The organism is Burkholderia sp. FL-7-2-10-S1-D7 (genome assembly GCF_001524185.1).
GTDB classification, from domain to species: Bacteria; Pseudomonadota; Gammaproteobacteria; order Burkholderiales; family Burkholderiaceae; genus Burkholderia; species Burkholderia diffusa.
This window is the reverse complement of sequence record NZ_LOWY01000034.1, coordinates 1-40828: the sequence shown is the minus strand read 5'-3', so window position 1 is coordinate 40828 and position 40828 is coordinate 1. Positions and strand designations below refer to the sequence as shown.

Below are 40828 nucleotides of genomic sequence, written 5' to 3'. Positions count from 1 at the left end.
ACGCGACGTCGGGCACGAGCCCGATGACGGGCGAGTCGCAGACGGGCGCGTATGTCGGGATGATGCATACGTTCTGAACGGAGCGTAGCGCGCACAAGGCACGGGCGACGGTGGCCCGTGCCTTGTTGCGTTGATGGCGACGGACGGTCCTCTGGCGCCTGGCACTGCCGGTTCATGTGAGCAGTGTCGACCACACCAAAGGAAAGACCCCGCCGGAACCGGCGGGGTCGGTGGATCGACGACGTTGCGGCCGCGCACGTGCCGCGCATCGCCCGTCGGTTAATCGAGCGCCTTCCCGGCCTTTTCGTCCATGCAACGAATGGCGAGCAGCGTCATCGCACCACAGCCGATCGCATACCACGCGGGCGCGTTCGGATTGCCGGTCGCTGCGATCAGCCACGTGACGAAGAACTGCGCGAAGCCGCCGAAGATCGCGACGCCGACGCTGTAGACGAGCGCACCGCCGGTCGCCCGGACCGCACGCGGGAACAGCTCGCCGAGCATCGCGCCGGTCGCGCCGATGTTGATCGCATGCACGATCGACAGCGCGGCGATGATCGACAGCAGCGACGCGGCGCCCGGCCAGCGGTTCAGCGCGATGAATGCCGGGTAGATCGCGGCCATCAGCACGATGCGCGTCCACCACACGATTCGGTTGCGCCCGTAGACGTCGGACAGGTGGCCGCCGATCGGCGTCACGAGCATCAGGATTGCGCCGGCGACGCAGCCTGCCGTCATCGACAGCCAGGTCGGCAGGTGCAGCACCTGCACGCCGTAGATCGCCATGTAGAACACGATGATGTAGTGGATCGACGTGCCGCCGATCGTCACGCCGAGGCCCGCGAACACAGCCTTGCCGTGATGGCGCAGCACGTCGGCGAGCGGCAGTGACGCGACCGGCTCGTCATGCGCGGCGGCGGGTGCGGCAGCCGGCACTTCCTCGACTGTCTTGCGCAGCCAGTAGCCGAACGGCACGAACAGCGTGCCGATGATGAACGGCACGCGCCAGCCCCAGCTTTCGAGCTGCGCGGCATTGAGCGTCGACGTGAGCGCGACGCCGGTGAGCGCCCCGGCGAGCGCGGCGAGCCCCTGGCTCGAGAACTGGAACGACGCGTAGAAGCCGCGACGATGCTGCGGCGCCTGTTCGAGCAGCAGCGTCGTCGACGCGCCGACTTCACCGCCCGACGCGAACCCCTGCAGCAGGCGTGCGAGCACGAGCAGCAGCGGCGCGGCGATGCCGATCTGCGCGAAGGTCGGCGCGACCGCGATCGTCGCGGTGCCGAGCGCCATCAGCAAGAGCGTCAGGATCATCGCCTTCTTGCGGCCGGCGCGGTCGGCATACATGCCGATCACGAGGCCGCCGAGCGGACGTGTGACGAAGCCGACGCCGAAGCTCGCGACCGCGAGCATCAGCTGCCCGAACGACGAGTGGACCGGAAAGAACAGCTTGCCGATCAGGATCGCGAAGAAGCTGTAGACCGTGAAGTCGTAGAACTCGAGCGCGTTGCCGACCGCGGCGGCCGCGATCAGGCGGCGTTTCTTCGCGGCGGCGCGGGCATCGGCCGGCGAGCCGGCGAACGGAAGGGCGGACGTTTCCATGGGGTTCCCCTGCTAAAGCACGGAACTGCGTGATGAAGGGCCGTCAGGCCGCGAGCCAAGCTTCGGCGACGCGGACCCAGTAGCTCGCGCCGATCGCGAGGATGTCGTCGTTGAAGTCGTAGCCGGGGTTGTGCACCATGCAGCCCCCCTTGCTGCCGATCCCGTTGCCGATGAACGCATAGCAGCCGGGGCGCGCCTCGAGCATGAACGCGAAGTCCTCGCTGCCCATCAGCGGCGCGGCCTCGGTCTCGACACGCTCGGCGCCGAGCATCCGGCGTGCGATGTCGGCCGCGAACGCGGTGGGTTCGGGGTGGTTGACGAGCACCGGGTAGCCGTAGTCGTAATCCACTTCCGCGGTGACACCGAAGCTTTCCGCCTGCCCCTTCGCGAGCGCTTCGATGCGGCGGGCGAGCAGCGCGCGCACGTCGGCGTTCAGTGCGCGCACCGACAGCTTCATCACGACGGTTTCGGGAATGATGTTGAAGGTCTCGCCGGCCTGCACGCTGCCGACCGTGATCACGGCCGCATGCTGCGCATCGACCTCGCGCGCGACGATCGTCTGCAGCGCGACCATGATGCTGCCCGCGGCCGACATCGGATCGCGTGCGAAGTGCGGCATCGCGCCATGACCGCCGACGCCGCGCAGCGTGATCGTCACGCGGTCGGCCGACGCCATCGCGGCGCCGGTGCGGAATGCCATGTCGCCGGCGGCGCGGCCCGGCATGTTGTGGATCGCGAAGATCGCGTCGCACGGGAAGCGGTCGAACAGGCCGTCGTCCATCATCGATTTCGCGCCACCGAAGTTTTCCTCGGCTGGCTGGAAGATCAGGTTCAGCGTGCCTGAGAACTGGCGCGTCGCGGCCAGGTGCCGTGCCGCGCACAGCAGCATCGCGGTGTGGCCGTCGTGGCCGCAGGCATGCATCTTGTTCGCATGGCGGCTCGCGTAGGGCAGGCCGGTGGCCTCGGCGAGCGGCAGCGCGTCCATGTCGGCGCGCAGGCCGACGGTGCGCGTGCCTTGTCCTTCGCGCAGCACGCCGACGACGCCCGTCTTGCCGATGCCGCGATGCACTTCGTAGCCCCAGCCGGTGAGCAGTTCCGCGACGAGATCGCTCGTCAGCGTTTCCTCGAACGCGAGTTCCGGATGCGCATGGATGCGGCGGCGCACTTCGATGAGGTCTGGGGCGATCGCGGCGACGCCGGGGATGACGGGGTTCGCGGCTTGCAGCATGGTGTCTCCTGTGGGGCCGGTGGACGTCTGACGCGCATATGACGGTAAAGGATATAAATTTCTTTTGCGCACCAGAAGCTGCTAAATTGCTTTGGTGCACACCACCGGTTGCCGCTCGGGAATACCCTGAGCCTGCATGCGGCGCGCTGCACAGGGTTTCCACGAATCACGCATGCCGCCATGAAATACCATCAGTTGAAAGCGTTCGTCACCGTCGCGGACGAAGGGAGCATCCGCGCGGCCGCGCGGCGCCTGAACGTGTCGCCGGCGGCGTTGACGAAGGCGGTCAAGGAACTGGAGATCGCGCTCGGCGTGTCGCTCGTCGTGCGCACCGCGCGCGGCGTGCAGCTCACGGCGTTTGGTCAGCAGTTGCAGGTGCGCGCGCGGCTGATCGTCGCCGAGATGCAGCGTGCGCGCGACGACATCGAGCAGGCGCAGGGCGCGATGACGGGCGCGGTCGCGGCGGCGATCACGCCGGCCGCCGCGGTGACGATCCTGCCCGACGCGTTTCGCGCGTTCCGGCGGCGCTTTCCGGTCGCGCGCGTCAATCTGATCGAAGGGTTTCCGGGCGTCGCGCTGCCGCGGCTGCACGACGGCTCCCTCGATTTCGCGGTGGCCGTCGTCGTGCCCGAACTGCTGGCGGCCGAGTTCGATCACGCGGAACTCTATGCGAGCCGATCATTGATCGTCGCGCGCAAGGGGCATCCGCTCGCGTCGGCTACGTCGCTCGCCGATCTCGTCGAGGCCGACTGGCTGATGAATCCGTCGCCGGAAAGCTCGACCCAGGTGCTGTTCAACACGTTCATCGCCTACGGGCTGCCGGTGCCGCAGCGGGTCGTCGAATGCCCGAGCTTCGGCCTCGCGCACAGCCTGATGACGGGCTGCGACCTGATCGCGTCGATGCCCGAACAACTGCTGCAAGGGGAGTGGGCGCGCGACCAGCTCGCGGTGCTGCCCATCCGCGAGCGGCTGCCCGGCGTGTCCGTGCAGGTCGTCACGCGCCGCGACAGTCCGCTCACGCCGGCTGCGGCAATGCTGCTCGACTGCCTGCGCGATTCCGCGCGACGCAAGGGGCTCCGATGAGCTGCTCCATGCGGGCCACACAAGACATCGAATAGTGATCCTGATTATCGGTCGCACGCCTGCGATCGACCCGGCTTGCGGCACGCCCGCCGCGAGCCGGTATCATAGCGGCCGGCCCGCCGCTCCGGCCGGCCTCCAACAACATCGCCATCCGGCATCCAGCAATCAGAGGCATCACATGACCAGTGCAACCCAATTCGACAACGTATCGGTCGTCAAGCGCGCGAACGTCTATTTCGACGGCAAGTGCGTGTCGCATACCGTGCTCTTCCCGGACGGCACGCGCAAGACGCTCGGCGTGATCCTGCCGTGCGCGCTCAACTTCGGCACGGACGCGCCCGAATTGATGGAAGTGCAGGCCGGCAAGTGCCGCGTGAAGCTCGACGGCAGCAGCGAGTGGCAGACCTACGGCGCCGGCGAATCGTTCTCGGTGCCGGGCAAGAGCCGCTTCGACATCGAAGTGCTCGAGACGCTCGACTACGTCTGCAGCTACCTGTAAGCGCGCAAGCACGGTTGCCGCGCGTGCGCGCGGCCCGTGCGCCAAAACAAAAAAGCCCCGCCGAAGCGGGGCTTGTCGCATGCGGACGGCGCAACGCCGTCCGGCGCGGTGCTTACAGGCAGGCGCTGATGTCGCCGGCGGCAGCCGCGTCGCCGCGCACGCCGACCCACGTCGTCGCGCCCGGCTTCGACGATGGGCGAACCATCGCGGCCGCGCCGTTCGGCGGTTGCTGGCCCGGTGCGTAGACATCGGTCGCGAGCCCGTTGGCGAGCACGTTCTGCGAGATCACCTGCTGTTGCGACTTGTCGGCCCAGGTCTTGGCGATGCACGCCGAGACGTCCGGGGCGGCCTTCTGGCTTTGTCCCACGTTCTGCACGGCCGGATCGGCCGCGTGAGCAGAAATTGCCACGGTCAATGCGATGAGCGGTAAGTATTTCACGTTCACGTTTTATCTCCCTCGAGTCGTGATTGATTGAGTGGGATGCGCAGCAGAACTGCGTGCCTGTGAGATTGCATCGGACGAATGCGGTTCCGGCGATTCCGAAACAAGTTGTAAACGCGCTTGCCAAACGGCAATCCGGATGCAATGCGTTCTGTCGCGCGGCGGCATGCGTCGTGCGCGGTCCGTGTGGAGACGCGACAGCGACGTCATGCGTCGTGATGTCGGCTCGCTGCCCTGACGTGTGGCGGATTGACGGCCGCGGCGTGCTGCATGTGTCTGCATGTCGCGCCGCGACGCTTCTTTATTGGATGACGATGTGGAACGGCTGAATGATGGCCCCGTCGCATGAGTACCATGATGACAAACTTTCGTCCGATCGATTGTCAAGGAAGTTTAAACGCCGGACACGGCGGCGCGCGCGGTGCGTATCAGCCGGCCTTGCGTACACCTGCGTCGCGCAGGTTGACGGGTACGACCGGACGGAAGCGTTCGCGCTTCTGTTCGTCGTCGAAGTGCTGGAGCGCGGGCTTGATCAAGTCGCTGCGCGAGACGATGCCGATGATGCGCAGCGATTGCGGATCGTCGACGACAGGCAGGCGTTCAAGGCCGAGCATCGCGAGCCGCGAGGCGACCACGCGGCACGTTTCGTGCGCCTGCGCGACCGCCGGCACATGATCGGCGAACGCATTCGCGAGCACGGCGCCGGGGCCGGCCTGCGCGCGCTGCGCGTCGAGCGTCGCGCGATCGACGACGCCGAGCAGGCGGCCCTTCTGCACGACCGGGTATGCACGGTGCGTCTGCTTCACGCCGAAGTACTGCGACTCGACCGCGTCCAGCGTCGCGGCGCCGTCGATCGTGACGAGCGCGTCGGCCGAGGTCATCACTTCGGCCACGTCATGGCGTTCGAGCGGATCGACGCCGTATTCGCGGTAGATGTGATACCCGCGGCGCGCGATCTTTTCCGTCATGATCGAACGCTTCATCACGACGGTCGCGAAGCCGTGCGCGACGAGCGTCGCGGCGAGCAGCGGCAGCAGTGCGTTCGCGTCGTGCGTGAGGCCGAACGCGAACACGATCGCGGTCAGCGGCGCGCCGAGGGTGGCGCCGAGCGTCGCGGCCATGCAGACGAGCGGCCAGAGCGCCGGATCGCCGCCGGGCAGCACCGGCGACAGCACGGTGCCGAGGCCGGCGCCGAGCATCAGCAGCGGGGCCAGCACGCCTCCCGACGTGCCGGAGCCGAGCGCGATCACCCACATCACGGCCTTCACGATCAGCAGCGCGAGCGCGATCTTCAGCGCGATGTGCTGGTGCAGCAGGTCGCCGATCACGTCGTAGCCCACGCCGAGCGCGCGCGGCTCGAGCCAGCCGCCGATGCCGATCACGATCGCGCCGAGCGCCGGCCACCACATCCAGTGCACGGGCAGCTTTGCGAAGGCGTCTTCGATGCGGTACAGCGCGGCCGACAGGCCGCATGCGAGCATGCCCGACAGCAGGCCCGCGACGATGCACGACAGCAGCGCGACGGGCGTCGGCGATGCGGTGGCCAGCGGAAACAGCGGGCCGACACCGAAGAACACGGCGCGGGCGAAACCGGCCACCGCGCACGCGAGCGCGACCGGCAGGAAACTGCGCGGACGCCATTCGAACAGCAGTAGTTCGACCGCGAGCAGCACGGCGGCGACCGGCGTGCCGAACACGGCGGTCATGCCGGCGGCCGCGCCCGCGACGAGCAGCGTCTTGCGCTCGGCTGCGGTCACGTGCACGCATTGCGCGATCAGCGAGCCGAGCGCGCCGCCCGTCATGATGATCGGGCCCTCGGCACCGAACGGGCCGCCGCTTCCGATCACGACGCCGGACGACAGCGGCTTGAGGATCGCAACCTTCGGCGACATGCGGCTCTTGCCGAACAGGATCGCCTCGATCGCTTCGGGAATGCCGTGGCCGCGGATCTTCTCCGAACCGAAACGCGCCATCAACCCGACGATCAGCCCGCCGATCACCGGCACGATGATCACCCACGCGCCGAGCGTGTTGTGGGCGGGCGAGCGGTCGGCGAACGAGAACTGCTGGAAGAAGAACAGGTTCGTGAACAGGTGGATCAGGCTCAACAGCACGAACGCCGCCAGCGTGCTGAGCACGCCGATCCCGGCAGCCAGCAATGCTATTCTGGGCAGGCGTTCGTTGGTCGAGAAATCGCGTTTGTGTGGTGCGTTCATCGGAGCAGGGAAAGGTTGGTCAAGCCTGGGTCAATAATCGATCTGCGGAACCTGGAACGTGCCCTTGAGCGATTTCAGTTCCGTGCGGTGCATGGCCGCGAGGCGGGCGAGCAGCGTTTCGCCGGCTTCCTCGAGGTGGACCTCGACCTGCCGGCGGTCCGCTTCGCTCGTCTTGCGCTTCACGAGCCCGAGCGCCTCGCAGCGCGTCACCAGCGCGACGACGCCGTGATGCTGCGCCTGCAGGCGTTCGGCGAGTTCGCCGATGGTGGCCCATTCGCGATGCGGGTAGCCCTTGATGTGCAGCAGCAGCAGATACTGCAGCGGCGTCACGCCTTCGCTTTGCGCGGCGCGTTCGGAGAAGCGCTCGAAGCGACGCATCTGGTAGCGGAACTCGGACAGTTGCTGGAAATCGGCTTTGGTCAGTGAGCGTCGGGTATCGGTCATTGCGGTCGGTCGGGCAGGAGTTTCAGCAATGTGAAATATATCACAATATGATATAAATGGACGATTTTCAGCGGAATGGAGCACATTTCGTTTTTCGTCGGCGTTACGCGGCCTCGAGCATCCGCGTCTGCCGGTACAGGCCCGTGACGAGATCCGTCTGCGTAATGATGCCGACGAGCCGTCGCGATGCGTCGACGACCGGGATGTGGTGGTGGCCCGAATGTGTAAACAGCGGCACCAGCGCGGTGATTGGCATGGTCTGCGGCACGGACGCGACGTCGCGGGTCATCACTGTCGCGACGCTGGGCGGCTGGCCGCCGAACGACTGCGGCAGCCGCGCTGCCAGTTGCTGCCACAGCGGAGCGGGGCGGCGCAACTGGCGCGTGAGGTCGGCGCGCGTGACGATGCCGATCAGGCGATCGTCGCCGTCCACGACGGGCAGTGCCTTCACGCGATGGCGATCGAGCAGTGTCAGCGCAGCCGCTAACGACGTCGACGGGGCGACTTCGATCGCGTTCTTCGTCATCAGGTCGGCGCACGTGAGCTGGCTGAACGTGCGCGCATACGCCTGCATCTCGGTTTCTCGCAGCAGCATTTCGAGGTCGTCCGGATCGACGTCGAGCCATTCGCCGCGGCGTTTCAACACGGCGTCGAGATCGGCGCGTGTGAAGCCGCCGCGTGCCGGCGCGGCGCGGCTGCCTTGCGGCTTCGCGTCGGGACGCACGCCGCCGTGCGGATAGCGGTGGCCTGTCAGCGCGTGGTACACGAGCGCGGCCGACAGCAGGATCGCCGATTGCAGCGCGATCGGCTCGACCACGAAGCCGAAGCCGAGCGAGCGGATCGCGGGGCCGCCGAGCACGGCCGTCAGCGCGACCGCGCCCGACGGCGGGTGCACGCAGCGCAGGACGAACATGCCGCCGATCGCGAGGGCGACCGCAACCGCGGCGGCCGTGATCGGATCGGCGATCGACTGCGCGCATGCGACGCCGACGGTCGCCGCCACCAGATTGCCGCCGATGATCGACCACGGTTGCGCGAGCGGACTCGCGGGCACCGCGAACAGCAGCACCGCCGACGCCCCCATCGGCGCGACGAGCAGCGGCACGAGGCCCGGCACGCCGGGCAGCAGCCGCATCGTGACGCCGACCGTCGCGATGCCGACGAGCGCGCCCGTGCACGAGCGCATGCGCTCGCGCCAGCCGAGCGTCATCGGATGGGGAATGAAGCTGTGCAGCCATTGGCGGAATGTGCGGCGCGACGGGGAGGAGCCTGACGACATGGACGATAAGCGGTAAAAATGACGACGCGGATGACGCAGCGCAAGGAAGGCGCAGATTATATCGCATTGTGATATAAATTGTCGCGCTGCATCAAGACGTTGCAGGCGCGCGACGCGTCCGTCTTGCAAAAACATTTCATTAGATGAAAGCTTGGCGACGCTGCAACCGCGCAAATTTGTCTGCGGCGGCGTACAATTCGGGCCACCGAATCCCCCGATATGCCACAACCACGCACGCGATGCCCGCTCTCCCGCCCGTTCCCCGGCATGGTGATCGCTTGCGCATGGTTCGCGCGCGCGCCCCAATTCCCGTCTGACGCGAGCGCCGCCGACGTTTCTCTACCGACACTCCCCAAGCCAATTCAATGGACATGCTCGAAAACATGCGCCTGTTCGTGCGCGTCGTCGAAGCCGGCAGTTTCACCGCGGTCGCCAAAGAAATCGATGCGACCACCGCGCAGGTGTCGCGCGCGGTGTCGAATCTCGAAGCTCACGTACAGACGCGGCTGCTGCATCGCACGACGCGCCATCTCGGCCTCACCGAAAGCGGCGAGCGCTACTTCGAGCGTGCGAAATCGATCCTCGCCGAATTCGACTACGCGAACGCCGAGGCGCGCAACGCGCTGCTGCGGCCGAGCGGCAAGATGCGCATTCATGCGATGACGGGGCTCGGGCAGAGTCATGTCGTATCGTCGATCGTGCGCTACCAGGAAGACAACCCGGACGTTTCGATCGAGCTGACGCTCGCGCAGCGGATGCCGAACCTCGTCGAGGAAGGCTACGACGTGTCGATCGTGACCGCGTCGCAGCTGCCCGATTCCGGCTACGTCGCGCAGACTTGCGGAACGAGTTGCAGCGTGCTGGTCGCGTCGCGCGAATACCTGGCGCGGCATGGCACGCCAACGACGCCCGATGATCTGCCGAACCACGTGTGCCTGCGCCTCGATACGCCCGCATCGCCGGCCAGCGAGTGGCGGCTCGAGCGCGGCGACGGCGAGGAGACGGTGTACGAGCTGCAGCCGGCACCGTTCCAGGTCAACGTACCGGATGCGCTGTGCGTCGCGGTGCGGGCAGGGCGCGGCATCGCATGCGTCGCGCTGTACACCGTGCTCGACGACATCCGCGAAGGGCGGCTGATTCGCGTGCTGCCCGAGTACCGGCTGCAGACGGTCAGCGTGTATGCCGTCTATGCGACACGCCGCTATCTCGACGCGAAGATCCGCACCTTCCTCGACCATCTGCGCACGACCCTCACGCCCGCGCTGGAGAACGACCTGCGCGAACTCGATCGGCTCGCGGTCGAGCCGACGCCGGGCAGCCGCCAGCGCGCGTGATGCTGCGGCGGTTCGCTCGCCCGGCGGCGCCGGGCGTCATGCGTGCGGCGTGACCCGAATCCGGTCGAAGCGGCCGGCGAGCCACGCGTAGGCGGCGATGCCGATCAGCCCGTGTGCTGCGACGAACCACAGCGCGCCCGCGAACGAGCCCGTGTGCGCGACGAAATAGCCGATCGCGAGCGGCGTGACGATCCCCGCGATGTTGCCGAGGCCGTTGAACACGCCACCGCTCAGGCCGACCATGCCTTCCGGCGCGGTATCGGCAAGCACGGCCCAGCCGACCGCCGCGAGGCCCTTGCCGAAGAACGCGATCGTCATCAGCGCGATCACGACGGTGTTCGACGACGCGCCGTTCGCGAGCACGAGCAGCGTCGCCATCGCCATCCCCGCGACGAACGGCGTCTTGCGTGCGCGCGACGGATGCACGCCGCGCCGGATCAGCCAGTCCGACAGCACGCCGCCGAGCACACCGCCGGTGAAGCCGCAGAGCGCCGGCAGCGCGGCGACCCAGCCGGCCTCCATGATCGTCATGCCGCGGCCCTTGATCAGGTAGATCGGGAACCACGTGATGAAGAAATAGGTGAGCGCCGTGATGGCGTACTGGCCGATATAGATCGCCCACAGGTTCCGGTGGCGGAACAGCTGCGATGCGTCGCGCCACGATACGCGCTGCCGGTGCCGGACGCGGTTCGCCTCGAGATCGACGAGCGCGCCGCGTTGGCGCAGGTCGTCGCGCTCGGCGTCGCTCACGCGCGGATGGCTGTGCGGTTCGCGATACCACGCGAACCAGAGCGCCGACAGCGCGACGCCGAGCATCCCCATCCACAGGAACACGTGTTCCCAGCCGAGCGCGTGCGTCAGCCACGCCATCGCGGGCGCGAACAGCACGACGGCCATGTACTGCGCGGAATTGAACAGTGCCGATGCGGTGCCGCGCTCGGCAGTCGGGAACCAGCACGCGACGATCCGCGAATTGGCCGGGAACGCCGGCGATTCGACCAGGCCGAGCATGAAGCGCATCGCGAACAGCGCGAACGTCGCGGCGGCCCCCTGCACCGCAAACCAGCCCACCGTGCCCTGCAGCATCGTGAAGACCGACCACAGCAGCAGGCTTAGGCCGTACACGCGGCGCGCGCCGAAGCGGTCGAGCAGCCAGCCGCCCGGAATCTGGCCGATCGCATAGGCCCACGCGAACGCGGAAAAGACGATGCCGAGCTGCACGGGCGTCAGCCCGAGGTCGTGCGCGACGCCCGTGCCGGCGATGGACATCGTCGCGCGATCCGCATAGTTGACGACGGTGACGGCGAAGATCAGCGCGAGGACCGTGTAACGGACGCGGCCGATCGTGCGCGACGCGGTGGATGAGGCGGGCGACGCGGCGACGGCGGCGCTGCCGCTGGATCGATTGGGCATGCGAGTCTCCTGGCCTTCGTCGTGCGAAGGTGATTGGTTTGGTGTCGTGGTCGGTGAAAGCGGGCGGCGCTCAGTTCGTGACGCTGGTCGGCGGGCGCTGGCCAGCGAAGCACGCGGCGAGGTTGGCGAGCACGATCCGGCCCATGGCGTCGCGCGTCTCGTGCGTGGCGCTCGCGCGGTGCGGCTGCACGACGACGCGTTCGAGTTCGAGCAGCGCGGCCGGCACGCGCGGTTCGTCCGCGAACACGTCGAGGCCCGCGCCGGCGATCGTGCCGTCCGCGAGCGCACGCACGAGCGCGGCTTCGTCGACGAGCTTGCCGCGCGCGACATTGATCAGGAATCCTTGGTGGCCAAGCGCGGCGAGCACGTCGGCCGTCACGAGCACGTTGCCGTGATCGGCCGATGCCGCGAGCACGAGCACGTCGCTGTCGCGCGCGAGCGCGACCAGGTCGGGCACGTAGCGGTAGCCGCTGTCGCGATGTTCGCGCGGGCCGAAGTAGCTGACCGGCATCCGGAACGCCTGCGCGCGCTGCGCGATCGCGCGTCCGACGCGGCCGAGGCCGACGATGCCGAGCCGCTTGCCCGTCACCTGCGTCGCGAGCGGCTGCGCAGCCTTGCCCCAGCGGCCGGCGCGCACGATGCGCTCGCCGGCGCCGAGGTCGCGCAGCGTCATCAGGATCAGCCCCATCGCCATGTCGGCGACGTCATCGGTCAGCACGTCGGGTGTCGTCGTCACGTGAATGCCGCGGGCGCGGGCGCGGTCGAGATCGACGGCGTCGGTGCCGATGCCGTTGATCGCGACGATTTCGAGCGCGCTCAGCCGGTCCATCAACGCGGCGGACAACCCGTTCGCGCCTCCCGTGACGACGCCGCGGATGCGCGACGCGACGCGGTCGAGCAGCGCGTCCGGCTGGTCGGCGGCGTACAGGCGATGCACCGCGTAACGGGCGGACAGTTCGGCGTCGATGGCGTCGGGAAGTGGCTGGGTAAGCAGGATGTCGATGGTCATGAAGGTCTCGGTCGTCGTGCGCGGCGCGGGCCGCGCATCAGGTGCAACCGAGTATAGGAATCGAATCGATGTTGGTCTAACATCAAAAGGCTATCGATTGATTCAGGAATTGAATGATTGAACTGAACCAGCTTCGCTGCTTCGTCGCGGTGGCCGAGGAGCTGCATTTCGGCCGTGCGGCCAAGCGGCTCTTCATGACACAGCCGCCGCTCAGCCGGCAGATCCAGTTGCTCGAACACGCGCTCGGCATCGCGCTGCTCGAACGCAGCAGCCGGCAGGTCAGGCTGACCGCGGCCGGCGAGCGCTTCCTGCGCGACGCGCGGCACATCCTCGAGTTTTCCGCGCGGGCCGAGCAGGCCGCGCAGCGCGTCGCGCACGGCGGGGCTGGCCGCATCACGCTCGGCTTCACGGCCGTCAGCGCGTACCGAATGATTCCGGCGCTGCTCGCGCATGCGGCGCACGCGCTGCCGGACGTCGACGTCGAACTGCGCGAAATGGTGTCGACCGTGCAGATCGACGCGCTCGCGTCGCGCATGCTCGATGCGGGCTTCGTGCGCCAGCGCGCGGCGCGCCATCCGCTCGAATACCGGCTCGTGCAGCGCGAGCCGATGCTCGTCGCGGTCGCGCAGGGCACGCCGCTGGCCGCGTACGAGCGGATCGGCCCGGACGAGCTGGACCGGCAGCCGTTCATCGCGTATTCGCCGAACGAGGGCAAGTACTTCCACGACATGATCTCGGGGATGTTCGCCAGCGCGGGGCGCTTGCCGAACTACCTGCATTACGTCGGGCAGACGCATACGATCCTCGGCCTGGTACGTGCCGGGCTGGGTGCCGCGCTGGTGCCGGCTTCGGCGCGCGAGCTGCATGTCGACGGCGTGGTGTTCCGGCCGCTCGCGGGCGTCGACGTGGCGGCAGAGCTGTATCTCGCGTGGCGCGCGGACAACGACAATCCGGCGCTGCCGCTGTTCAACGCGATGGTCGGGCAGTTTCTGACGGAAGGGGCGGACGGCGTCGTCGTGTAGAAAAAGTCAGTTGTCTGACGATATCCGCCGACACGCTGACGCACGCCAGGGGCGCGAAAGACCGAAATGCGCCGGCTCCGCGTCACGCTCCGGTCCGAAATTGCCGCTAGCAATCCCGCTTTTTTCATGCCCGTCACGGGAAAACCCGCATTTCGCCCTCATCGGTCGTCGTATTACTGTATCGATACACTAAATCGATACAGTCGCGTCGGAAGACACGATTGGAAAGGAGACGGCCATGAGTACCTTCACCCGGCGGCGCTTTCTGCAAACGGCGTCCGCCGCCACGCTCGCGGTCGCGGGCGGCTTGCCGGAAATCGGTCGCGCGGCGCAGACCGTGACGCTGCGCTGCTCGTCGTCGATGCCGGCCGACCAGAACGCCGCGCACTACGTGTGGTACGAGCGCCTCGCGGCGAACCTGAAGGCGAGCGTCGGCGACGCGATTCGGGTCGACTACTTTCCGAACAGCCAGCTCGGCAAGGAGAGCGACGTCGCCCAGCAGGTGAAGATCGGCGCGATCGACATGATGATCGCCGGCTCGTCGATCTGGGCCACGGTCGCGCCGGAGCTCGGCATGCTCGATCTCGGCTACTTGTTCGACAGTTATGCGCACGTCGCGAAGGTGCTCGACGGCCAGGTCGGCACCAGCCTGAACGCGCTGCTGCAAAAGCGCGCGGGCTGCGCCGTGCTGACGTGGGGCTCGCACTTCGGCGGGCGCTGCGTGTTCACGAAGCAGCCGGTGACGGCGCTGCAGGGCGTGAAGGGCACGAAGCTGCGCGTGTTGCCGACGCCGGCATTCATGGACACCTTCAGGGTGATGGGCGCGGTGCCGACGCCGATTCCGTTCGGCGAGCTCTACATGGCCGTGCAGACGGGCGTCGTCGACGGGCTCGAGCACGATCCGGCCACCGTGCTCGCGAGCCGCTTCGACGAGATCGTCAAGTCGTGCTGGCAATCGCACCACGTGTTCGCGGCGATGACCGTCGTGATGGGGCGGCGCGCGCTCGAGCGGATTCCGGCAAACCTGCGCCCGGCGTTCGACCGCGCGGTGGCCGACGCGACCGCGCAGCAGCGCGCGATCGCGACGCAGAAGGCCGTGCAGGCGGAGGCGGCGCTGAAGCAGCACGGAATGACGTTTCATCCGATGGCGGATGCCGAGCGCACGGCGCTGCGGCAGGCGATGCACGACCGCCTCTACATGGCATTCGCGAAGCAGTATCCGGCGACTGCGCCGCTGTTTCCGGCGATCGCTGCCGCGCGGGGTTGAGCGATGGATACCGGTTCCGTTTCGAGCGTCGCGCCGGCCGTCGACCCAGGGCGTCCCGTGCGCGCCGTCCGCGCGCTGGATGCGGCGATGCGCTGGATCGAATACGTGTCGGCCGCCGTGCTGGCCGTCGACGTGCTGGTCGTGTTCGTGTCGGTCGTCTTCCGCTATTTCCTGCACGATCCGGTCGACTGGGCCGAGGAGGTCGCGAGCGCGCTGATGATCGTGCTGGTGTTCTTCGGCGCGGCGACGGTGCTCGGCCGCAGTCAGCACGTCGGCATCGACCTGTTCCGCGGCTGGTTGCCGGCACGCTGGCAGGGCGCGCTCGTGCAGATCGGGCACTGGATCGTCGCGGCGGTGTCGCTGAACCTGCTGGCGTCGTCGTGGCAGCTGCTCGGCGATTCGTACGATCAGTTGACCACCGGCGGCCTGCCGGGATGGATCAACGTGTATCCGATGATGTTCGGCGCGCTGTTCATGAGCGTGTTCGCGCTCGCGAACGCACTGAACGCGCCGCGCCGCCGCGTGCTCGGCACGCTTGCGTGCTGCGCCGTGCTCGCAGGCGCCGTGTACGGCTGGAACGCGCTGCGGCCCGAGCATGCGATCGCGCCGGGGGCGTTGCTGATCGCCGGCTTCGTCGGCGGGCTCGTGCTGGGCGTGCCGATCGGCTTCGTGCTCGCGTTCTCGGCGCTGCTTTACTTCCTCGCCGATCCGACGCTGCCGCTGCTCGTCTACTCGCAGCAGGTGATGGCAGGTGCCGATCACTTCGTGCTGCTCGCCGTACCGTTCTTCGTGCTGGCCGGCTTGCTGATGGAGTCGAACGGGATGTCCGCGCGGCTCGTCGAGTTGTTGCTGCGGATCTTCGGGCGCGTGCGCGGCGGGCTCGGGCTGATCGTGATCTTCGCGACGGCGTGCTTTTCCGGCGTGTCGGGTTCGAAGCTGGCCGATATCGCGGCGGTGGGCGGCGTCGTGATGCCGGCCGTGCGCCGCGCGCGGCAGGATCCCGACGAAACCGCGGCGCTGCTGGCGTGCAGCGCGGTGATGGCCGAGACGATCCCGCCGTGCGTGAACATGATCATCATGGGCTTCGTCGCGAACATCTCGATCGCGGGGCTGTTCGTCGCGGGGATCGTGCCGGCGGCCGTGCTCGCCGCGTCGCTGGCGGTCGTGACCGTGATCTGCGGACGCCGGATCGACGTCGACGCGGTGTTCGTCGAGCGCCGCGCGTGGCTGCCGCTCGCGGGCGGCGCGCTCGTCGCGCTGATCATGGTCGCGATGATCGGCAAGGGCGTGACGTCGGGCATCGCGACGTCGACGGAAGTGTCGGCGTTCGCGGTGGTCTATGCGCTGGTGGTCGGCTGGGCGGCGTTCCGCGAACTGACCTGGCGCTCGGTCGGCCGCGTGTTCGTCCGTGCGGCGTCGATGGCGAGCGGTATCCTGTTCATCGTCGCGGCGGCGTCGAGCGTGTCGTTCGCGTTGTCGATCGAGCAGATTCCCGCGCTCGTCTCGGGCACAATGACAGCGTTTGCCCATCAGTACGGCTCGACGGCGTTCCTGTTGCTGGCGGCGCTGCTGATGATCGTGTTCGGCGCCGTGCTCGAAGGCGCGCCCGCGCTGATCATCTTCGGGCCGCTGCTCGCGCCGATCGCGCTGCAGCTCGGCATCAACCCGCTGCATTTCGGGACGGTCGTGGTGGTGGCGATGGGGCTCGGATTGTTCGCGCCGCCCGTCGGGCTCGGGCTGTTTACGACCTGCGCGATCACGGGGACCGAGGTCGCGCGCGTGGCGCGGCCGATGGTGAAATACCTGCTGGTGCTATTGGTCGCCCTCGTGGCGCTGATCTTCGCACCGGCGTTTTCGTTGTGGCTGCCGGCCCGTTTCGGCCTGTAGCCCGTTCATTGCAAGACGACATGAGTACGATTCAGGACGTGGCCCGTCATGCGGCCGTTTCGGTCAGCACGGTTTCGAACGTGCTCAACGGCCGCACCGATCAGATGAAGCCGGAGACGCTCGAACGCGTGAAGGCGTCGATGGATGCGCTGCAGTATCGGCCGAGCACGCTGGCGCGCCAGCTCAAGACGGGACAGACGCCGCTCGTCGGGCTGCTGGTGCCGTCGATGGCGAATCCGATGTACGGCTACATCGCGCGCGAGATCGAGGCTTGCGCGCAGGAGCAGTATGGCCATCGCGTGCTGATCGGCAACACGTACCGCGACGCGGGCAAGGAGGCGTCGTTCTTCGACGACCTGTTCGCGCACGGCGTGCGGCGCGTGATCGTGATCTCGTCGCTTGCCGACGAAAGCCACCTCGAACGCGCGGCCGAACGCGGGATGACGGTCGTCAGCTACGACCGCCGCGCAACGCCCGGCGCACAATCGAAGGTCGATCACGTGACGGCCGACAACGAGGCGGCTGCGCGGCTCGCAACCGCCTGTCTCGTCGCCGCGGGCCATACGCGGCTCGCATTCGCGACGGTGGCCGGCGTCACCGTGAGCCGCAGCGACAAGATTCGCGGCTTTCTCGCGGCAGCGCGCGACGCGGGCGCCGATGCGCAAGTGCTCGATGGCGGCCCGGCGAACGAATACGGCGACGCCGTGATCGTCGAGGTCGGGCGTGCGCTCGGCGCCGCGCTCGCGGCCGATCCGGCGCGGCCGACCGGCATCGTCGCGGTCAACGACCTGTTCGCGCTGGGCCTGATGGCCGGGCTGCGCGACGGCGGATTGCGCGTGCCGGACGATGTGTCGGTCGTCGGGATGGATGGTCACTTCCTGTCGGCGATCTCGTGGCCGGCGCTGACCACGGTGCAACTGCCCGTCACGGACATGGCCGCGGAGATGGTGCGGCGCGTGATGCGGCACGACGGCGACCTGTCGGAGCCCGGGCAGTGCGTGTTCCCGGGCGTCACGCTCGTCGAGCGCGCATCGGTCGCGCCGCCGCCGCGAGCGGTCGAATCGAACGGAGCCTCCGCATGACGCGCGTCTACGTGACCCATCCGTCCGGGATGCTCGATTACTACTTCGGTGCGAAGGCGCTGCGCGCGCTGCAGGCGATCGCGGACGTCACGTGCAATCCGCTCGACCGTGAGCTCGGCACGGACGAGCTGATCGCCGCCGCCCAAGGTTGCGATGCGATGATCGCGTACCGGCAGACGCCGGCGCCGCGCGCGCTGTTCGCGGAGCTGCCGGCGCTCGCCGCGTTCCTGCGCTGCGCGGTCGACATTCGTACCGTCGACGTCGACGCGGCGAGCGAATTCGGCGTGCTGGTCACGCAGGCGAGCCCCGGTTTCGGGCCGGCCGTCGCGGAGTGGGTGATCGGCGCGATGATCGACCTCGCGCGCGGGATCGGCGCCTATGCCGCTACGTACCACGGCGGCACGCCGCCGCTGCCGCAGATGGGCCGCGAATTACGCGGCAGCACGCTGGGCGTGGTCGGCTACGGGCAGATCGCGCGCCATCTCGCGCCGATCGCGACGGCGTTCGGGATGCGCGTGCTCGTGTGCGATCCGTACGTGCGGGTCGACACGCCGTCGATCGAACAGGTCGACCGCACGACCTTGCTGCGCGATGCGGACTACGTCGTGTGCCTCGCGCCGGCGACGCCCGCCACCGCGAACCTGTTCGACGCGCGCGCGTTCGCCGCGATGAAGCCGGGCGCGTGCTTCATCAACGCGTCGCGCGGCGAGCTCGTCGACGAGCAGGCTTTGGCCGACGCGCTCGACGGCGGCAGGCTGGCCGGTTGCGCGCTCGATGTCGGCCGCGCGACGGACCAGATGCCCACGCCCGAACTCGCCGCGCATCCGCGCGTGATCGCCACGCCACATATCGGCGGACTGACACGGCCGGCGGTCGAGCACCAGGCACTGGAGACGGTCGAACAACTCGCCGCGCTGCTCGACGCACGCGTGCCAAATGGCGCGGTCAACGCCGCGCACGCGACGCGGCTCGCACGCTGGCGGTCGGCCGACGCATCCGCCGCGCCGGGCGCACGATGACGCACGACCTGGCCGGTACACGGCCGTCGCCCGCATGCGATTGCCATATTCACATTTACGACGATGCGTATCCGCTCGCGCCGACGGCGACGTTCCGCCCGCCGCATGCGCCAGTGGACGCCTATCGCCGCGTGCAACTGGCGCTTGGCCTCGCGCGCGTGGTCGTCGTGCAGCCGACCGGTTATGGGTTCGACAACCGCTGCACGCTCGATGCGCTGGCCGCGCTCGGCCCGCAGGCGCGTGGCGTCGCGACGTTGCCGGTCGACGTGCCGGACGCCGAACTCGAGCGGCTGCACGCGGGAGGCATCCGCGGCGTGCGGTTCATGACGCTGTCGGGCGGCGTCGCGCGATGGGACGAGCTCGAGCGGATGGCCACGCGAATCGCGCCGCTCGGCTGGCACATCGACCCGCAGCTCGATGGCCGGACGCTACCCGACGTCGAGGCGCTGCTGACGTCCTTGCCGGCGCGTATCGTCATCGATCACACGGGCAAGTTCCTGACGCCGGTGGCGCCGAGTGCGCCGGCGTTCGTCGCATTGCGGCGCCTGCTGGATCGCGGCCACGTTTGGGTGAAGCTGTCCGCGCCTTACGAAACTTCGCGATCCGGTGCGCCGGGTTACGACGACATCGCACGCCTTGCCACCGTGCTCGCGCGCGAACATTCTGCGCGCTGCGTGTGGGGCAGCAACTGGCCGCATCCGAACGCGTCGCCGGTGCCCGACGATGCGCACCTGCTCGGCTGGTTGCACGCCTGCGCAGCGGACGAGGCGGTCGGCCGCGCGATGCTCGTCGACAATCCGGCCGTGCTGTACGGGTTCGATGCGGACGCCTTGATCGGCGCCGCGACATAAGATCCTGTCGGCCGGCCGCGGGCCGCGCTTGGATGGAAATCCATCCCGACCGGGCGCGATGCGTCGCGGCGTCGGCAACATCCTTGCTGTTCTGAAAGCTGACGCGCCGCGCACGCTTTCGATCGCGAAAGGGCAACGCGCCGCGCCGACCGCTTGACGCTGCATGCCGGTCGGCGCAGGATACGTGCGTGCATTTGGAGCGGGGCGCGCTGGCCGCGCGTTCCCGCATCAGCGACGCGCACAAGAACAACGATGAGCCTTCACGCACTCGTACCGGAATCCCGGCGCCGCAGCCGCCGGCCCGCCACGATTTTCCCGACGCCCGTCGCGTCACGCATCCGTCATCCCGTTTCGTACCGTGCATCGGTACACTTTCCCGTCTGCCCGCTGGCCGCGACGATGAGCCGTGCCGATCGGCGCCGGCACGTCGCGCGCCAGCCTGTCGCGCCCGAATACCGTATCGCGCATGACGCTTACACCGGCGTGTCGTGACGCCGCCGCCACGCGTCCACGCATCGTGCCGTCAACCGTCCCGCGCGCGCGGCGGCACCGGAGTCCGAAGCATTTCGATTGAGCATGACGCAGCTTACGCACGCAGTTCAGTTCGAGGTTCAAGGAGAAAAACTCATGTCGCAGCTTTCGAATGAAGCAAACGGCAGTTCGGGGAGTGGCAAGGCAAAGCTGATCAAATGGGCGATCATCATCGCCGGCGTCGCTATCGCGGCACCGGCCGCGCTGTTCATCCTGAAGGGGATGATCGCGCTGATCACGGCGGCCGTGATCGGCCTCGGGGCGATCTATCTCGCGCCGGTCGTCGCGATGAAGTTCGCGAACCAGAAGGTGAAGATGATCGTCGAGGAAGCGCAGTCGAATCCGATCGAGACGCTCATCAACCAGCTCGCGGAAAAGCGCCAGGCGGCGCAGAAATTCGCGGACAGCATCACCGCTTTCCGCACCGAAGTGAAGAACTTCGAAAACAAGACCGAGCTGTTCGAGAAGCAGTATCCGGACGACGCGCCACGCTTTCGCGCGCAGCTCGACACGATGAAGCAGTTGCTGGCATTCCGTGAGGGGCGCTACAAGCAGGTGCAGGCCGAGCTGAAGAATTTCGCCACCGCGATCGACCGCGCGAAGGCGATGTGGGACATGTCGCAGGCGGCGCAGCAGATGAACAAGCTCGCGGGCCGGCAGACGGCCGATACGTTCGAGCAGATCAAGACCGACGTGGCCGTTGATTCGGTGATGCGCTCGGTGAACAAGGCATTTTCCGAAATGGAGACGTCGCTGCTGGACAATCCCGAGGTCAAGCAGGCGCAACAGCAGGCGGTGATGAACGGCACGCCCGTGCCCGGCCCCGATGCGGCACAGGCCGCTGCATTGCCGTCGAAACAACAATAACTTCCTGCAGGCACGCAACCATGAAAAAACTTCTCGGTGCAGTCGTGTTTCTGGTGGTGCTCGTCGGCGTATGGATCGTCCACCAGGGCGGCCTGTCGACACTGATTCCCGCGCACGATGGGGCGCCGGGCGCGACGTCGGCGCAGGCAGGCGACGCGGGCCAGCCCGCGCAGACGTCGACGTCCTCCAACGTGCTGCCGGCCGGCTTCACGCCGCAGACGAGCACGCTGAAATCGATCGCCGAAAACGGCGTCGTGCGCGTCTCGGTGCAGAACCCGAGCGAGCCGTTCTTCGGCGAGGACAAGGGCGCGCCGCACGGCTTCAATGTCGAATTCGCGCGGCTGCTGTTCTCGGATCCGTCGTTCTCGCATGGCGGCAAGCCGGTCGTCGTCGATACGCGTCACGAAGTCGACACGTACCCGGGCGTGCCGAAGCAGCTGCTCGACACCGATGCGAAGGGCAACCATGTCGTCGACGTCGCGATGGACGGGCTGACGTTCCCGGACAACACGCCGGCGGGCGTCGTCTACTCGGTGCCGTACGTCGATGATTTCGGCTATTCGCTGATCGTGCGGCAGGGCTCCGCGATCCGCTCGGCCGACGATCTGGCCGGCAAGACGGTCGGCATCCTGAAGGGCGACCCGGACGTGCGTGCATTCGTCACGCGCCAGTATCCGAACGTCCGGTTCGTCGAGGTCGACGATTCCGACCCGGCGTTCATCGCGAAGAGCCTCGACGGCCATGCGGTCGACGCGTTCATCTACGACTATCCGTTCGCGGTCAGCTCGATCAAGGGCACCGACCTGAAGTTCGCGGTGACCAAGCTCGACGGCTCGAACATCGCGTACAAGATCGGCGTGCGTGCCGACGACCAGGACCTGCTGATCTACCTGAACGCCGCGATCGCGAAGCTCAAGCAGTCGCCGCAGTATCTGGACCTGCTGCGCAAGTACTTCGTCAGCGACCAGACGATGACGACCGCGGCCGCGTCGGGCGAAAAGACGTACGTGGTGAAGGCGGGCGACACGCTGAACATGATCGCGGCGAGCAAGCTCGGCAGCGGCCAGCGCTATCGCGAGATCCAGCGTCGCAACAACCTCGCGAACCCGAACCTGATCCTGGCTGGCCAGCATCTCGTGATTCCGGTCCGATAGGCGCGGCGTGGCGCGAAGAAGGTGAGGCGGGGAAGGTGAGTTATGGCGCGCGGCACGGCGGATCGTTTTCGCCGTGCCGCGCGCCGTTTTGCATCAGTGCGTGATCGACAGGAACAGGTAGGCAGCGAACAGCGACAAATGCACGACACCGTGCAGCACCGTCGTGCGTCCCTGGCTGAGTGTCAGCGTGCTGACCAGCAGCGTCAGGGACAGCAGCACGGTTTCCATCGCGCCGATGCCGAGCGTCAGCGGCTGGCCGACCCAGATGAACACGGCCGCGACGGTCGGAATCGTGAGCCCGATGCTCGCGAGCGCCGAGCCGAGCGCGAGGTTCATGCTGGTCTGCAGGCGATTCGCGCGCGCGGCGGTGACGGCCGCGAGCCCTTCGGGCAGCAGCACGAGCGCGGCGATCACGATGCCGACCGCCGCTTCCGGCGCGCCGAGCTTCATCACCGCATGCTCGACGGCCGGCGACAGCAGCTTGGCGAGCAGCACGACCGCGACGAGGCTCGCGAACAGCAGCACGAGGCTGATCAGCGCGGTGCGGCCGCTCGGCGGCGCCGCGTGCACCGATTCGTTCGCGCTGTCGTGCTCGGTGAGGAAGTAGTCGCGGTGGCGCACGGTCTGCACGAACACGAATGCGCCGTACAGCACGAGCGACGACACGCCGGCGAAGGCAAGCTGCGATTTCGAAAAGAACGGGCCCGGCGCGGCATTCAGATAGTTCGGCATCACGAGCGACAGCACCGACAGCGACGCGAGCACCGCGAGCGCCTTGCTCGCGCCGCGCCCCTGGAAATCCTGCTCGCCGTGCTTCCACGCACCGACCAGCAGGCAGAGGCCGACGATGCCGTTGCAGATGATCATGACGGCGGCGAACACGGTGTCGCGCGCGAGGCCCGATTTCTCGGGGCCTGCGCCGAGCATCACCGACACGATCAGCGCGACTTCGATGACGGTCACGGCGACCGCGAGCACGAGCGTGCCGAACGGCTCGCCGACGCGGTGCGCGACGACTTCGGCATGGTGGACGGCGGCGAACACGGCGCCGGCGAGCGCGGCGGCGAACACGGCGATGACGAGGCCTTCGGCCGGCACGACGCGCGACAGCGCGAGTACCAGCCATGCGGCAAGCGGGGCCCAGAGGGTCCAGCGCGGGAGCTGGTTGGACGAGAGCGGCATGGACGGTTTCCTATGCGAGTGACGGCGCGCGACGCGCCGTCACGGGTTGACGAAGCCCGGCCGGATGATCCGCCGAACGAGGATGATGCAGCTGATGTGCGGCAGCACGGAACTGCGCTGCCGCGGGCTCGCCGCCGAGGGGCGACGAGGAGCGCGGGCGGGCCGAGGCCCGTCGCTGGATGAAACGGTTCGATGTGACCGCGTGCCGAAGGCGGGGCACGCGCACGTGACGACAGGCATGCCGGGCGGTGCTGAACCGACCCCGAAAGGGCGCGGACATGGACGGCAACGGCGTGACACGCGGTTTCCCCCTGAAATCCGGCGAATTGTCGAATTTTATCAGGCGTTCGGGGGGCACTATCTCACATTCGGACGCTTTCATTGACCTTTCGATCTGGAAAAAGTGCCCCGGTCGTTCGATTTTTTGCGTTTTACGGTTTCCGTAACGGTCTCTTGCACGACAAATTCGGGCTCGCCCTGACATAAATATACCGACCGGTCGGTTTATAATCGCTCGCACTTCCACTTCATGACGGATCGCAAGCGATGGCTGTTTCTTCTGCACATTCGGTGAATTCGGGCGCGCTGGCGCCGTCGGCGGTCGTCGGTGTGATCGGCGCGGGCGCGATGGGCGCGGGCATCGCGCAGGTTGCCGCGGCGGCCGGCCATGCGGTGCTGCTGTACGACCTGAACGAAGCCGCGTGCGACAAGGCGCTTGCCGGCATCCGCGCGCAGTTCGCGCGGCTCGCGGAGAAAGGCCGTCTCGAGCCGGCGCAAGCGGAGGCGGCCGGCAGTCGCATTCGCGCGGTGCGCGCGCTGGCCGAGTTCGCTGGCGCGGCGCTGATCGTCGAGGCGGCGGCCGAGCGGCTCGACGTGAAGCGCGAAATCTTCGCAACCCTTGAACGCCATGTCGACGACGCGTGCCTGCTGGCGACCAACACGTCGTCGATCTCGATCACGTCGATCGCGGCCGGGCTGCGAGCGCCGCAACGCGTGGCCGGCCTGCATTTCTTCAATCCGGCGCCGCTGATGGCGCTCGTCGAGGTGGTCAGCGGGCTCGCGACCGCGCCGGAAGTCGCGCAGGCGCTGTACGACACCGCCGCCGCGTGGGGCAAGCGGCCGGTGCTGGCGAAGTCGACGCCGGGCTTCATCGTGAACCGCGTCGCGCGGCCGTATTACGCGGAGGCGCTGCGCGTGCTGAACGAGCAGGGCGGCACGCCGGCTTCGATCGATGCGGTGATGCGCGAAGCCGGCGGCTTCCGGATGGGGCCGTTCGAACTGATGGACCTGATCGGCCACGACGTGAACTTCGCGGTGACCGAGTCGGTATTTCGCGCGTACTTCAATGACGCGCGCTACACGCCGTCGCTGATCCAGCAGGAACTCGTGAACGCAGGCTTCCTCGGACGCAAGTCGGGGCGCGGCTTCTATTCATATGCCGACGGCGCGACGCCGCCCGCGCCCGAGCTGGAAGCGCCGCGCGATGCGCCGGCCGACGTCGCGCTGTTCGCGCAGGACGGCCCGGCCGCCGCGCTGCATGCACGCTTCGCTGAACGCATCGCGGGCGCGCGGCAGGGCGGCGCGCATGCCGACGAACTGCTGGCCGTGGCCGGCCGCGCGTCGATCGCGCTGACCGACGGCCGCACCGCGACCGCACGCGCCGCGCAAACCGGCGTGGCCGATCTCGTGCTGGTGGATCTTGCCCGCGATTACGCGCAGGCCGGGCTCGTCGCGCTGACGCGCGCGCTCCAGTGCAGCGATGCGGCCTATGCGGACGCGGTCGGCCTGTTCCAGCAGGCGGGTTTTCGCGTCGTCGGCGTCGCAGACGTGCCGGGCATGATCGCGATGCGCACCGTGGCGATGCTCGCGAACGAGGCGGCCGACACGGTGAACCAGGGCGTGTGCTCGCCCGCCGATCTCGATCTCGCGATGGAGAAGGGCGTGAACTACCCGTGCGGCCCGCTCGCGTGGGCCGATGCGATCGGCATCGGCCGCGTGCATCGCGTGCTGTCGAATCTCGCGGCGAGCTACGGCGAGGACCGCTATCGCGTGTCGCCGCGCATCGCCGCGCTGCACGCGGCCGGCCGCACGTTCCGGTCGTAGCCGCCGGCCCCGTTACCCCGAACACGATAACGACATCACTCCTTGGAGGAGCACCCCGATGACTCACCCGACGCATCCCGCCGCCGCCCTCGAGCCGATCGAGACCGCCAGCCGCGACGAACTGCAGGCGCTGCAGCTCGAGCGCCTCAAGTGGTCGCTGCGCCACGCGTACGACAACGTCCCGCACTATCGCCGCACGTTCGACGCGGCGGGCGTGCATCCGGACGACCTGAAGTCGCTCGCCGATCTCGCGAAATTCCCGTTTTCGACCAAGAACGATTTGCGCGACAACTATCCGTTCGGGCTGTTCGCGGTGCCGCGCGAGCAGGTCGTGCGCGTGCACGCGTCGAGCGGCACGACGGGCAAGCCGACGGTGGTCGGCTACACCGCGCGCGACATCGATACCTGGGCGAACGTCACCGCGCGCTCGATCCGCGCGGCCGGTGGCCGCCCGGGCGACACGCTGCACAACGCGTTCGGCTACGGGCTCTTCACGGGCGGTCTGGGGATTCACTACGGCGCGGAACGGCTCGGCTGCATGGTCGTGCCGATGTCGGGCGGCCAGACCGAGAAGCAGGTGCAGCTGATCCGCGATTTCGAGCCGAAGATCATTCTCGTCACGCCGTCGTACATGCTGAACCTGATCGACGAGATGGTGCGGCAGGGGATGGACCCGGCCGAGTCGTCGCTGAAGATCGGCATCTTCGGCGCCGAGCCGTGGACGCAGGCGCTGCGTGAGGAAGTGGAGACGCGCGTGGGCATCGACGCGCTGGACATCTACGGGCTGTCGGAAGTGATGGGCCCGGGCGTCGCATGCGAATGCGTGGAGACGAAGGACGGCCCGGTGATCTGGGAAGACCATTTCTATCCGGAGATCATCGATCCCGTCACGGGCGAAGTGCTGCCGGACGGCAGCCAGGGCGAGCTCGTGTTCACGTCGCTGACGAAGGAAGCGATGCCGGTGATCCGCTACCGCACGCGCGACCTTACCGCGCTGCTGCCGCCGACTGCGCGCGCGATGCGCCGTCTCGCGAAGATCACGGGCCGCTCCGACGACATGCTGATCGTGCGCGGCGTGAACGTGTTCCCGAGCCAGATCGAGGAAATCGTCGTCGCGCTGCCGCAGCTGTCGGGCCAGTTCCAGATCACGCTGTCGCGCGACGGTCACATGGACCGGCTCGACCTCGCGGTCGAACTGCGCTCCGAAGCGGCCGCGTCGGTCACCGAAAGCGATCGCGCGGCGCTCGCGCGCGAGCTGCAGCACCGGATCAAGACGATGGTCGGTGTGTCGTCCGGCGTGACGGTGCTGGCCGCTGGCGGCATTCCCGCGACCGCGACCGGCAAGGCCCGGCGCGTGATCGATCGCCGCCAGGCCGCGTAATGCGGATGTGTGCCGTTCTACCTGAGGAAACCTGTTCGATGGATGGATTGAAGACCCTGGCTGTCGCCGTCGATGCGCGCGGCATCGCGACCGTCGCGCTGCAGCGCGGTGACGTGCTCAACGCGTTCGACGAGACGATGATCGCCGAGCTGACCGACGCGTTCACGACGCTCGGCGGGCGCGACGACGTGCGCGCGATCGTGCTGCGCTCGGACGGCCGCGCGTTCTGCGCGGGTGCCGACCTGCAGTGGATGCAGCGCGCGAGCGCGAACGACGCGGCCGCGAACCTGCGCGACGCCGAGCGGTTCGCCGCGATGATGCGGGCGATCCGGCAGTGCCCGAAGCCGACGGTTGCGCGCGTGCAGGGCCACGCGTTCGGCGGCGGCGTCGGCTTGTGCGCGGCCTGCGACATCGTGATCGCGAGCGATCAGGCGCGCTTCTCGGTCAGCGAGGCACGTTTCGGGATCCTGCCGTCGGTGATCGGCCCTTATCTGGTCGAGGCGGTCGGCCAGCGCCAGGCGCGCCGGCTCGCGCTGACCGCGACGCAGCTCGCGGCCGGCGAAGCCGTCGCGATCGGGCTGATCCACCGGGCCGTGCCGCCCGACGCACTCGACGCGGCGCTCGACAAGACGCTCGCCGAGCTGAGCCGCAATGGCCCGAACGCACTGATGGAGATCAAGCGCTTTTTCGACGCGATCGGCGAGTATCCGCCGTCGGACGAACGCGCGGCGTTCACCGCGCAGACGATCTCGCGCGTGCGGGCGACGCCGGAAGCGAAGGAGGGCTTCGCCGCGTTCTTCGCGAAGCGGCCGCCGGCGTGGGAGCCGGTCGCCGAATAAGGGCGTGGCGCGGCCCGTCGGGCCCGGGGCGCGATTTGCGTCGCGGGCGCGGGCGCTTGCTCTACAATGCGTGACCCCCGGCGCGCCGCCGGCCCAGCCCTGACCGCTTCTTCGCTTCCGATGATCGTCAATCGCCTTATTTCCGAGATCCTGTTCGGCTTCACCGGCCTGATCGGCATCATCAATCCGATCGGCATCGCGTTCCTGTTTCTCGAGCGCACCGAGGCGCTGACCGAGCACGAGCGGAACCTGCTCGCGAAGAAGGTCGGGTTCAACGCGTTCATCGTGTTGCTGGTCGCGTTCTTCGTCGGTACGCCGGTGCTGCATTTCTTCGGGATTTCGATGGAAGCGCTGCGGATCGGCGGCGGCTTCGCGGTCGCCGTCGCGGGCTGGCAGATGCTGAACGAGCCTGACGGCCCGGCGGGCGGCGGCGATACGCCGATCAAGCCGATCAATGCGAACGCGATCATGACCCGCGCGTTCTTCCCGCTGACCATGCCGCTGACGGTCGGCCCCGGCTCGATCGCCACTGCGATCGCGCTGAACGCGAACCGCACGCACAAGCTGTCGGAGTTCATGCTGTCGAGCATCGTGTCGATCGCGGTTTCCGCGCTCGTCGCGGTCGTCATCTGGCTGACCTACAGCCGTGCCGCGCTGCTCGCCCGCTATCTCGGCACCGAAGGCACCAAGATCGCGAAGCGCGTGTCGGCGTTCCTCCTGCTGTGCATCGGCGTGCAGATCATGCTGACCGGCTTCTCCGAATTCCTGCAGCCGCTCGCCGACCAGATCAAGTAACTTCGTTCGTCATGCGACGCGCAACCCGGGCCCGAGCGACGTGTCCGGGCTGCGGGGGTGCGTTCGTCCGTCCGGCCCTGGCCGGCAGCGCGAGCGCACCGATACGCGTTTGCGCGCCGCGGGATACCATGCGACGTCCGGCGGATGCATGCCCCGGCGTTCGCGCCCGGCGCGGCGAACCGGGGCGCGCATCCGGCCGTCACCCCACTTCAATGACGAGGCGCGCGATGGAATACGTGAAATTCGGGTCGACCGGGATGGATGTGTCGAAGCTGGTGCTGGGCTGCATGACGTTCGGCGAGCCGTCACGCGGCACGCATCCGTGGACGCTGCCGGAAGCGGAAAGCCGCCCGATCATCCAGCGCGCGATCGAGGCCGGCATCAACTTCTTCGATACCGCGAACATGTATTCGGACGGCACGTCGGAAGAGATCGTCGGCCGCGCGCTGCGCGACTTCGCGAAGCGCGACGACGTCGTGATCGCGACCAAGGTGTTCTACCGGATGCGGCCGGGGCCGAACGGCGCGGGGTTGTCGCGCAAGGCGATCATGACCGACATCGACCAGAGCCTGAAGCGGCTCGGCACCGACTACGTCGACCTGTACCAGATCCACCGCTGGGATTACGGTACGCCGATCGAGGAGACGCTCGAGGCGCTGCACGACGTCGTGAAGGCCGGCAAGGCGCGCTACATCGGCGCGTCGTCGATGTTCGCATGGCAGTTCGCGAAGGCGCTGTATACGTCGAAGCAGAATGGCTGGACCCGCTTCGTCAGCATGCAGAACCACCTGAACCTGCTGTATCGCGAGGAGGAGCGGGAAATGCTGCCGCTGTGCGAGGCCGAAGGCGTCGCGGTGATTCCGTGGAGCCCGCTCGCGCGTGGCCGGCTGACGCGCAACTGGGACGAGTCGTCCGGCCGGCAGCAGAGCGACGACGTCGGCCAACGGCTCTACGACGCAACGGCCGATGCCGATCGCGCGATCGTCGAGGCCGTTGCGGCGATCGCCGCCGCGCGCAACGTGCCGCGTGCGCAGGTCGCGCTCGCGTGGGTCGCGCACAAGCCCGGCGTCACCGCACCGATCGTCGGCATCTCGAAGCCGCATCATCTGGACGATGCGCTCGGGGCACTGCAACTGAAGCTGACGGACGACGAAATCGCGGCGCTTGAAGGCCCTTACGTGCCGCACGCGGTGGTGGGCTTCAACTGATCAACCGCGCGAAATCGGCGGGCCGCCGCCGCCTCGTCGCGCACGGCGTTCAGCGCGCGGCGGCGAGCATCGGGTAGGTGAACAGCCCGAAGTGGATCGCGTTCACCCCCGCATGCGCGAGCGCGGACGCGAGCAGCCCGCCGCGCCGCCAGGCGAGGCCGTAGCCGAAGCCGGCCACCGTGCCGAGCACGATCCAGGGCCAGCCGCCGGCCGCGTGCGCGGCGCCGAACAGCACTGCGGCGATCGCAAGCGCGGCCCATGGCCCCCACCCGAACCGTCCGAGCACGCGCGTGAGGCCACCCTGCATGTAGCCGCGGAACAGCGCTTCCTCGGCGAGCGTGACGAGCAGCACGTTGTTGACGAGCCACATCCAGCCCGACGCCGGCCATTTCGGCGCCCAGCCGACCATCCCGAAGGCGAGCGCGCCGGCCAGGCAAGCCGCCGCCGTCGCGACGGCCGCCACGGCGCCTGTGCGCAACGCGCGCGCCAGAGGGACGTCCGGCGCGGTCCACGGCAGCACCCACAGCAGCCACAGGCCGACGAGCGGCTTGTCGAAATTCAGGTACATCGTGAACGGCACGGCATCCGGCGTGAAACGCGTCGGCTCGATCACGCGCGGATTGTGGAAGCCGGGGATCAGGTGCAGGGTCAACGCGATCGCGAGTGCGGCAAACACGACGTGCGCGCCGATCCGCACCGCGAACGGACGGCCCGGCGCGACGCCCCAGGCGGCGGCCACGAGCAGCGCGATCGGCGCGAGCACGATCGGCTCGAGCTTGCCGAACGCCAGCGCAGCGGCATAGCCGAGCGCGGCAAGGGCGATGCTCAGGACATGCAGCGGGCGCTGCCACGCGAATGCAGCGGCCGCGAACAGCGCGATCCAGATCGTGGCACACGGGAGAAGCGAGAGAGACATGGGGCGATGCAGGGCGGGACGAAACGCCGCGCATCATACCTTAGCGGCTGTGACATGCCGCGGGGCGGGCAGTCAGCGGCCGGCGATTTCGGTGACGCCGTCGCGGCCGGGGATGTCGACGCGGTTGCGCTCGCGCATTCGCCGCCGGTACCAGAAGGTCCACAGCAGCAGCGTGCCGAACACCGTGTAGCCCATGATCGGCGACACGACGAGCACGCGCTCGACGGGCCATGTGACGACCATCCACAAGCGCAGCAGCATCTCGAGCGTCATGCACGCGCCCCACACGAAGGTCATCAGCCGCAGCATCTGGCGCAGCCCCGGCTGCTCGGCCCAGACCGCCTCGAAACGCGCGGCGCCGCCGGCTGTCTCGCGGGCCACCGTCGCGCGCGCGAGATAGAAGATCAGCGGACGATCGCGGAACAACGACAGCAGGAACACGACGCCGATCGTGCCGGACGCGAGCGATTCGCGCATCAGCAACGTGCGCGGGCTGCCCCCGAGCGCCATGCCGGCGATCGACAGCGCGATGCCGAGCAGCACGACGGCGGCCACCGCATCGATGCGGCGGGAGCGGATGAATTCGACGACGGACCAGACGATGGGCGGAATCGCCGACGCATACAGCGCGCCAGTTTCGCCGAAATACGGATGCGCCACCCGGTAGGCGACCCAGGGCAGCAGCAGGTTGACGACGAGTTCGAGGATCAGGCCGGCTCGTGGTTTCACGGAAGCGGGTGCGCGGGCGCGCGGGGCGGTGATGTCGCTTCGAGTATATCGAAGTCCGACCCCGCGCGCCCGCGCCCGGGGCCGTTGTGCGTGCACGGAAAACGGGCGGGAAGATGTGCCGGCCGGGCGTCGCGGTCGCGACAGGGTTGGCCCGGCACCGTTCGGCGCCGCGTGGATCTGGCACGCGGCGGTCATCGGCCGGTCCGCGGTTCGTCAGGCGGTCGCGGGCTGGACGATGATCTTCACGTTCCGGTCCTTGTGGTTCACCAGTTCCTCGAAGCCATGCGTGACGATGTCGCCGAGGGTGATGCGGCCGGTGATCAGCGGCTGCACGTCGATGCGGCCGTCCGCGATGAAGCGGATCACGTCCGCGAATTCGCCGTTGTACGCGAGTGAGCCGATCACTTCCTTCTCGGTCGACACGATGTCGAAGAAGTTGAACGACGTCGGCTCCTCAAAGATGCCGACCATTACCGACTTGCCGGCCTTGCGGATCACGTCGATCGCAAGCTGCGCGGTGGCCGTGTGCCCGATGCACTCGAACGACACGTCGGCACCGTAGCCGCCCGTCAGCGCCTTGACTTCCGCGATCGCGTCGGACGCCTTCGGGTCGATCACGACCGTCGCGCCGACTTCCAGCGCCTTCTGCTTGCGCGCGGCCGACATTTCCAGCGCGATCACGCGTCCGGCGCCCGCGGCCTTCGCGCACATGATCGTGCACAGGCCGATCGTGCCGGCGCCGACCACGACGACGGTCTGGCCGACGATGTTGCCGGCCTTCTTCACCGCATGCAGCCCGACCGCGAGCGGCTCGATCAGCGCGCCGGCCTCGGTCGGGAAGTCGTCGGGCAGCTTGTACAGCAGTTCGGCCGGCACGTTGACGAATTCGGCGAACGCGCCGTTGTTCATCAGCCCGGTGAACGCGAGGTTCTCGCAGATGTTGTACAGCCCGTGCCGGCAATACCAGCAGGTGCCGCAATGCTGGCACGCGTCGGCCGTCACCCGCTCGCCGACTGCGAAGCCCGTCACGCCGGCGCCGAGCGCCGCAATTTCTCCGCTGAATTCGTGGCCGAGGATGCACTGTCCCTTCAGGCCCGTCAGCGGATGCGGCGCGTCGACGGGGATGAACACGGGCCCGGCGACGTACTCGTGCAGGTCGGAGCCGCAGATCCCGCACCAGTGCACGCGGATCTGGACCCAGCCGGCCGGCGGATGCCCCGGAACGGGAACCTCCTCGACGCGGATGTCGTTGCGGCCGTGCCAGACGGCGGCCTTCATGCTGGGAGCGGTGTTCGGTGCCGGTGTACTCACGTTGCTGTCTCCGTCAGGTTGTTGTCGGACGCGCGGCAAGGGGCCGATGCATCCGTCGCGCGATTGCGCGAGCGACCGACATGCAGGAACGGGGCCAGCCTGAACGGGCGGCCGGGTGGTGACGGAGCCGGAGAGGTGGTGTGCGGTGCAGCAACTGGCCTTTCGCCGGCATGAGGGCGTGCAGAGCGAATCGCGCATGAAATTTGCTGCGCTTGCGACGGGCTGGGGCGGGTGAGACACCGGGACATTCGTCTCAGCTGATTGAGACGAAACGCGAGACGCGTGGCTGGGTGGCCGCGCCCCAACCACCGTCGTGCCAGCCCATTGTGCCGATCGGTGAAACGCATCGTTGCGCGCACACCCCCTTTACTTGAAGTCAAGTTCAATTTGTATCATCTGCGGCAATGTCCGATCGCATGCGTGCGCGACGGTGGCACCGGAGGCGGCGCATGACCGAATCGGCCGGCGCTGCTGCGCGAAGGGCCGAGCGCGGCGCGGCTCGTTTCAATCTTCACTTAAGGTCGTCCAGCATGCCAAACTTCATCGAAAGCCTGATCTGCGGGTACGTGTCGCACCACATGCTGGTAGCCGACGAGCGGGAAGCGATGCCGCTGCCGGCAGAGGTCGGGATGGCCCAGCCGTCGGAGCGCGCCGGTCGTGCGTCATCTCCGGAGCCTGTCGCACCTGGCGTTTCACCGTTGCGGCCGCAACTGTTCGTGTCGGTTCTGGAAGCTGGCGACGACGGCTTGCTGGTGCGCTGGAGCGAAAGCGGGCGCTGCCATTACGGCGAGCAACGCTGGCGCTTGCGCGTCGCGTTGCAGGCGGGCCGCTGCGCGATCTCGGGGCAGGCGATCGAACCGGGTGAACCGGTGTACCGGCCGATGCGGCGGCCGGTGCCCGTCAACGGCGACGAGATGATCCACCCCGCGTCGGTGCCGCCTGCGGCCGGCGCCGCGCGTCACGTTGCACCAGCCTGCGGCGAGGCGACGGATCCGGACGATGCCCTGGGCTGAGCGCGACCGGTTGCACCCGCGCGTTACTTGAGATCTTTCCGGTACTGAATGAACCCCGCGTTGGTTGCGAGCTTGTCGTACAGCGCGCGCGCGGTCGTATTGGTTTCGTGCGTGAGCCAGTACACGCGGCTCGCGCCGGCTTCGCGGGCCCGCTCGTACACGGCCTCGATCAGCGCACCGCCCGCGCCTTGTCCGCGTGCGTCTGCCGCCGTGAACAGGTCCTGCAGATAGCAGTACGGCCCTTCGGTCCAGCATGAGCGGTGATAGATCGCGTGCACGATGCCGACCAACGTGCCGGACGCATCGAAGGCGCCGAGCGCGAACATCGGTTCGGCGGGATCCATCAGGCGCGCCCACGTCGTCGCGAACACGGCGTCGCTCAGCGCGGTCTCGTAGAACCGCTGGTAATCCCGCCACAGCGGGCGCCACGCGGCTTCGTCGGCGGCGACGAGCGGTCGGACCGTGACGCGCGTCGCGTCGTTCGCACGGCTGGCTGCGTCGCGCGCACGCGCCCGCGCGTGGCGGATCGCAACGAGCGACTCGCGTTGCGCACCGCTGGCGTGGAAGTTTTCCGGCGCGAGCCAGGATTCGAACGCGGCGCGCACGTCCGGCCATTCGCCGTCGATGATCGAGAACCATGCCGTGTCGCGATTGCGGCCCTTGTAGATGATCGCCTGCCGGAATGTGCCCTCGTAACGGAAGCCGAGCCGCGCGGCCGCCTTGCGCGACGGCTCGTTGAGATCGTCGCACTTCCACTCGTAACGGCGGTAGCCGAGCGTGTCGAACGCGTACTTCATCAGCAGGTACTGCGCTTCCGTCGAAATCGGCGTGCGCTTGAGCAGCGGCGAGAACGTGACGGAGCCGACCTCGATCACGCCGTTGGCCGGGTCGATGCGCATCAGCGCGAGCGTGCCGACCGCGCGGTTCGTCGCGCGGTCGATCACCGTGTAGTGCAGCGGATCGGCGCTCGCCGCCGCGCCGCGCGCGTAGTCGCGATAGCTCGACTCGTCGGCGTACGGCCCGTGCGCGAGATAGGTCCAGTCGCCGCCGTCCGGCGCCTGCGCATATGCGGCGTACAGGTCGGGGGCATGGCGGTCGGCGTCGAGCGGTTCGAGGCGGCAGTAGCGGCCCTCGAGCACGATGCGCTCCGGGCGCGGGCGCGCGGACCAGTCGGGAACGGGGTGGCCGATGGGCTGCTGGAAGTCGTTGGTGAGCGTGGACAAGGTCGATCTCGCTTCGGTTGGCGGCCGGCGACATGCCGGCATGCAGACGATCGTAGTCCCGGCGAGGTACCATGAGAAGCGCCAGACGGTAGCAAATTTATGGTGCCACGAAGGCGCGACGATGGCGCCATGCCCCGAGACTTCCACGCCGCGATATTCCGATGACGACTGCCATTCCCTCCGGCGCCGCGCCACTGCTGCAGCTCGACGCGCCGCTCGCGCGCACCGCCGGCGCGCCTTCCTTGCAGCGGCAGTTGCTGCGCCGCGTGCGCGATGCGATTCTCGGCGGCGCGATGCCGGCCGGCACGCGGCTGCCCGGCACGCGTGCGCTGGCCGAGACGCTCGGCGTGTCGCGCAACACGACGGCGGCGGTCTACGAGCAGCTCGTCGCCGAAGGCTTCCTGCAATCCGATCGTCGCGGCACGCGCGTGGTCGGCCTGTCGCGGCCGGCCGCGCCTCGTCGGCGGGCCGCACCGCCGGCCGTCGCGCAGCGGCTCGGCCGGATCCGTCCGAGCCTGATCGGCACCGGCGAATCGGACGGCTTCCGGCCGGGCGTGCCCGCGCTGTCGCATTTCCCGGTCGATGCGTGGCGGCACGCGATCGACCGCGCGTTGCGCCGCGCCGGCCGCGACCTGCTCGCGTACGGCGACCCGCTCGGCGAGCGCGCACTGCGCGAGTCGATCGCGCGCCATCTGGCCGTGACGCGCGGCGTACGCTGTGATCCCGAGCAGATCGTGATCACAGAGGGCGCGCAGGGTGCGATCGCGTTGTGCGCGCAACTGCTGACGAACCCGGGCGACACGGTCTGGGTCGAGGAGCCCGGCTATCGCGGCGCGCGCACCGCGATGCAGGCGGCCGATCTCGACGTCGTGCCGATGCCGGTGGACGCGGAGGGGCTGCGGGTGGAAGACGCGAACTGGCGCGAGCGGCCACCCCGGCTCGTCTACACCACGCCGTCGAACCAGTTCCCGACCGGCGCGGTGCTGTCGATCTCGCGCCGGCTCGCACTGATCGACGCCGCACGCCGGCATCGCGCGTGGATCATCGAGGACGATTACGACAGCGAGTTTCGGCATACCGGCGAGCCGATCGGCGCGTTGCACGGGCTCGCGGCCGACTCGCCGGTCGTCTATCTCGGCTCGTTCAGCAAGACGATGTTTCCGGCGTTGCGGATCGGTTTTCTCGTGCTGCCCGACGCGCTGCTGGCCGCGGTGCGGCCGGCGTTGCCGGAGATGCTGCGCGGCGGGACGCGCCACGTGCAGCTCGCGCTCGCCGATTTCATCGAGACGGGGGAGTACGGGCGGCATCTCGGGCGGATGCGCCGGCTGTATCGCGACCGGCGGCGCTTGCTGCTCGCCGCGCTGGACGACGCGTTCGCCGTGCCGCATCAGGTCGAGGGCGGCCCGTGCGGGCTGCATCTGGCGCTGCGGCTGCCGGCACGCTATCGCGACCGCGCGATCGTCGACGCGGCGCGCGTGCACGGGATCGGGCCGTTTCCGCTGTCGGGATTTTCGATCCATGCGACGTCGGCGGCCAACGGGCTCGTGCTCGGGTTCGGCAATACGTCGGCCGATGCGTTCGCGCCGATGCTGCGGACGTTGTCGACGATCGCGCATCGGGTCGCGGGCGATTGAGTCGCGTCGCCGCGCATTGCCGGGAGGCGCAGCGGGCGCATCGGAACTTACCGCACGCGTTCCTCGCGCATGATCCGGTAGGCAGCCGCCAGGCCGAGCACGAGCAGCACCGCGACATACGCGGCAACCGCAGACCACGCGCCGTGTTGCCAGAACGTGCCGCCGACCGAGCCCAGCACGCTCGACCCGAGGTAATAGGCCAGCAGGTAGAGCGACGCGGCATGCCCCTTCGCGGAACCTGCAAGGTGGCCAACCCAGCCGCTCGCGACCGCATGCGCGACGAAGAAGCCGATCGTGATCAGCACGATCCCGACGATGATCGCGACGAGCGAATGCGACAGCGTCAGCGCGAGGCCGGCCGCGAACACGAGAATGCCGCTGATGAGGACGGGCGCGCGCCCGAGCCGATCGGCGAGTGCGCCGGCGCTCGATGAAGACACCATCCCGAACAGGTAGGCGCCGAAGATCAGCCCGCATGCGGTCGCGCTCAGGTTGAACGGCGCGGCCGTCAGCCGGAACCCGGCGTAGTTGTACACGGTCACGAACGCACCCATCATGAGGAAGCCGACCGCGAATACGAACGGCAGCCGTGCATGATGCAACTGCGCGCTCCACAGCCGCAGGTGGTGACGCACCGTCAGGTCGGTTCGCTTCACGAAGCGTCGCGACTGCGGCAGCAGCATCACGAACGCGACCGACGCGACCAGATCGACGATGCCGATCGTCAGCATCGCGGTGCGCCAGGAGAAATACTCCTCGAGCGCGCTCATCCCGATTCGCCCAATCATGCCGCCGAACGCGGTGCCACCGACATAGAGACCCATCGACAGGCCCAGCCCGTCGGCGGCGATTTCCTCGGCGAGATAGGCCATCGCGACTGCCGGAACGCCACCGAGCGCGAAACCTTCGAGCGCGCGCCAGATCAGCAGCAGGTTCCAGTTCGGCGCGATCGCCGAGAGCACGTTGAACAGTGCCGCGAGCGTCATCGACGCGAACATCAGCCCGCGTCGGCCGAAGCGTTCGGACAGCGCGCCGGCGCACAGGATGGAGACCGCCAGCATTCCCGTCGACAGCGACAGGGATAGCGAGCTCGAGGCCGCGCCCAGGTTGAACTCGCGCGCGAACGCAGGCAGCAGCGGCTGCACGCAGTACAACAGCGAGAAGGTGGAAAAGCCGGCCAGGAAGAGTGCCAGTGCGATGCGCTTGTAGGCCGCCGAGCGGGGCGACACGCCGGCGGGCAGCGCATCCGGCGCGGCGCTCGGGGCGCGCGCCGCGGCGGACGAAATCGCGGGATTCGACATGGTATGGACCCGATGGGCTGGGGAATAGCCGAATTCTTGCGCACGATCATATATATGTCCAATATATGAAAGTAACCATAGCAATACCTTTAACGAATGGCTAGATCGCCGTTTCCGTCGACCGAGATCACATGGAACTTCGACATCTCCGATACTTCCTGGCCGTGGCGGCCACGTTGAACTTCACCAAGGCCGCGGAGGCGCTCGGCATGGGGCAGCCGCCGCTGAGCCAGCAGATCAAGGCGCTCGAGAACGAACTCGGCGTGGAGTTGTTCAGGCGGACCGCACGCGGTGCCGAGCTGACCGTTGCGGGAGAGGTGTTCGCGGAAGAGGCGCGGCGCGTGCTCGACGATGCGGAGCGCGCGGCGCGGGCGGCAAAACGGGCCGCGCGTGGGGAAATCGGGCAACTGCGGGTCGGTTTCACGGGGACGGCGGCCTTCAATTCGAAAGTGGCCGACCTGATTCGCCGCTTTCGCGAAGCGTTTCCGGATACCGACCTGACGTTGCAGGAGGCGACCTCCGGCGTGTTGCTCGAGGCGCTGGAAGCCGGGCGGCTCGATGTCGCGATCGTGCGTCCGGAGCGTCGTATCGCGGACACGTTGCGGGCAGCGGACTGGGACGAGGAGCCGATGTTCGTCGCGATGCCGGACGCGCATCGCCTCGCGCAGCGGCGTCGGATCGATCTGGCGGAACTGGTCGACGAGGCGTTCGTGCAGGTGCCGCGCGAAGCGGGCAGTGCGCTGTTCGACGACATCGTCGCGGCGTGCAATGCCGCCGGCTTCCAGCCGCGCATGGAGCAGCCCGCGCCGCAAATCGCGTCGGCGGTGACGCTCGTCGCGGCCGGGCTCGGCGTGTCGATCGTGCCGAAGGCGATCACGCAGGTGCGGGTCGCAGGCGTCGTGTATCGGCAGGTCGCGGGCAACGGGCTGCGCGCAAGGCTCGCGATTGCGTCGCGACGCGACGACCCGTCGGCGGTGGTGCGCAACTTTCTGCTGCTGGCCGGGTAGCGCGGGACGCACGTCGTCGTGCGCATCGCCGCGGTAGCGGGTGAATATTCCGATTGACGAACCGTGAACTTTGCCCGAAACGAACGCTGTCGCGGCTCCGCCGTCGCGTGACGACCCGGCATGCGGGTTTCGATTCGTATGTTCCGGATGCTGCTTGGACTATAAATGGAGGGGTGTACCGGTACTTGTCGGGCGCCCGCGCGTGGGGCGGCGCCGCGACTGCCGGGGGAGGTGCACCGTGGTTCGCCAGACGCTTGCTCGCGCCGTGCTTTGCACCGCGTTGATCGGGGGCGTATTCGCCTCGTTCCTATCGCTAACGCTATCGCCAGCTGTTGCCGGAACCGTCGCACCGCCCCCCCCACCGCCTGTCATGAAGAACCGGCTCGCCGCATCGCCTCACTCGATGCCGGTCGACTTCCCGGCGATCGTCGACCGTTACGGCCCGGCGGTCGTCACCATCATGACCGCCGCGCCCGACCAGCAGGCCGGTGGCCCGTTCTTCGCGTTTCTCGATTCCGACGATCCGCTTGCCGCGTTCTTCCGCCGTGGCGGTCCGCCGGCGTCCGCACAAGGTCCACTGGCGCCGGCGCCCGATACGTCGCCGCGCACGCTGTCGGGCAGCGGCTCGGGCTTCATCGTCAGCGCCGACGGGCTGATCCTCACGTCCGCGCATGTCGTCGACGATGCGACCGATGTCACGGTGCGACTGGCCGATCGTCGCGACCTGAAGGCGACGGTGCTGGCCGTCGATCCGCAAAGCGACGTCGCCGTGCTGCACATCGACGCGACGAAGCTGCCGGTCGTGCGCATCGGCGATTCGTCGAGGGTGCGCGCCGGCGAACCCGTGATGACGATGGGTGCGCCGGACGGCTCGGGCAACACGGTCACGGCCGGCATCATCAGCGCGACGTCGCATGCGCTGCCGGACGGCAGCGCGTTTCCGTTCTTCCAGACCGACATCGCGGTCAATCCCGACAACTCGGGCGGCCCCGTGTTCAACCGCGCGGGCGACGTGATCGGCATCGCGGTGCAGGTCTATACGGGCGCCGACCGCTATGCGAGCACGACGTTCGCGATTCCGATCGCGCTCGCCGTGAAGGTGCGTGCGCAGGTGCAGGCGCAGATCCGCGCCAGTGCGCAGGCGCAGCGCGTGTCGTCCGGCAACGCGCTGGGCGTCGACGTGCAGGACGTCGGTGTCGGGCTGGCCGCTGCGTTCGGCCTGCCGCGTCCGGCGGGCGCGCTCGTCAACGGCGTCGATCCCGGCTCGCCGGCCGCCGCGGCCGGCGTGAGGCCCGGCGACGTCATCGTGAAGTTCGGCGATAAGCCGATTGGCCAGTCGGCCGAACTGAACGACCTGGCCGCCGCATTGCCGCCAGGCGCAAAGGCGCCGCTGCGGCTGATCCGCAACCGCGCGCCGATGATGCTGACGGTCACCGGCGCGGCGACCGGCGACGCGATCGACAACGCGAGTGCGACGGGCAGCGCGGTGGGCACGGTTGGCGCGGGAACGGTTGGCGCGGGCGGTGCCGCCGGCGTCGCGATGGCGGCACCGCGGCCGGCTGGCACCGGCGATCGGCTCGGGCTGACGATGCATCCGCTGAGCGACGCCGAACGGCGTTCGACCGGGCTCGCCGTCGGGATGATGGTGGATGCGGTGCACGGGCCTGCCGCGAACGCGGGCATCCGTCCGGGCGACGTCGTGCTCGAACTCAACGACACGCTGCTCGAAACGCCGGACGACGTGCAGTCGCTCGAAGCGAAAGGCGGTGTGATCGCGGTGCTGATCCAGCGCGAGAATGCGCGGAAGTTCGTGTCGGTGCGTGCGCGGTAGTGGGTTGAGGGGAGGGTGGGAAGAGTGTTGGCGTTCGGCCAGATTCGGTCAGTCGACCCTCGTTGACAGTTCGAGATACAGAAGCCGACGAAGGTGTCTCCCGACGGATGCTTCCTGCTTAAAAGCCCG

The 40828-nt window shown here is 68.3% G+C and carries 35 protein-coding genes and 1 pseudogene; 21 read left to right on the top strand and 15 right to left on the bottom strand.

Translation table 11 applies throughout. The features are described 5' to 3' along the window. Positions 1-77, top strand: a pseudogene (locus WS75_RS32150) (porin); the annotation flags it as partial. Positions 78-279: 202 nt separating this feature from the next. Here WS75_RS32150 and WS75_RS15145 read toward each other — a convergent pair. Both WS75_RS15145 and WS75_RS15140 read right to left on the bottom strand, forming a co-directional pair. Next, the gene (locus tag WS75_RS15145; protein ID WP_059681209.1) at positions 280-1599 is read right to left on the bottom strand and encodes an MFS transporter; all 1320 of its coding nucleotides are present in this window, start codon (positions 1597-1599) and stop codon (positions 280-282) included. 43 nt (positions 1600-1642) lie between these two features. Then, positions 1643-2827, bottom strand: a complete 1185-nt coding sequence (locus WS75_RS15140) for a M20 aminoacylase family protein (protein ID WP_156429789.1) — start codon at positions 2825-2827, stop codon at positions 1643-1645. Between the two features lie 180 nt (positions 2828-3007). Between WS75_RS15140 and WS75_RS15135 the strand changes: the two genes are divergently transcribed. Together WS75_RS15135 and ppnP are read left to right on the top strand one after the other, a co-directional pair. Continuing rightward, positions 3008-3910 (top strand): LysR substrate-binding domain-containing protein, encoded by a 903-nt coding sequence (locus WS75_RS15135; RefSeq protein ID WP_059681208.1) that lies wholly within the window; start codon positions 3008-3010, stop codon positions 3908-3910. 178 nt (positions 3911-4088) lie between these two features. Then, a complete protein-coding gene (ppnP, locus tag WS75_RS15130) occupies positions 4089-4409 on the top strand; it encodes a pyrimidine/purine nucleoside phosphorylase (protein ID WP_006478890.1) in 321 nt (106 codons plus the stop codon). A gap of 112 nt (positions 4410-4521) precedes the next feature. Here ppnP and WS75_RS15125 read toward each other — a convergent pair whose 3' ends face one another. The 4 genes from WS75_RS15125 to WS75_RS15110 form a co-directional block, all read right to left on the bottom strand. Continuing rightward, positions 4522-4854, bottom strand: coding sequence for a hypothetical protein (locus tag WS75_RS15125; protein WP_179948914.1), 333 nt, complete (start codon positions 4852-4854; stop codon positions 4522-4524). A 425-nt stretch (positions 4855-5279) separates the two neighbouring features. Further along, positions 5280-7067, bottom strand: coding sequence for a chloride channel protein (locus WS75_RS15120; protein WP_059681207.1), 1788 nt, complete (start codon positions 7065-7067; stop codon positions 5280-5282). 30 nt (positions 7068-7097) lie between these two features. Further along, positions 7098-7511: a MarR family winged helix-turn-helix transcriptional regulator gene (locus WS75_RS15115; protein WP_059607248.1), complete on the bottom strand. Its 414-nt coding sequence runs from the start codon at positions 7509-7511 to the stop codon at positions 7098-7100. 103 nt (positions 7512-7614) lie between these two features. After that, positions 7615-8790: an HPP family protein gene (locus tag WS75_RS15110; protein ID WP_059681206.1), complete on the bottom strand. Its 1176-nt coding sequence runs from the start codon at positions 8788-8790 to the stop codon at positions 7615-7617. Between the two features lie 365 nt (positions 8791-9155). On the opposite strand from WS75_RS15110, the gene WS75_RS15105 reads away from it, so the two are divergent. Further along, the gene (locus WS75_RS15105) at positions 9156-10124 is read left to right on the top strand and encodes a LysR family transcriptional regulator (protein ID WP_059681205.1); all 969 of its coding nucleotides are present in this window, start codon (positions 9156-9158) and stop codon (positions 10122-10124) included. A gap of 36 nt (positions 10125-10160) precedes the next feature. Here WS75_RS15105 and WS75_RS15100 read toward each other — a convergent pair whose 3' ends face one another. Then, positions 10161-11537: an MFS transporter gene (locus tag WS75_RS15100; protein WP_059681204.1), complete on the bottom strand. Its 1377-nt coding sequence runs from the start codon at positions 11535-11537 to the stop codon at positions 10161-10163. Between the two features lie 70 nt (positions 11538-11607). Further along, positions 11608-12546 (bottom strand): 2-hydroxyacid dehydrogenase, encoded by a 939-nt coding sequence (locus WS75_RS15095; protein WP_059681203.1) that lies wholly within the window; start codon positions 12544-12546, stop codon positions 11608-11610. Between the two features lie 113 nt (positions 12547-12659). Between WS75_RS15095 and WS75_RS15090 the strand changes: the two genes are divergently transcribed. From WS75_RS15090 to WS75_RS15065, 6 genes are all read left to right on the top strand, one after another. Further along, entirely contained in the window at positions 12660-13568 is a 909-nt protein-coding gene (locus tag WS75_RS15090; protein WP_059607255.1) for a LysR substrate-binding domain-containing protein, read from the top strand. A 238-nt stretch (positions 13569-13806) separates the two neighbouring features. After that, positions 13807-14835 (top strand): TRAP transporter substrate-binding protein, encoded by a 1029-nt coding sequence (locus WS75_RS15085; RefSeq protein ID WP_059681202.1) that lies wholly within the window; start codon positions 13807-13809, stop codon positions 14833-14835. Positions 14836-14838: 3 nt separating this feature from the next. Continuing rightward, positions 14839-16722, top strand: coding sequence for a TRAP transporter large permease (locus tag WS75_RS15080; protein ID WP_059681201.1), 1884 nt, complete (start codon positions 14839-14841; stop codon positions 16720-16722). An 8-nt stretch (positions 16723-16730) separates the two neighbouring features. Beyond that, positions 16731-17804, top strand: coding sequence for a LacI family DNA-binding transcriptional regulator (locus WS75_RS15075; protein ID WP_059681200.1), 1074 nt, complete (start codon positions 16731-16733; stop codon positions 17802-17804). Next, positions 17801-18823, top strand: a complete 1023-nt coding sequence (locus tag WS75_RS15070) for an NAD(P)-dependent oxidoreductase (RefSeq protein WP_059681199.1) — start codon at positions 17801-17803, stop codon at positions 18821-18823. Before WS75_RS15075 ends, WS75_RS15070 begins: the two co-directional genes overlap by 4 nt. Further along, positions 18820-19674, top strand: coding sequence for an amidohydrolase family protein (locus tag WS75_RS15065; protein ID WP_059681198.1), 855 nt, complete (start codon positions 18820-18822; stop codon positions 19672-19674). Before WS75_RS15070 ends, WS75_RS15065 begins: the two co-directional genes overlap by 4 nt. 330 nt (positions 19675-20004) lie before the next feature. Here WS75_RS15065 and WS75_RS33575 read toward each other — a convergent pair whose 3' ends face one another. Continuing rightward, entirely contained in the window at positions 20005-20289 is a 285-nt protein-coding gene (locus WS75_RS33575) for a hypothetical protein (protein WP_156429788.1), read from the bottom strand. Positions 20290-20301: 12 nt separating this feature from the next. Here WS75_RS33575 and WS75_RS15060 point away from each other — a divergent pair, with 12 nt between their 5' ends. Further along, positions 20302-21072: a hypothetical protein gene (locus tag WS75_RS15060; RefSeq protein ID WP_059681197.1), complete on the top strand. Its 771-nt coding sequence runs from the start codon at positions 20302-20304 to the stop codon at positions 21070-21072. 20 nt (positions 21073-21092) lie between these two features. After that, positions 21093-22226: a transporter substrate-binding and LysM peptidoglycan-binding domain-containing protein gene (locus WS75_RS15055; protein WP_059681196.1), complete on the top strand. Its 1134-nt coding sequence runs from the start codon at positions 21093-21095 to the stop codon at positions 22224-22226. 93 nt (positions 22227-22319) lie between these two features. Here the strand turns inward: WS75_RS15055 and WS75_RS15050 are convergent, their stop codons facing one another. Beyond that, a complete protein-coding gene (locus WS75_RS15050; RefSeq protein WP_059681195.1) occupies positions 22320-23408 on the bottom strand; it encodes a calcium:proton antiporter in 1089 nt (362 codons plus the stop codon). Positions 23409-23954: 546 nt separating this feature from the next. Here WS75_RS15050 and WS75_RS15045 point away from each other — a divergent pair. The 5 genes from WS75_RS15045 (at position 23955) to WS75_RS15025 (ending at position 29734) form a co-directional block, all read left to right on the top strand. Next, a complete protein-coding gene (locus WS75_RS15045; RefSeq protein WP_059681194.1) occupies positions 23955-25511 on the top strand; it encodes a 3-hydroxyacyl-CoA dehydrogenase in 1557 nt (518 codons plus the stop codon). Positions 25512-25569: 58 nt separating this feature from the next. Next, positions 25570-26892, top strand: coding sequence for a phenylacetate--CoA ligase PaaK (gene paaK, locus WS75_RS15040; protein ID WP_059681193.1), 1323 nt, complete (start codon positions 25570-25572; stop codon positions 26890-26892). 38 nt (positions 26893-26930) lie between these two features. Next, positions 26931-27731 carry an enoyl-CoA hydratase-related protein gene (locus WS75_RS15035; protein WP_059681192.1) on the top strand — a complete coding sequence of 267 codons (801 nt, stop codon included), beginning with the start codon at positions 26931-26933 and terminating at the stop codon, positions 27729-27731. Positions 27732-27851: 120 nt separating this feature from the next. Further along, the gene (locus tag WS75_RS15030; RefSeq protein WP_059681191.1) at positions 27852-28526 is read left to right on the top strand and encodes a MarC family protein; all 675 of its coding nucleotides are present in this window, start codon (positions 27852-27854) and stop codon (positions 28524-28526) included. Between the two features lie 227 nt (positions 28527-28753). After that, positions 28754-29734, top strand: a complete 981-nt coding sequence (locus WS75_RS15025) for an aldo/keto reductase (RefSeq protein WP_059681190.1) — start codon at positions 28754-28756, stop codon at positions 29732-29734. 49 nt (positions 29735-29783) lie between these two features. On the opposite strand, the gene WS75_RS15020 is transcribed toward WS75_RS15025, so the two are convergent. The 3 genes from WS75_RS15020 to WS75_RS15010 all read right to left on the bottom strand — a co-directional run bounded on the left by WS75_RS15020 (position 29784) and on the right by WS75_RS15010 (position 32657). Beyond that, positions 29784-30650: a CPBP family intramembrane glutamic endopeptidase gene (locus tag WS75_RS15020; RefSeq protein WP_059681189.1), complete on the bottom strand. Its 867-nt coding sequence runs from the start codon at positions 30648-30650 to the stop codon at positions 29784-29786. A gap of 72 nt (positions 30651-30722) precedes the next feature. After that, a complete protein-coding gene (locus WS75_RS15015) occupies positions 30723-31379 on the bottom strand; it encodes a VC0807 family protein (RefSeq protein WP_059681188.1) in 657 nt (218 codons plus the stop codon). A gap of 213 nt (positions 31380-31592) precedes the next feature. Then, complete coding sequence (locus WS75_RS15010) at positions 31593-32657, bottom strand: 2,3-butanediol dehydrogenase (RefSeq protein WP_059681187.1); 1065 nt, start codon at positions 32655-32657, stop codon at positions 31593-31595. Positions 32658-33220: 563 nt separating this feature from the next. Between WS75_RS15010 and WS75_RS15005 the strand changes: the two genes are divergently transcribed. Then, positions 33221-33703, top strand: coding sequence for a DUF3331 domain-containing protein (locus tag WS75_RS15005; RefSeq protein WP_059681186.1), 483 nt, complete (start codon positions 33221-33223; stop codon positions 33701-33703). A 23-nt stretch (positions 33704-33726) separates the two neighbouring features. On the opposite strand, the gene WS75_RS15000 is transcribed toward WS75_RS15005, so the two are convergent. Then, a complete protein-coding gene (locus WS75_RS15000) occupies positions 33727-34926 on the bottom strand; it encodes a GNAT family N-acetyltransferase (protein ID WP_059681185.1) in 1200 nt (399 codons plus the stop codon). Between the two features lie 161 nt (positions 34927-35087). On the opposite strand from WS75_RS15000, the gene pdxR reads away from it, so the two are divergent. Beyond that, the gene (gene pdxR, locus WS75_RS14995; protein ID WP_059681184.1) at positions 35088-36560 is read left to right on the top strand and encodes a MocR-like pyridoxine biosynthesis transcription factor PdxR; all 1473 of its coding nucleotides are present in this window, start codon (positions 35088-35090) and stop codon (positions 36558-36560) included. Between the two features lie 47 nt (positions 36561-36607). Here the strand turns inward: pdxR and WS75_RS14990 are convergent, their stop codons facing one another. Further along, on the bottom strand, positions 36608-37861 hold the full coding sequence (locus tag WS75_RS14990) for an MFS transporter (RefSeq protein ID WP_059681183.1): 1254 nt from the start codon (positions 37859-37861) through the stop codon (positions 36608-36610). 131 nt (positions 37862-37992) lie between these two features. On the opposite strand from WS75_RS14990, the gene WS75_RS14985 reads away from it, so the two are divergent. Further along, positions 37993-38868, top strand: coding sequence for a LysR family transcriptional regulator (locus tag WS75_RS14985; RefSeq protein WP_059681182.1), 876 nt, complete (start codon positions 37993-37995; stop codon positions 38866-38868). A 238-nt stretch (positions 38869-39106) separates the two neighbouring features. Next, entirely contained in the window at positions 39107-40699 is a 1593-nt protein-coding gene (locus WS75_RS14980) for a trypsin-like peptidase domain-containing protein (RefSeq protein ID WP_059681181.1), read from the top strand. The last annotated feature ends 129 nt before the right edge of the window (positions 40700-40828 follow it).

Excerpts from the sequence above, each read along its gene's own strand:
- WS75_RS15145 (WP_059681209.1), bottom strand. The coding sequence starts at position 1,599 with ATGGAAACGTCCGCCCTTCCGTTCGCCGGCTCGCCGGCCGATGCCCGC.
- WS75_RS15140 (WP_156429789.1), bottom strand. The coding sequence starts at position 2,827 with ATGCTGCAAGCCGCGAACCCCGTCATCCCCGGCGTCGCCGCGATCGCC.
- WS75_RS15135 (WP_059681208.1), top strand. The coding sequence starts at position 3,008 with ATGAAATACCATCAGTTGAAAGCGTTCGTCACCGTCGCGGACGAAGGG.
- ppnP (WP_006478890.1), top strand. The coding sequence starts at position 4,089 with ATGACCAGTGCAACCCAATTCGACAACGTATCGGTCGTCAAGCGCGCG.
- WS75_RS15120 (WP_059681207.1), bottom strand. The coding sequence starts at position 7,067 with ATGAACGCACCACACAAACGCGATTTCTCGACCAACGAACGCCTGCCC.
- WS75_RS15115 (WP_059607248.1), bottom strand. The coding sequence starts at position 7,511 with ATGACCGATACCCGACGCTCACTGACCAAAGCCGATTTCCAGCAACTG.
- WS75_RS15110 (WP_059681206.1), bottom strand. The coding sequence starts at position 8,790 with ATGTCGTCAGGCTCCTCCCCGTCGCGCCGCACATTCCGCCAATGGCTG.
- WS75_RS15105 (WP_059681205.1), top strand. The coding sequence starts at position 9,156 with ATGGACATGCTCGAAAACATGCGCCTGTTCGTGCGCGTCGTCGAAGCC.
- WS75_RS15100 (WP_059681204.1), bottom strand. The coding sequence starts at position 11,537 with ATGCCCAATCGATCCAGCGGCAGCGCCGCCGTCGCCGCGTCGCCCGCC.
- WS75_RS15095 (WP_059681203.1), bottom strand. The coding sequence starts at position 12,546 with ATGACCATCGACATCCTGCTTACCCAGCCACTTCCCGACGCCATCGAC.
- WS75_RS15090 (WP_059607255.1), top strand. The coding sequence starts at position 12,660 with ATGATTGAACTGAACCAGCTTCGCTGCTTCGTCGCGGTGGCCGAGGAG.
- WS75_RS15085 (WP_059681202.1), top strand. The coding sequence starts at position 13,807 with ATGAGTACCTTCACCCGGCGGCGCTTTCTGCAAACGGCGTCCGCCGCC.
- WS75_RS15080 (WP_059681201.1), top strand. The coding sequence starts at position 14,839 with ATGGATACCGGTTCCGTTTCGAGCGTCGCGCCGGCCGTCGACCCAGGG.
- WS75_RS15070 (WP_059681199.1), top strand. The coding sequence starts at position 17,801 with ATGACGCGCGTCTACGTGACCCATCCGTCCGGGATGCTCGATTACTAC.
- WS75_RS15065 (WP_059681198.1), top strand. The coding sequence starts at position 18,820 with ATGACGCACGACCTGGCCGGTACACGGCCGTCGCCCGCATGCGATTGC.
- WS75_RS15060 (WP_059681197.1), top strand. The coding sequence starts at position 20,302 with ATGTCGCAGCTTTCGAATGAAGCAAACGGCAGTTCGGGGAGTGGCAAG.
- WS75_RS15055 (WP_059681196.1), top strand. The coding sequence starts at position 21,093 with ATGAAAAAACTTCTCGGTGCAGTCGTGTTTCTGGTGGTGCTCGTCGGC.
- WS75_RS15050 (WP_059681195.1), bottom strand. The coding sequence starts at position 23,408 with ATGCCGCTCTCGTCCAACCAGCTCCCGCGCTGGACCCTCTGGGCCCCG.
- WS75_RS15045 (WP_059681194.1), top strand. The coding sequence starts at position 23,955 with ATGGCTGTTTCTTCTGCACATTCGGTGAATTCGGGCGCGCTGGCGCCG.
- paaK (WP_059681193.1), top strand. The coding sequence starts at position 25,570 with ATGACTCACCCGACGCATCCCGCCGCCGCCCTCGAGCCGATCGAGACC.
- WS75_RS15035 (WP_059681192.1), top strand. The coding sequence starts at position 26,931 with ATGGATGGATTGAAGACCCTGGCTGTCGCCGTCGATGCGCGCGGCATC.
- WS75_RS15030 (WP_059681191.1), top strand. The coding sequence starts at position 27,852 with ATGATCGTCAATCGCCTTATTTCCGAGATCCTGTTCGGCTTCACCGGC.
- WS75_RS15025 (WP_059681190.1), top strand. The coding sequence starts at position 28,754 with ATGGAATACGTGAAATTCGGGTCGACCGGGATGGATGTGTCGAAGCTG.
- WS75_RS15020 (WP_059681189.1), bottom strand. The coding sequence starts at position 30,650 with ATGTCTCTCTCGCTTCTCCCGTGTGCCACGATCTGGATCGCGCTGTTC.
- WS75_RS15010 (WP_059681187.1), bottom strand. The coding sequence starts at position 32,657 with ATGAAGGCCGCCGTCTGGCACGGCCGCAACGACATCCGCGTCGAGGAG.
- WS75_RS15005 (WP_059681186.1), top strand. The coding sequence starts at position 33,221 with ATGCCAAACTTCATCGAAAGCCTGATCTGCGGGTACGTGTCGCACCAC.
- pdxR (WP_059681184.1), top strand. The coding sequence starts at position 35,088 with ATGACGACTGCCATTCCCTCCGGCGCCGCGCCACTGCTGCAGCTCGAC.
- WS75_RS14990 (WP_059681183.1), bottom strand. The coding sequence starts at position 37,861 with ATGTCGAATCCCGCGATTTCGTCCGCCGCGGCGCGCGCCCCGAGCGCC.
- WS75_RS14985 (WP_059681182.1), top strand. The coding sequence starts at position 37,993 with ATGGAACTTCGACATCTCCGATACTTCCTGGCCGTGGCGGCCACGTTG.